This is a genomic window from Bacillus salipaludis, from assembly GCF_004358205.1.
The window spans coordinates 1-57,671 of record NZ_SMYO01000002.1 but is presented as its reverse complement, the minus strand read 5'-3'; the positions used below and the strand labels follow the sequence as shown (position 1 = coordinate 57,671).

The 57,671-nt window shown below is 39.1% G+C and carries 54 protein-coding genes, 4 tRNA genes and 1 rRNA gene (1 of these 59 running past the window's edge); 16 read left to right on the top strand and 43 right to left on the bottom strand.

Annotated features, from left to right (window positions below; genetic code table 11):
• On the bottom strand, window positions 1-688 hold the 5' portion of the coding sequence (locus E2K98_RS03045; RefSeq protein WP_133333213.1) for an LLM class flavin-dependent oxidoreductase. 362 nt of this gene lie to the left of the window's left edge; 688 of the gene's 1,050 nt are visible here — the first part of the coding sequence; it begins with the start codon at window positions 686-688; its stop codon lies beyond the left edge, outside the window.
• Between the two features lie 260 nt (window positions 689-948).
• Here E2K98_RS03045 and E2K98_RS03040 point away from each other — a divergent pair, with 260 nt between their 5' ends.
• The 3 genes from E2K98_RS03040 to E2K98_RS03030 all read left to right on the top strand — a co-directional run bounded on the left by E2K98_RS03040 (window position 949) and on the right by E2K98_RS03030 (window position 2,844).
• Entirely contained in the window at window positions 949-1,422 is a 474-nt protein-coding gene (locus tag E2K98_RS03040; RefSeq protein ID WP_133332824.1) for a COG4315 family predicted lipoprotein, read from the top strand.
• A 113-nt stretch (window positions 1,423-1,535) separates the two neighbouring features.
• A complete protein-coding gene (locus E2K98_RS03035) occupies window positions 1,536-2,120 on the top strand; it encodes an RNA polymerase sigma factor (RefSeq protein ID WP_133332823.1) in 585 nt (194 codons plus the stop codon).
• Complete coding sequence (locus tag E2K98_RS03030; protein ID WP_133332822.1) at window positions 2,110-2,844, top strand: anti-sigma factor; 735 nt, start codon at window positions 2,110-2,112, stop codon at window positions 2,842-2,844. Before E2K98_RS03035 ends, E2K98_RS03030 begins: the two co-directional genes overlap by 11 nt.
• 63 nt (window positions 2,845-2,907) lie before the next feature.
• On the opposite strand, the gene psiE is transcribed toward E2K98_RS03030, so the two are convergent.
• Window positions 2,908-3,351, bottom strand: coding sequence for a phosphate-starvation-inducible protein PsiE (psiE, locus tag E2K98_RS03025; RefSeq protein ID WP_133332821.1), 444 nt, complete (start codon window positions 3,349-3,351; stop codon window positions 2,908-2,910).
• A gap of 197 nt (window positions 3,352-3,548) precedes the next feature.
• On the opposite strand from psiE, the gene E2K98_RS03020 reads away from it, so the two are divergent.
• Together E2K98_RS03020 and E2K98_RS03015 are read left to right on the top strand one after the other, a co-directional pair.
• Window positions 3,549-4,493 carry an ABC transporter permease subunit gene (locus E2K98_RS03020; RefSeq protein ID WP_133332820.1) on the top strand — a complete coding sequence of 315 codons (945 nt, stop codon included), beginning with the start codon at window positions 3,549-3,551 and terminating at the stop codon, window positions 4,491-4,493.
• On the top strand, window positions 4,493-5,455 hold the full coding sequence (locus E2K98_RS03015) for a hypothetical protein (protein ID WP_133332819.1): 963 nt from the start codon (window positions 4,493-4,495) through the stop codon (window positions 5,453-5,455). The genes E2K98_RS03020 and E2K98_RS03015 overlap by 1 nt, the downstream gene beginning before the upstream one ends.
• Window positions 5,456-5,570: 115 nt before the next feature.
• Here the strand turns inward: E2K98_RS03015 and E2K98_RS03010 are convergent, their stop codons facing one another.
• The 3 genes from E2K98_RS03010 to E2K98_RS03000 all read right to left on the bottom strand — a co-directional run bounded on the left by E2K98_RS03010 (window position 5,571) and on the right by E2K98_RS03000 (window position 9,573).
• Window positions 5,571-7,127: a malate:quinone oxidoreductase gene (locus E2K98_RS03010; RefSeq protein WP_133332818.1), complete on the bottom strand. Its 1,557-nt coding sequence runs from the start codon at window positions 7,125-7,127 to the stop codon at window positions 5,571-5,573.
• A gap of 299 nt (window positions 7,128-7,426) precedes the next feature.
• The gene (gene fabF / locus E2K98_RS03005) at window positions 7,427-8,668 is read right to left on the bottom strand and encodes a beta-ketoacyl-ACP synthase II (RefSeq protein WP_133332817.1); all 1,242 of its coding nucleotides are present in this window, start codon (window positions 8,666-8,668) and stop codon (window positions 7,427-7,429) included.
• On the bottom strand, window positions 8,665-9,573 hold the full coding sequence (locus E2K98_RS03000; RefSeq protein WP_133332816.1) for a LysR family transcriptional regulator: 909 nt from the start codon (window positions 9,571-9,573) through the stop codon (window positions 8,665-8,667). Before E2K98_RS03000 ends, fabF begins: the two co-directional genes overlap by 4 nt.
• 248 nt (window positions 9,574-9,821) lie before the next feature.
• Between E2K98_RS03000 and E2K98_RS30720 the strand changes: the two genes are divergently transcribed.
• Window positions 9,822-9,980, top strand: coding sequence for a hypothetical protein (locus E2K98_RS30720; protein ID WP_165976155.1), 159 nt, complete (start codon window positions 9,822-9,824; stop codon window positions 9,978-9,980).
• A gap of 214 nt (window positions 9,981-10,194) precedes the next feature.
• Here the strand turns inward: E2K98_RS30720 and E2K98_RS02995 are convergent, their stop codons facing one another.
• Complete coding sequence (locus tag E2K98_RS02995) at window positions 10,195-11,109, bottom strand: DMT family transporter (protein ID WP_133332815.1); 915 nt, start codon at window positions 11,107-11,109, stop codon at window positions 10,195-10,197.
• Between the two features lie 159 nt (window positions 11,110-11,268).
• On the opposite strand from E2K98_RS02995, the gene E2K98_RS02990 reads away from it, so the two are divergent.
• A complete protein-coding gene (locus tag E2K98_RS02990) occupies window positions 11,269-12,642 on the top strand; it encodes an aminotransferase-like domain-containing protein (protein WP_133332814.1) in 1,374 nt (457 codons plus the stop codon).
• A 69-nt stretch (window positions 12,643-12,711) separates the two neighbouring features.
• Here the strand turns inward: E2K98_RS02990 and rlmH are convergent, their stop codons facing one another.
• From rlmH to E2K98_RS02860, 26 genes are all read right to left on the bottom strand, one after another.
• Window positions 12,712-13,191, bottom strand: coding sequence for a 23S rRNA (pseudouridine(1915)-N(3))-methyltransferase RlmH (gene rlmH / locus E2K98_RS02985; RefSeq protein ID WP_133332813.1), 480 nt, complete (start codon window positions 13,189-13,191; stop codon window positions 12,712-12,714).
• 101 nt (window positions 13,192-13,292) lie between these two features.
• The gene (locus tag E2K98_RS02980) at window positions 13,293-13,517 is read right to left on the bottom strand and encodes a CxxH/CxxC protein (protein WP_308912874.1); all 225 of its coding nucleotides are present in this window, start codon (window positions 13,515-13,517) and stop codon (window positions 13,293-13,295) included.
• A gap of 67 nt (window positions 13,518-13,584) precedes the next feature.
• A complete protein-coding gene (locus E2K98_RS02975) occupies window positions 13,585-14,817 on the bottom strand; it encodes a S1C family serine protease (protein WP_133332812.1) in 1,233 nt (410 codons plus the stop codon).
• Between the two features lie 192 nt (window positions 14,818-15,009).
• A complete protein-coding gene (locus E2K98_RS02970) occupies window positions 15,010-15,804 on the bottom strand; it encodes an MBL fold metallo-hydrolase (RefSeq protein ID WP_026573803.1) in 795 nt (264 codons plus the stop codon).
• 6 nt (window positions 15,805-15,810) lie between these two features.
• The gene (locus E2K98_RS02965) at window positions 15,811-16,605 is read right to left on the bottom strand and encodes a two-component system regulatory protein YycI (protein WP_133332811.1); all 795 of its coding nucleotides are present in this window, start codon (window positions 16,603-16,605) and stop codon (window positions 15,811-15,813) included.
• The gene (locus tag E2K98_RS02960) at window positions 16,592-17,914 is read right to left on the bottom strand and encodes a YycH family regulatory protein (protein WP_133332810.1); all 1,323 of its coding nucleotides are present in this window, start codon (window positions 17,912-17,914) and stop codon (window positions 16,592-16,594) included. Before E2K98_RS02960 ends, E2K98_RS02965 begins: the two co-directional genes overlap by 14 nt.
• Entirely contained in the window at window positions 17,911-19,737 is a 1,827-nt protein-coding gene (gene walK / locus E2K98_RS02955; protein ID WP_133332809.1) for a cell wall metabolism sensor histidine kinase WalK, read from the bottom strand. Before walK ends, E2K98_RS02960 begins: the two co-directional genes overlap by 4 nt.
• Window positions 19,738-19,745: 8 nt before the next feature.
• On the bottom strand, window positions 19,746-20,456 hold the full coding sequence (yycF, locus tag E2K98_RS02950; RefSeq protein ID WP_026573807.1) for a response regulator YycF: 711 nt from the start codon (window positions 20,454-20,456) through the stop codon (window positions 19,746-19,748).
• A 157-nt stretch (window positions 20,457-20,613) separates the two neighbouring features.
• Entirely contained in the window at window positions 20,614-22,050 is a 1,437-nt protein-coding gene (locus E2K98_RS02945) for a peptidoglycan DD-metalloendopeptidase family protein (protein ID WP_133332808.1), read from the bottom strand.
• Window positions 22,051-22,290: 240 nt separating this feature from the next.
• A tRNA-Phe gene (locus tag E2K98_RS02940) sits at window positions 22,291-22,363 on the bottom strand.
• A 152-nt stretch (window positions 22,364-22,515) separates the two neighbouring features.
• Window positions 22,516-22,592, bottom strand: a tRNA-Asp gene (locus E2K98_RS02935).
• Window positions 22,593-22,661: 69 nt separating this feature from the next.
• Window positions 22,662-22,733 (bottom strand) — tRNA-Glu (locus E2K98_RS02930).
• 18 nt (window positions 22,734-22,751) lie between these two features.
• Window positions 22,752-22,827, bottom strand: a tRNA-Lys gene (locus tag E2K98_RS02925).
• A 283-nt stretch (window positions 22,828-23,110) separates the two neighbouring features.
• Window positions 23,111-24,403, bottom strand: a complete 1,293-nt coding sequence (locus E2K98_RS02920; protein ID WP_133332807.1) for an adenylosuccinate synthase — start codon at window positions 24,401-24,403, stop codon at window positions 23,111-23,113.
• Window positions 24,404-24,592: 189 nt separating this feature from the next.
• Window positions 24,593-25,948 carry a replicative DNA helicase gene (dnaB, locus tag E2K98_RS02915; protein ID WP_133332806.1) on the bottom strand — a complete coding sequence of 452 codons (1,356 nt, stop codon included), beginning with the start codon at window positions 25,946-25,948 and terminating at the stop codon, window positions 24,593-24,595.
• A 143-nt stretch (window positions 25,949-26,091) separates the two neighbouring features.
• The gene (gene rplI, locus E2K98_RS02910) at window positions 26,092-26,541 is read right to left on the bottom strand and encodes a 50S ribosomal protein L9 (protein ID WP_133332805.1); all 450 of its coding nucleotides are present in this window, start codon (window positions 26,539-26,541) and stop codon (window positions 26,092-26,094) included.
• On the bottom strand, window positions 26,538-28,511 hold the full coding sequence (locus E2K98_RS02905) for a DHH family phosphoesterase (RefSeq protein ID WP_133332804.1): 1,974 nt from the start codon (window positions 28,509-28,511) through the stop codon (window positions 26,538-26,540). Before E2K98_RS02905 ends, rplI begins: the two co-directional genes overlap by 4 nt.
• 24 nt (window positions 28,512-28,535) lie before the next feature.
• Complete coding sequence (locus E2K98_RS02900; protein ID WP_133332803.1) at window positions 28,536-29,477, bottom strand: YybS family protein; 942 nt, start codon at window positions 29,475-29,477, stop codon at window positions 28,536-28,538.
• 118 nt (window positions 29,478-29,595) lie between these two features.
• The gene (galU, locus tag E2K98_RS02895; protein ID WP_133332802.1) at window positions 29,596-30,483 is read right to left on the bottom strand and encodes a UTP--glucose-1-phosphate uridylyltransferase GalU; all 888 of its coding nucleotides are present in this window, start codon (window positions 30,481-30,483) and stop codon (window positions 29,596-29,598) included.
• Between the two features lie 129 nt (window positions 30,484-30,612).
• Window positions 30,613-30,852: a 30S ribosomal protein S18 gene (rpsR, locus tag E2K98_RS02890; protein WP_007088219.1), complete on the bottom strand. Its 240-nt coding sequence runs from the start codon at window positions 30,850-30,852 to the stop codon at window positions 30,613-30,615.
• Window positions 30,853-30,899: 47 nt separating this feature from the next.
• Complete coding sequence (gene ssb / locus E2K98_RS02885; protein WP_133332801.1) at window positions 30,900-31,415, bottom strand: single-stranded DNA-binding protein; 516 nt, start codon at window positions 31,413-31,415, stop codon at window positions 30,900-30,902.
• 72 nt (window positions 31,416-31,487) lie between these two features.
• The gene (gene rpsF / locus E2K98_RS02880) at window positions 31,488-31,775 is read right to left on the bottom strand and encodes a 30S ribosomal protein S6 (protein ID WP_133332800.1); all 288 of its coding nucleotides are present in this window, start codon (window positions 31,773-31,775) and stop codon (window positions 31,488-31,490) included.
• 177 nt (window positions 31,776-31,952) lie between these two features.
• Window positions 31,953-33,053: a redox-regulated ATPase YchF gene (ychF, locus tag E2K98_RS02875; protein ID WP_026573816.1), complete on the bottom strand. Its 1,101-nt coding sequence runs from the start codon at window positions 33,051-33,053 to the stop codon at window positions 31,953-31,955.
• A 133-nt stretch (window positions 33,054-33,186) separates the two neighbouring features.
• Window positions 33,187-35,193 (bottom strand): molybdopterin-dependent oxidoreductase, encoded by a 2,007-nt coding sequence (locus tag E2K98_RS02870; protein ID WP_133332799.1) that lies wholly within the window; start codon window positions 35,191-35,193, stop codon window positions 33,187-33,189.
• Window positions 35,194-35,257: 64 nt separating this feature from the next.
• Complete coding sequence (locus tag E2K98_RS02865; protein ID WP_133332798.1) at window positions 35,258-35,455, bottom strand: DUF951 domain-containing protein; 198 nt, start codon at window positions 35,453-35,455, stop codon at window positions 35,258-35,260.
• An 18-nt stretch (window positions 35,456-35,473) separates the two neighbouring features.
• On the bottom strand, window positions 35,474-36,346 hold the full coding sequence (locus E2K98_RS02860; RefSeq protein ID WP_133332797.1) for a mechanosensitive ion channel family protein: 873 nt from the start codon (window positions 36,344-36,346) through the stop codon (window positions 35,474-35,476).
• A gap of 162 nt (window positions 36,347-36,508) precedes the next feature.
• Here E2K98_RS02860 and yyaC point away from each other — a divergent pair, with 162 nt between their 5' ends.
• The gene (gene yyaC / locus E2K98_RS02855; RefSeq protein WP_133332796.1) at window positions 36,509-37,138 is read left to right on the top strand and encodes a spore protease YyaC; all 630 of its coding nucleotides are present in this window, start codon (window positions 36,509-36,511) and stop codon (window positions 37,136-37,138) included.
• A 24-nt stretch (window positions 37,139-37,162) separates the two neighbouring features.
• Here the strand turns inward: yyaC and E2K98_RS02850 are convergent, their stop codons facing one another.
• The 11 genes from E2K98_RS02850 to rpmH form a co-directional block, all read right to left on the bottom strand.
• The gene (locus tag E2K98_RS02850; RefSeq protein ID WP_133332795.1) at window positions 37,163-37,876 is read right to left on the bottom strand and encodes a DUF554 domain-containing protein; all 714 of its coding nucleotides are present in this window, start codon (window positions 37,874-37,876) and stop codon (window positions 37,163-37,165) included.
• A 173-nt stretch (window positions 37,877-38,049) separates the two neighbouring features.
• Window positions 38,050-38,904, bottom strand: coding sequence for a ParB/RepB/Spo0J family partition protein (locus E2K98_RS02845; protein ID WP_026573822.1), 855 nt, complete (start codon window positions 38,902-38,904; stop codon window positions 38,050-38,052).
• Window positions 38,897-39,658 carry a ParA family protein gene (locus E2K98_RS02840; protein WP_133332794.1) on the bottom strand — a complete coding sequence of 254 codons (762 nt, stop codon included), beginning with the start codon at window positions 39,656-39,658 and terminating at the stop codon, window positions 38,897-38,899. The genes E2K98_RS02845 and E2K98_RS02840 overlap by 8 nt, the downstream gene beginning before the upstream one ends.
• Before the next feature lie 373 nt (window positions 39,659-40,031).
• Window positions 40,032-40,895, bottom strand: a complete 864-nt coding sequence (gene noc / locus E2K98_RS02835) for a nucleoid occlusion protein (RefSeq protein WP_133332793.1) — start codon at window positions 40,893-40,895, stop codon at window positions 40,032-40,034.
• 106 nt (window positions 40,896-41,001) lie between these two features.
• Window positions 41,002-41,718, bottom strand: a complete 717-nt coding sequence (rsmG, locus tag E2K98_RS02830) for a 16S rRNA (guanine(527)-N(7))-methyltransferase RsmG (RefSeq protein WP_133332792.1) — start codon at window positions 41,716-41,718, stop codon at window positions 41,002-41,004.
• A gap of 56 nt (window positions 41,719-41,774) precedes the next feature.
• Window positions 41,775-43,661, bottom strand: a complete 1,887-nt coding sequence (gene mnmG / locus E2K98_RS02825) for a tRNA uridine-5-carboxymethylaminomethyl(34) synthesis enzyme MnmG (protein WP_133332791.1) — start codon at window positions 43,659-43,661, stop codon at window positions 41,775-41,777.
• A 57-nt stretch (window positions 43,662-43,718) separates the two neighbouring features.
• Window positions 43,719-45,104: a tRNA uridine-5-carboxymethylaminomethyl(34) synthesis GTPase MnmE gene (gene mnmE, locus E2K98_RS02820; RefSeq protein WP_133332790.1), complete on the bottom strand. Its 1,386-nt coding sequence runs from the start codon at window positions 45,102-45,104 to the stop codon at window positions 43,719-43,721.
• Window positions 45,105-45,378: 274 nt separating this feature from the next.
• Entirely contained in the window at window positions 45,379-45,999 is a 621-nt protein-coding gene (jag, locus tag E2K98_RS02815; RefSeq protein WP_133332789.1) for an RNA-binding cell elongation regulator Jag/EloR, read from the bottom strand.
• The gene (spoIIIJ, locus tag E2K98_RS02810; RefSeq protein WP_231510793.1) at window positions 45,996-46,742 is read right to left on the bottom strand and encodes a YidC family membrane integrase SpoIIIJ; all 747 of its coding nucleotides are present in this window, start codon (window positions 46,740-46,742) and stop codon (window positions 45,996-45,998) included. Before spoIIIJ ends, jag begins: the two co-directional genes overlap by 4 nt.
• A 176-nt stretch (window positions 46,743-46,918) precedes the next feature.
• Window positions 46,919-47,263, bottom strand: coding sequence for a ribonuclease P protein component (gene rnpA, locus E2K98_RS02805; protein ID WP_133332788.1), 345 nt, complete (start codon window positions 47,261-47,263; stop codon window positions 46,919-46,921).
• 81 nt (window positions 47,264-47,344) lie between these two features.
• Complete coding sequence (gene rpmH / locus E2K98_RS02800; protein ID WP_007084526.1) at window positions 47,345-47,479, bottom strand: 50S ribosomal protein L34; 135 nt, start codon at window positions 47,477-47,479, stop codon at window positions 47,345-47,347.
• A gap of 653 nt (window positions 47,480-48,132) precedes the next feature.
• Here rpmH and dnaA point away from each other — a divergent pair.
• From dnaA to E2K98_RS02760, 8 genes are all read left to right on the top strand, one after another.
• Window positions 48,133-49,479: a chromosomal replication initiator protein DnaA gene (dnaA, locus tag E2K98_RS02795; protein ID WP_133332787.1), complete on the top strand. Its 1,347-nt coding sequence runs from the start codon at window positions 48,133-48,135 to the stop codon at window positions 49,477-49,479.
• A gap of 197 nt (window positions 49,480-49,676) precedes the next feature.
• On the top strand, window positions 49,677-50,813 hold the full coding sequence (gene dnaN / locus E2K98_RS02790; protein WP_133332786.1) for a DNA polymerase III subunit beta: 1,137 nt from the start codon (window positions 49,677-49,679) through the stop codon (window positions 50,811-50,813).
• Between the two features lie 169 nt (window positions 50,814-50,982).
• A complete protein-coding gene (gene yaaA / locus E2K98_RS02785; RefSeq protein ID WP_026573834.1) occupies window positions 50,983-51,201 on the top strand; it encodes a S4 domain-containing protein YaaA in 219 nt (72 codons plus the stop codon).
• A 14-nt stretch (window positions 51,202-51,215) separates the two neighbouring features.
• Window positions 51,216-52,334 (top strand): DNA replication/repair protein RecF, encoded by a 1,119-nt coding sequence (gene recF, locus E2K98_RS02780; protein ID WP_026573835.1) that lies wholly within the window; start codon window positions 51,216-51,218, stop codon window positions 52,332-52,334.
• A gap of 9 nt (window positions 52,335-52,343) precedes the next feature.
• Window positions 52,344-52,589, top strand: a complete 246-nt coding sequence (gene remB, locus E2K98_RS02775; RefSeq protein WP_133332785.1) for an extracellular matrix regulator RemB — start codon at window positions 52,344-52,346, stop codon at window positions 52,587-52,589.
• 76 nt (window positions 52,590-52,665) lie between these two features.
• Window positions 52,666-54,588: a DNA topoisomerase (ATP-hydrolyzing) subunit B gene (gene gyrB, locus E2K98_RS02770; protein ID WP_133333212.1), complete on the top strand. Its 1,923-nt coding sequence runs from the start codon at window positions 52,666-52,668 to the stop codon at window positions 54,586-54,588.
• 170 nt (window positions 54,589-54,758) lie between these two features.
• Window positions 54,759-57,302, top strand: a complete 2,544-nt coding sequence (gene gyrA / locus E2K98_RS02765) for a DNA gyrase subunit A (RefSeq protein WP_133332784.1) — start codon at window positions 54,759-54,761, stop codon at window positions 57,300-57,302.
• 289 nt (window positions 57,303-57,591) lie between these two features.
• Window positions 57,592-57,671: ribosomal RNA gene (locus E2K98_RS02760) — 16S ribosomal RNA — on the top strand; the annotation flags it as partial.

Here is a 57,671-nt window from a genome sequence, read left to right as displayed (position 1 = left end):
GAAGCTTCGATACATCATGACCGGCCTTCTCAGCAGCTCTTTTATAAAGCTTTACAAGCGGTGCAAATTGCAGCGGGCTTCCACCAATAATGGCGAGAACGAGCGGCAGTCCGAGCATACCAGCGCGAACAACAGATTGCGAATTCCCCCCGCTGCCTATCCATACTGGTAAGGGATCTTGAACAGGACATGGATACACCCCTAAATTATGTATGGCTGGTCGATGTCCGCCATTCCAAGTTACTTTTTCAGATTCGCGTATTCTCAATAATAACTCCAACTTTTCTTCAAACAGTTCATCATAGTCTTTTAAATCATAACCAAACAGGGGAAATGATTCGATGAAAGAACCCCGGCCCGCCATAATTTCTGCCCGCCCGTTTGAAATCGCATCTAGCGTAGCAAAGTCCTGGAAAACACGTACCGGGTCCGCTGAAGATAACACCGTAACGGCACTTGTCAGCCGTATCCGTTTTGTCTGTGAAGCTGCAGCAGCCAGCACGACGGCAGGGGAAGAAGCCGCATAATCTTTCCGGTGATGTTCACCGACTCCAAAAACATCCAGTCCAACCTGATCGGCTAGGACAATCTCCTCAACTACTTCACGTATACGTTGGGCATGGCTGATTACCTCACCTGTTTGAACGTCCGGAGTTGTTTCCACAAACGTGCTCAAACCTATCTCCAATGATAATTCCTCCTCATTCATCTGATCCTTTCCTCCACTATATCGTAAAATTAATCCTTGTCGCCATCCGAATGCTTATCCATTTCAAGCTGCACTATGCCTTAAAACCTTCCTAATTTTTTGTTATCTCTTTGGTATTTATACCCTTTTTGAAATTATCCAAATTAATTTTAAAAAAGTTTATTTTGAATCGAACCGCTTTCGCCATTCCTTCGTTTCTTTTAATGTAAAGAATGATTTTGGAGGAGGAAGAATAAAGCATGAAAAAGTGGAGTTGGTTATTCTCATTTCTTTTATTAGCAGGGGGCCTTTTAGTTGGATGTAGCACTGAAAAAAAAGACAAAGAGGCGAGTACCCAGGTCAAGGTGGCCGCAAGTCAACCTGCCACGGCTTTGAAGGTTATGGATAATAAAAAGGCGGGGGAATATCTTGCAGATTCTAAAGGCATGGCACTTTACTACTTCGCCAAGGATGAGCCCAATATAACAAACTGTAAAGGCGAATGTCTTCAAAACTGGCCTGCCTTTTATTCAGATCACTTCGAGGTTCCTAAAGGGTTTAATAAAAGAGATTTTGGCACGATTCATCGCGATGACACTGGTAAAAACCAAGTAACCTATAAGGGCTACCCGCTTTACTACTTTGTAAAAGATAAAGCTTCAGGCGATGTTAACGGGCAAGGAGTAAAAGGTGTTTGGTTCCTTGTTAATAGTACTACTGCATTGGCACCCTAATTCATATTACTAAAGAACTGTTCTTTTGCAGCGGTTCTTTTTTTCGCTCAACTTTATTTATTTTTATTTTATACTGAATAGATAGAATTTTAAAAAAGGAGGAGCGTTTGGAATTGAAATCGAAAACAGATGAGGAACTAATTGAATTAATTATCCAGAATCATCGCTCTGCACTTGAAGAATTGTATGACCGTTATGTAAAACTTGTTTATAGTTTTTCTTTAAAAATGACAAAAGGTGATGCGGAGGAAACAAAGGAAATTGTCCAGCAAGTATTTCTTCGGCTATGGACAACAAAAAGTACATACAACTCGAAACAAGGGAAATTTGCCAATTGGCTTCTCACGATTACCCGAAATATCGCAATTGACCTCATTCGAAAAAAACAAAAACAATCAGGAATGGTTCGACTAGAGCCTCATGAATGGATGCAGATGTATGACCGAGAAATAGAGGATGTATCCCAGCAAGTCTCGAGAAATCTTTTAAAGCAAGAAATTCAAGAAGCAAAACGGCTTCTTTCTGAACCACAGAAGCGTCTTATTAACTTATTATATTGGGAAGGGTACTCCTTAAGTGAGATTGCCAAGCTGGAGAAAAAACCTCTCGGCACTATTAAAAGTCGCCTGCATCAAACCTTAAAAAAACTGCGGAATTTATTTGAAGAAGAAACAGGAGGGGTTCGTCATGGAAAATAAATGTGACAATCTGTCTTTATACATCATTGATGAACTGACTGAATATGAAAAACATCAATTTGAGCGTCATCTTAAAACATGTCTCAACTGTCAGAATGAAGTAGACTCCCTGCAAAACACATGGCAGAGGCTTTCGTACGATTTCAAAGAAGTGGACGTTCCAAAATCACTTAAATCAGAAGTCATGGACTTTATTTTTCATGAAAGTGAACCACAAACGCAAGATATGAAAGATAAAAAACAACCCTTCTTTAACCTCTTAGCAAAGCAATTTTCACCATTATCCTTTGGTATTACCGCCTTTTTAGTTATAGGTTTAATCGGTATTTTATGGAGTAATTTTCATTTAAGGAACACGATTACTGCATTAGAAAACAAAGTAATTTCTCCTTCACAAATTGTTAGAACCTATCACTTAAAAGGGCAGGATTTAGCTTCTTCCGCAAACGGTATCGCCTATCTCCTTCAAGAAGGCCGGAATACAAGCCTCGTCATTGAGTTAACCAATATGCCAATGGCGAGAAATGAGGAAGTGTATCAGGTTTGGCTGTTAAAGAATGGTACTCGTCAAAATGCTGGTACTTTAAAGCCTGATCAGAACGGCAATGGCATAATTTCCTACCGCCTGCCGGAAAATTATTTATTTGATGATATTGGCATTACATTAGAACCGAGTCCGCATAATACACAACCTAAAGGTGAAAAAGTAATGGGAACTTCCTAGGAACCGGCCATCTAAATAATCAGGACATGGGGTACAAATTCCATGTCCTGGTTCACATGAATCCTATTTTTTATTATTCATGGCGCTATCCGGCCTTTCACGAGGAGTAAAATTAATGATGAAATACCCAATGATTAGGATTAAAATGATGAAAGCATAAAATAAAGAGTTTACTGGATGTTCATGATCAACAATAATGATTCTTACCATTGCCGTTATGCCAATATAGATAAAATATCGAATCGGGAAATGGTATTCTTCTTTAAAGTATTTTACAATCATCGAAATAAACTCAAAATATAAAAAGAAAATTAGGATATTGGCAAGGAAAATTTTAAAGTCATTATTGCCTCCCTCAACTAAAATCTGAATAAAAATAATTAACTCCTTAACTAGCAAAATAGATAAAATAATTCCTAGTAAGACGAGGGACATATTTAAAAATAGTTGAAGAATCTTTGGAATCAAGCACAAAATCGTAGTTTCACCGTTTTTTATCTTAAACATCCATACCTTCCTCTCAATTCAATCAGACAACTTGCCTTTTTGACCTTCTATATCTTAGAAATTTCCACCCTAGTAAAATTATAAATTATCAAAATATTAAATTATGTTATTTTATAGTAAAATTTACGTAATAATTATTAAAGTCAGTATAAATTTAACAAAATCATAGTTGATTAATTTTGGAGGTAAACGGATAAATGCATCTTTGTTTACGCTTATTCGGCAGTCTTTTACTATGGGGATGTATGGCCATTATCTTAATTTTAGTGATTTTATTGCCTCGGGAAACAGAATCCCATCGGGTAGGTGTTAAGGATGTCATGTCTTACCATTTTACTTGGGATGGTTATAAACAAAATATTTATGATTATGTTGAAGGAGTAAAAACAAAGAAAAGCCTCGGAACAACGGTGTTTAATCAGCCAGTCGAAACAGAACTTCTCCTTTATTTTAAAAGAAGCATTGCCATTCTCCTTCCAGCATTTTTGCTTAGTATCATGATTGGAATCTATAAAGGTGTCTTCGATTATCGGTTTCAAAATAATAAAATAGGGCGATTATTTGGAAGAGGATCTACTTGGCTAGGGCAGGCTGTTCCTGACTTTTTCCTCATTTTCCTTTTTCAGGCCCTCTTATCTCTCGCCATAAGCCACAGCCTTCTTCCAAGAGTAGACCTATACGGAAATGACAAATGGTACAGTATCTTTCTTCCCATCCTATTTTTAAGCATGTATCCAGCATTTATTATCGCCAAATACACCTTTCAAGCATTAGAAGAGGAAGATGAAAAGGATTATATAAAGACAGCAAAAGCAAAAGGGGTCCCGGACCGAGTGATCCTTTGGAGGCATATCCTAAAAAACTGCTATCCTAAACTGCTTCAGCATTTTATGCCGATTGTCTTAATCTTATTTTCCGGAATGTTTGTCGTAGAATTTTTAACCCTGTATCACGGGATTGGTTATCGGTTAATCGCAGCCATCCATATTAAAAATAAGTTTATGGCAGGGGAGGCTTTCCCGATTGATGTACCTGCCGTCATCGGCTTTAGCTTATTAATCATGGTTCTTTTATTATTTGCACAATGGATTCACCAGCTCCTTGAGTTCTTTCTTAATCCCAAAAGGGGGGAAAGATTATAATGCGGAAAATACCTTCATTGTGGATTGGTCTGATCGGCTGTAGTATTTTTGCCATCATTTTTATGTTTGGCCCCTATCTGCCCAATGTTGATAAAAAGGTTACTCCTCATACATATGTGGTCGGTCCTGAAAGCAATCTGGATTTTATCCTCCCTCCCTTTGCCCCAAATAAGGAATTCATGTTGGGCTCTGATAAATCCGGCAGGGATATCTATAGTGCTCTCATTATGGGAACGCGCGGGACCTTAACGATTGTCTTTACGATTTCATTAATTACATTTTTATTTGCCATTCCTTTTGGTGTGGCTTCTGCCCATTTGACCTTTTTCAGGGTGCTTTTACAGGCGTGGAATTATTTGTTTTCAAGGATACCTGTCTTTTTTTACTTTATTATCGTGTCAACGATTCCATTTTTTATCCTTTCTCCTCACCGCACTATTTGGATGATTAGCTTTCTTATTCTATTTGAATTAGGAAAGGTAGGGGAGGTTGTCTACAAAGGGGTCTTACTGATTCAAAAAGAAACCTATTACGAGGCTGGAATTGTGGTGGGTTCGAAACCATTCGGACTATGGAAACAATATTATTGGCCCGGCTGCTATCCTCAGTGCGTTGCCTACTTTGTACAGCATTTAGGGAGCATGCTATTTTTGCTAGGCCAGCTTGGAATCTTTGGAATTTTTATCTCCCAGAACCTTGTCCAACAAATCAACGGCGCTTACCTAATCGATAACACAGCAATGATCTGGCCGATGTTTTTATTTGATGTCCTAATCGATTTTGATGCTTTTCCATGGGTCCCTCTATTTAGCTCATTATTTATTACCCTATCCATGTTATCCTTTGTTTCATTAGGTGAGGGGATACTAGAATATCATTCGAGAAAACACAAGGGATTAATTGTCCAAAGGAAGCCGTTCTTACCGCGGTTCAGGAGGGAAACGGTGGATATAAAAGGATAGAATGGATCGCCGCCGTTCTACAGTATTACGCTGTTTAGCTGCTATCAATGCAAACTTACGATTACTTTTATAAACATAAGAAAAAGCATCTATATAGATGCTTTTTCTAACCGTTTTAAACTGATACCGTTTCTTTTTCTAAATCACGTAACTCTTTCTGTAAATCTCTTTCATTGTCAATAGATGAACGGCCATCGCTTAGACCAAGCATCCACGCTGTAAAACTATTAATTTCGTGGAAGAGCTCTGGGTTTTCCACTAGTGACTTTCCATAAGATGGAATCATTTCTTTTATTTTTGGTTCCCACGCTTTTAGATGTTGCGGGAAGCATTTTTTTATTACCTCAAGCATAACGTGAACGGCAGTAGAGGCACCCGGAGAAGCACCAAGGAGTGCAGCGACCGAACCATCAGCGGCACTAACCACTTCCGTACCAAATTGAAGTGTCCCTTTACCGCCAGCTTCAGTATCTTTTATAACTTGTACACGTTGACCCGCTACTACAATATCCCAATCTTCACTTTTCGCATTCGGAATAAATTCCCGTAACTCTTCGATCCGTTGTTCTTTCGATAACATCAGTTGCTGGATCAAGTATTTTGTCAATGGAATGTTTTTTGCACCTGCCGCTAACATCGTGAAGACATTATTCGGTTTTACCGTACTTAATAAATCCATGTTTGAACCAGTTTTTAAGAACTTTGGTGAGAAGCCGGCAAACGGTCCAAATAGTAATGATTTTTTATTTTCGATAAATCGAGTATCAAGATGCGGCACAGACATTGGAGGAGCGCCAACCTTAGCCTTGCCGTATACTTTTGCATGATGCTGATTTACTACCTCCGGATTGTTACATACCAGGAATAATCCGCTTACCGGGAATCCTCCAATATGTTTACTTTCAGGAATACCCGTTTTTTGCAGTAGAGGTAAAGAACCGCCACCGCCGCCAACAAAGATAAATTTTGCCGTATGGCGTTCAACTTCGCCATTAGCATTACGTACTTTCAATTCCCATGAGCCGTCGCTAGTACGTTTAATATCATTTACCTGATGGTTGTATTTAATATCAACGTTTTGATTCTTTAAGTGATCAAACAATATGCGGGTTAAAGCACCAAAGTTGACATCCGTTCCAGAGTCGATTTTAGTGGCCGCGATTGCTTCCTGCGATGTACGGCCTTCCATAATAAGTGGAATCCATTCCATTAATTTCTCCGGATCCTCAGAAAATTCCATCCCTTCGAACAGTGGAATGTGTGAAAGCGCTTGAAAACGTTTTTTCAAGAACTCTACATTTTCTTCCCCTTGTACTAAACTCATATGAGGCAATGGCATGATAAAGTCATGCGGATTATCTATGAGATTTTTATTTACAAGATAGGACCAAAACTGTCTTGAAAGCTGGAACTGTTCATTTATTCTGATTGCTTTGCTAATATCTATTGATCCGTCTGGTTTTTCAACAGTGTAGTTAAGCTCACACAGAGCGGCGTGCCCTGTTCCTGCATTATTCCACTCGTTAGAGCTTTCCTCTCCCGCTTTGTCGAGCTTTTCAAACACTGTAATCTTCCAGTCCGGTACTAATTCTTTCAAAAGTGTCCCCAAAGTAGCGCTCATAATTCCGGCACCAATTAAGATAACGTCTGTATTAGTTTGTTTGTTACTCATTATTACCGTCCCTTATCCCCTAAGAATTGCAGAAAGGATGTAGGTGGTTCCGCTTAGGCATTACAGCAAGCCTGCGCACCTAGTCGCACATCTTTTCTGGATGATTTCATTTATAACCTATTTATAGTGTATCACTAATATTTAAAGATTAAAATATTTTGATAGGTTTTAAGGTGTTTAAAAGCTTGTAAAAAGAGGAAAGTCCATCCACATGACTTATGAAGGCAGAAAAACCAAGGTTTAAACCCAGCTTCTTGCCAGGTTTGTGTCCTTGGTCTTTTCATCTGTATTAATTTGTCCTATTTACTAAACTTTTTAAAAATTAATGTGGCATTATGTCCGCCGAATCCTAATGAGTTTGAAAGCACGACCTGAATATCCTTCTTCTTAGCAAAATTGGGGACATAATCCAAATCAAGTTGTTCATCAGGGGTTTCATAATTAATCGTTGGAGGGAGGATCCCTTCCTTGATGGCTAATAATGAAAAGATCGCCTCAATAGCACCCGTTGCTCCAAGCAAATGTCCTGTCATCGATTTTGTCGAACTTACCGAAAGAGAATACGCATGTTCTTTGAAAACTTCCTTGATCGCTAATGTTTCATACAAATCATTATAATACGTGGATGTGCCATGAGCATTGATATAGTCCACCTGCTCCGGAGGGATATCGGCATCCGCTAATGCTAGTTTCATGGCCCGTTGTGCCCCCTCTCCCTCAGGTGCAGGTGTTGTAATATGATGAGCATCTCCTGTAGCACCATATCCAATCAGTTCTCCATATATGTGAGCACCACGAGCTAGGGCATGCTCTAATTCTTCTAATACCAAAATTCCAGCGCCTTCCCCGATAACAAATCCATCACGATTCTTATCAAATGGCCGGCTTGCTGATGTTGGATCTGGATTTTTCGAAAGTGCAGTCATATTCGAAAATCCGGCAACGGTCATATCTGTAATCGTTGCTTCTGTCCCGCCGGCAATCATCATGTCAACATCGCCTTTTTGGATCACTCGGAAGGCATCACCAATTGAATTAGCGCCTGATGCACAAGCTGTGACGGAACAATTGTTGATTCCTTTTGCTCCAAGTTCGATAGAGACTTGGCCTGCTGCCATGTCTGGGATAAACATTGGAATCGTAAACGGATTCACCCTTCTTTGACCTTTTTCGATAAATTTTCGATGTTGTTCCTCAAATTCACCTAAACCACCAATTCCTGACCCAATCCAAACTCCGACCCGTTCGGGCTGAATATCCACACCGATCTGAATCCCTGCATCCGTAACAGCCATTTTGCTTGCAGCAACAGCAAACTGACTATAACGGCCCATTCTTCTTGCTTCTTTTTTATCCATAAATTCTTCCGGTGCAAAGTTTTTTACTTCTGCAGCAATTTTAATATCAACTTTTTCTGCATCCAATATCGTTGCCGGACCAATTCCGGATACACCATTTTTGATATTATTCCATGTTGCATTCACATCATTCCCCAAGGGAGTGACAGCCCCAATACCAGTAACCACTATTCTTCGATTCATCTATTGCTCTCCCTTAATTCATTATTCAAATGATCATTCAATCCCTCAATAAAGTTCACAAAAGCCTTCACAACATTCCATTCCAAGGATTCCTTATGGTAATACATCCATGTTCTCCGTAATATAGGATTTCCTTTTTGGCTGGTTAAAACTATTTTATATAAATCATCTATTTCATTAAGTATACGGCTGGACAAGAAGCCATAGCCTAATCCATTTATAACCATTTCCTTACAAGTATCAACCTGGTCCACTTCAATACTGATAAACGGCGGCTGTGAATAATTTTCGGCCCACCAATTATCAATTAATGATTTTAATAAGAAATCTCCGTTATAGTCAATTCTGGGTAGATTTGGCAAATCGGCAATATCAATTGCTTCCTTCGATGTAACAGAAACGGTTTCTTCAAATAATAAATGCTTCTTCAGTCCTCTGCAGTTATAGTCACCGCGAACAAATCCGATATGAACATCCTTATTGTGTATAAGTTTCGTTACATCTTTACTCCAGCCTGTAATCACTTTAAATTCCACATGAGGATACTGGTTTTTAAATAATTTCAAAATATAGGGCAGTTCATAATTGGCAAAGAAGTTGGATACTCCCAATTTCATTGTTCCTACAACCTCATTGCCAGACGTTTGACTCATATTCCGGACATGCTCTACTATTTTGTTATATTGAGCAAGGATATTATCGGCACACTGAACAAGATATTCTCCCTCTGGGGTGAAATGGATCCCTCTGCTTTCACGGGTTACAATTTTGACACCTAATTCCTCCTGCATTTGCTTTAATCGATTAGTTAATGCAGGCTGGGTAATAAACAAAAGCCTTGCTGCTTTCGTTAGGTTCTTCTCACTATAGAGGACTTTCAGTATCTCCCAATCACGGTAATCCACGATTTCCTCCTAATTTTTGCCATATAGATTTTTTTTATATCTTATTATAAATTTTTAGCATTTTATTTATTTCCATTATTGCATTATCATTGACCCGTAGCAATTAATAATCGTCTTTATACCCTAGATTGAGATTCATAATAACCCAATCACCTTTATGGTTTAACATAGCATATTTTCTCTTTAACCATATTTATAGATGTCCTGTCTGGGGGACAGAAATAATTTAAAAAATAGGAGGAATTTTTATGTGGATTATAACTCGTTATTTAGATTCAAATATTTCCATGTTTGAATTTGAAACGGAAGAAGAAGCAAGAGAGGCTCTTAAGAACATGAAGGGCTGTAAAATTATCTCTGAGGTTGTATATTTCAACGACCCTTGTTTTCAGCAGGAAATCGCTTAAAGATAATACAGTAAAATATTAGTATATATTTATTTAATTTTTTCGCCTCCCTGCATTTGCAGAGAGGCTTTTTGCTTAAATAATTTTAAAGTTACCGCTGGTCTAATCATTTTGTTTTTTTATTATGTTGGAAAAATTAATAGCCTCTATTTATGATACGGCTCACCGTAATTAGCCTAAGTGCGGTTTTCTATTAACAGATTCCTTCTTTACTTCATTTAATCAAATCAATATTTTTTATTTTTTCTGCTGGTGACTCCTTTTTAGATATCGGAGCATTTTTACCAACAATTACTGAAATAACTACAATTATCGCTGTTATCATTGTTACTATAGTTATTGACTCATCTAAAAAGATAGTGGCAAATACAATCATTAAAAATGGTTGGATATATTGAAGTTGACTAACCCTCGCAACCCCCCCTAAAGCCATACCGCCATACCAAGCAACATATGCTAAAAACTGACTTACAATGGCTAAATAGAGTAAACTAATCCAAGCTTGAATTGGTGCATTTAACATTTCAACGGAAAAATTCATAGCTACTGGAATGACGAAAAATGGTGCGCCTATAACAATTGCCCACGCTATTACTTGCCAACTTCCTATTTCTTTTGACAGTTTGCCCCCTTCGGCATAACTAAATCCTAAAATAATTACTGCAGCCAAGAGTGCAAAATCTGCAAATTGAAGCTTTCCAAAACCTAAATCCATTGCATACAAAATTACTGCCCCTGCCCCAATTAAACTTGAAATCCAAAATTTCAATGAAGGTTTTTCCCCGGCCCTTAACATCGCAATCCCTGCCGTTGCTAATGGCAATAATGCTACTTCAACTGCTCCATGCGAAACTGGTAGTGTTTCCATTGCCCATGAAGTAAGTAGTGGAAATGCAAGGACAGCTCCTACAGTGACAGTTAGAATACTTTTAAATTGAGGCCGAGTTGGAATTTTCTCGTTTCGAACAATAAGGAGAATACCAACTAAAATCGCTGCAATAACTGTCCTTCCTAACCCAACTATCGTAGTACCGAAATATTCAACAGAAATACTTGTAAATGGTAAGGTTAGGCTAAAGCAAATTACTCCTACTAAGCCTAACAATAATCCTGATTTTTCCCTTTTCATTCATTTTCCTCCTCAACTATTTTCTTATTTAATCTGTTTTAAGAAAATCAAATCCAATGACAGTTTTGTTATAATTCAGATAATACTGGACACAGAAATGAAATTAAATCTCTATTTTCTAAATCTGTCATGGTACAGTTTAAGGAGGTTGGAGTTTATTTGAGTTCTAAATACTTAAAAATCGTAGAAGAAATTAAGAATCAACTTACTGATGGGACCCTAGTTGCCGGCAGTAAACTTCCTTCTGTTCGACAACTATCTGAAAAGTTTTGCTGTAGTAAAAATACTGTTATTAAGGCTTACAGTGAGTTAGAAAAAGAACACTTAGTTTATGCTATACCTCAAAGTGGCTATTATATCGTAAATGAATTTAATATCTCTGCTAATGATCATACTATTATTGATTTTTTATCTGCTGGACCAGATATAAATTTAATACCATATATTGAATTTCAACATTGCTTAAATCAAGCAATCGAAAAGTATAAGAAGGATATTTTCACTTATTCAGATCACCAAGGTTTTCACTCATTACGTACAGAAATAGTTAAAAACCTTCAAAATTCACAAGTATTCACCGAGCCCGACCGTGTAGTAATCGTTTCAGGCTCACAACAAGCTATACATTTACTGGCAGCACTCCCATTTCCAAATGGCAAAAAAAATATTCTTATTGAACAACCAACCTATTTTGGCATGATTGAATCTCTCCAGATACATCAAATTACAACCTTTGGAGTTGAATTATCGATGAATGGAATCGATTTAGATCGCCTCGAATATATTTTTAAAAATAATGATATTAAGTTTTTCTATATCATTCCAAGATTTCATAATCCTCTTGGACATTCTTATACAAATAATGAGAAGAAGAAAATAGTAGAGTTAGCAAATAAATATGATGTCTATATTGTTGAGGATGACTTTTTAGGTGAATTAGACCGAGATAAAAAATCCGATCCATTATTCTCTTTTGACACATCCGGTAGAGTCATTTATATTAAAAGTTTTTCAAAAGTATTTCTTCCTGGGCTACGAATTGCTGGAGTGGTATTGCCAACAATTATGATAAAAAACTTCTTACGTTATAAATTTAGTGCAGATTTTAACAGTTCCGTCCTTTCACAAGGTGCATTAGATATCTATTTAAAAAGTGGTATGTATAATAGTCATTTAAAAAAAATAAAAGAAGTTTATTTTAATAAGTTGCAACTACTCAAGAGTTCTTGCGAAGAATTACTTCCCCAAGACACATATTTCACTAAACCTGATAGCGGATTTTATCTTTCAATTTATTTACCTGAAAATGTATCAGCAAAAAAACTTGCTCTTTTATTATCTGAAGAACTAATTTTAATTGATGATACAGATAGAATGTTCTTAGCTGAATATAAGAAAGATAATCTCATTCGTTTATGTATTTCTCAAGTACAAAACCATCAAATAAAATTTGGAGTAGAAAAAATAGCCCAAACCATTGCCTTATTAAAAAATAAAAAGAATTATTTTCATAATCATACCTCTCTCATTTGATAAAATTTAAAAAGCAGCACCAATCCGAAACAGGACTGGTGCTGCTTTAACTCCTTTAAAAAACCTCATTTACTTATGATACGGTTCTCCTCGATTTATTCGGTACGCCCGATAAATCTGCTCCACCAAAATCAACCTCATCAGTTGATGGGGGAAAGTCATCTTTGAAAAAGACAACTGTTCATTCGATCTCCGCAATACTTCATCACTCAACCCTAACGAACCACCGATCACAAAAGCAATTTTACTTTTTCCATATGTAGCTAACTTATCTAATGTATCCGCAAGTTGCTCCGAAGATTGCATTTTACCGTTAATTGCTAAGGCGATCACATAGGCATCTTGGCTGATTTTCGCCAAAATTCGTTCGCCTTCTTTTTCCTTGACCTGAAGCATTTCCGATTCACTTAATTCCTCCGGTGCCTTTTCATCCGCAACCTCAATTACTTCCACCTTTGCATAGGCGGACAATCGCTTTAAATACTCATCAATTCCTTGCTTCAAATATTTCTCTTTTAATTTGCCAACCGTCACAATCGAGATATTCACAATCCACAGCCCTTTTCAAATTGATTACAAACAGCTTACAAACAAGATATCCACAGAAGTTATCCACATATACACAATTTTTATCCACATCTTGTATGGAATCACTTGTTCGCCACTATATATACAGCGCTATTTCGACAATATTCACAGCTTGTTGATAAATTATCCACATCCAGTTTTGTTAATAACGGAAATGTTTCATGTTCGTTCACAACCGTATCCAATGCAATATCCACATGTTCCTCGCAGCAATAAATCATCTCTAACTTCACCCTTTGAAAAATATTTTCTCTTACCTTATTTTTTACTTTAAACCAATCAGTCATACTGAACCTCATCCATGTTACCACAAAATAAAGCAGGAGGGTGGTCCTTCACCTCCTGCCTTACAACTTACTGTGTTTTATCACTGACCAGTTTTAACGTTGTTTCGTCTAATTTCCCACTTCGGTAAAACTTAATTTTCATTTGCTCACCAATCTTCTTACTTTGATACAAATGTTTCCTCAAGTCTAAGACATCATTTATCTTCTTTCCATCCATTTCTACAATGACATCTAGTTCCTTTAGGCCTGCCTGATCGGCAGGAGAATTTGGTACAACCTCACGAAGGGCTACACCATAGTTTACATTCCTCGGCAATTTGAGGGCTTCCTCTTGATAGTAAGCTGGAATTTCAGAAACGGATTTTAAATCAACACCCATATATGGCCGTTTTACACTTCCATACTGCTCTAAATCATTGATAATTGGTTTTGCGGAATTAATCGGAATCGATAAACCAATTCCTTCAACTGCCTCTTGAGATATTTTCATCGAATTGATTCCAACCACTTGACCGCCAATATTGACTAAGGCACCGCCGCTATTACCAGGGTTGATGGCGGCATCTGTTTGTAAAACCTCTGCCTGCCAATCAATAATCCCATCCTGATTGATATCTACCGGGATTGTCCGTTTTAATCCTGAAACAATTCCCTGTGTCACAGAACCGGAGAAGGTAGGACCAAGCGGGTTCCCAATCGCAATAACCGGTTCGCCCATTTTTAATTCATCGGAATTTCCGAATTGAGCAATTTTTTTAACATGGGTGGCGTCAATTTCAAGAACGGCTAAATCTGTCCAAATATCACTGCCCAGAAGGTCTGCAGGGATTTTGGTCCCGTCTGTAAGACTCACTTCAAGTTTTGTAGCCCCTTCCACCACGTGGTGATTCGTGACGACAAAAGCTTTATTTCCAGCCTTTTTATAAATGACACCTGAGCCGGTCCCAGCTGCTTCTTCTGACTTTTTCCCATTGTCAGACCAAAATTGAGTCGATTGAATATTGGTAATTCCTACAACTGCCGGACCTGCTTGATCAACGGCCTTGGTTGTATTGGTGGTCACATTATAGGACACATTTTGCTGTACAAAACCTTGTTGGTTATTAGTGCCTGTTTCTGTTGAAACCTGATTTTTAGGTTGAATATCGTAGGGAAGAACGCCCGAATTTGCTAAGTTCGGAATGAACATAACTACCAAAACAGCTCCTATAACCGCCCCAATCAAACTGGAGAAGAAAAAGCCGCCTCTGCCTCTTTTTTCTCGATAACGTCCATTTGAATGATCATCATAATAACCCATTTACCGATTCCCTCTCTTTCGAAAAGCTGCTATCGTTTATTTTGGCTTATATGTACAATTATACTCTTCTAAACAGCGATTTATAAAAAAATGCAATTTCTTACAGTATTTTTCCATTATTATACACATTTTAGACTTAATCTCTACACAAAAAGAGCGAGGGTTGCCTCGCTCTCTTGTTAATTAACTATTCTATACGGCAGTTAAAGTGGTAGGGGTTTTCGGGTCGGTATCATAAAGTTCAAACTGCTCCCCAACAATCAAACCGCGGCCTTGTAATGTTTGCGACACGGACATCCGCGCTAAATCCTTCATGTTATTATCAAGGCTTAAATGAGCAAGATAGACCCTGCGCGTCTTATCACCAATCACTTCACTCATTGCCACCGCTGCATCTTCATTGGAGACATGGCCGACATCGCTTAAAATCCTCCGCTTAATATTCCAAGGATATCTGCCCATCCGCAGCATTTGTACATCATGATTGGATTCAAATATATACGCATCAGCATTCGTGATAATTCCCTTCATCCGGTCACTGACATAACCTGTATCTGTAATCAACACAAGCTTTTTATCGGAATGGTGAAAAACGTAAAACATTGGTTCTGCTGCATCATGTGAAACACCAAAGGATTCAATCTCTACGGCCCCAAAGCTTTTTACCGTTTCCATGTTAAACACAAATTTTTGCTCAGTTGGAATCTCTCCTACTAAACCATCCATTGCCCGCCAGGTTTTTTCATTTGCGTAAACAGGGAGCTTATATTTACGTGCAAGGACACCGACTCCCTTAATATGGTCACTGTGCTCATGGGTAACAAATATCCCTGAAAGTTTACTTATATCCCGGTCAATTTGCCCAAATAGGCTTTCCATCTGTTTTCCGCTAAACCCGGCATCTACCAAAAAGGAATGTTCATCGGACTCAACATATAGTGCATTCCCCGTACTTCCACTCGCTAATATGCTATAACGCAATGACATTCTATTTCACTCCACTACATTTTTTTCGTCGCTGTTAAATTGAATAATCTGTCCTTCAAATGCATTTACAAACAGGCTCTCTTTATCATCGACAACAAAGCGCCATGTCGGTGCCAGCACTTGAGAGGCCGCAAGCTGTATTAAGGTGGAATATCCCAGTTCAACCTTTGTAATCGTACTCTTTGGTTTAAGAATCCCTTTTTGATGCAGGGTTTCGATTGCCTTTAAAGGAGGGAGGATTTCCTCTTTAGCCGTAAGTTTTTCGATTCCCTCCAAATAAGTCTGCTCGTAGGAGACAATTTGATTGTCTTTATTCAAATGAAACGTAATCATACCATTAATATTATGATATAAAGGGTAACTATCATATTGTTGGAAATAGGTAATCGTTTTTTGTTTATCATTTTCTTCCCAAAATTGATACTGGTCCCCGTAAAGAACATCGCTTTTTAAAAAAGCAGAAAGATCAGCTGGTTCAAATTTTGAGCTCAGCTTTAATGGTTTTTCGAGTTTCGCCTGGATCGTCGTCTCATCCTTTAGAACAGCGGCTTCTCCGTCTAAACGATTTAAATCACTCTTCTTGAATTTCTTTGGCTTTGCACTGTAATATTGAGCCTTTATGGGTGCTTTCGGCAAATCCCCATATTTAATTTCATCAGCCTTTAGTTTTTCCTCAAAGGTTGCTTCCGTAATTAATTCATATTTGTTCGCATCACGGATTTTCAAGAATTGAAAGAGCAGATAAACATCCAAAATTAGGAAGGTTATAATAAAAATGGTTTTTATTTTACTCCAATCCATGCTTGAATCCTCCCTGGTCTTCCATCGTGATCTGCACCCAAGTATCATCATATTGATAAAACCAGGCAGGTTCTAAGAGGATTATTTTGTTTTCCTTTGAATCCCGTTCCATCCGGTATCCCAGCTCAATCTTTTTCAATAATTCAGGATTAAAATTCTTCCTGTCTTCTAAAAACTTTAATGCTTCTCGTCCGGAAGGAAGAATCATTTTCTTCGTTTCAGAACGAAGCGGCAAATCCAGGGAAATATTCGGTCTTATATATTTCATAATTTCATTTTTTCCCCAAACTTCCTTAATTTCTGATGCACCCTGATCATTATGGACAGGATATCCGTCCATACTGTATAACCGAAAGACGACGGATTGTTCATAATCATCCTTTGAAACATAACGATAAGGATCCGTCCAGCCGCCATGTTCATTCACAAAATCAATGCTCTTTTTTACTAAATCATAGGAATTGGACGTATATTCGCTTTCTACTGTCGGATTTACATATACCAGCATATTGCTGTCATAATAGACATTCATTTTACTTGAATCATTCGTGTATTCTTCACCGTGCGGAAGCATGCTTTTTTGCACAAAGCTTGGGTCGCTGAACAATGCCTCTTTAAATTCATTGGAATCAAGAGTGATTGGTAAATAACGATACTCCATCATTTCCGTTTCACTTTCAGGTAAAAAAATCGTCCGTTTTGCTGTAGGCTTATAGGCAAAATACCTCGGTAAATTCACTGCCTTTTTATAAAAATCCTTCTGAAATCCCTTCAATAATGCAGATGAAATATGACTGATAAACACCTGTTGATGTTCTGAAGAAACAAAGTAAACAGTTCCGAAGTCCTTGCTGGAATTTTCCACATTAATTACAATTCGATCAAAGTTAAAGGATGGAATTTTACGCCCTTCAAAATTAAGAACGCTCCGGTATAAGGCGATCGGAATCTCTCCAGGAAAAATAATTTCTGCCTTGCCATTTCCATGAACGAGATTATTTATATTTCCTGCCTTTTCCGTATAATTTCCAACATCTAAAAAGGTCCACTGACCTAACTGTTTCATGATTTCCTCTAGTTCATCTGTGTTAGAGGTCCCATAATGATGACCGCTGATATGATATAAAATTTGATCTGGTCTTAGGATTTTTTGAACTTCCTGCTTCTCACTTAACGATACTTCCTCAACCGTATTCGCATTTTTCATCGTTTCATAATTGGGCTGATATGTCCATAAATTCCAAGTTAACACAATGCTAATTAAGATCAAAAGCGTTAAAATAACAGACTTTATATTTTCGTATCTCATGACCACTCATCCTCTTCGGACCCATCGTACGGTAGTGAAAAAGAGATAACCGTTCCTTTTCCTTCTTGGCTGGTCGCCCAAATTCCCCCGCCATGTGCATTAATAATTTCCTTTGCAATGGCAAGGCCCAAACCGGTACCGCCCAATTTTCGGGTTCTTGCTTTATCAACACGATAAAAACGATCAAATATCCTCCCGATATTTTCTTTCGGAATCCCCATCCCTTGGTCGGATATGCTCACAATAATTCTACCTTCTTCCTCCTGAATGGAAAACGTGACTTGTCCGCCTTCAGGGGAATACTTTAGAGCATTGGAAATAATGTTATAGAGTACTTGTGTTAATTTATCCTCGTCGATTTCCACGAAAATTGGATTAGATGGAAGCATCCTTTTAAAGGTGACATTTTGTTCCTTCGACATTTCAAAGCGATCGATGATGCTGTGGAAGAAGCTAACAAAATTTACCCACTCAGGAGAAAGCATATAATCCGTGCTATCCATTTTCGATAAAGTGAGAAGATCGTTCACAAGCCGAATCATTCTTTCAGTTTCCGTTCGTGTAACCTCTAAGAAGTTCGGGGCAATCTCCTCATCCTTCCATGCCCCATCCGCCAATGCCTCAAGGTAACTACGCATCGTTGTAAGCGGAGTTCTTAACTCATGCGACACATTCGCCACAAATTCCCTTCGCTCTGTATTAATTTTTTCTTGTTCTGTGATATCATGCAGTACAGCAATTAATCCATTAACAAAGCCTGTCTCTTTTTGAATCACTGAGAAATTTGCCCGAAGGATATAGGGCTTTGTTTTTGTACTATAATCCAAAATTAACGAATCCTTTTCCTCAAGCAGATCTTCAAAGGTATTCGTGTCACTTAACCCTAAAAGTGATACAATCGGCTGCGAAAGAACTGTTTCACGTGAAACATCCAACATCTCGGCTGCTGGTTCATTGATTAAAATTACCCGTCCTTTCCGGTCTGTCGCGATTACTCCATCTGTCATATACGATAAAACGGTGGAGAGCTTCCTGCGTTCACCTTCAGTCATCGCCTGAGCTTCTTGGAGTTTCTTCGTTAAATTATTAAAGGTCATCGCTAATGTACCAATTTCATCATTTCCGTACACTTTAACCTTTCGTGAGAAATTCCCTTTAGTCATGGCTATGGCTTGCTTCTTCAAATCTGAAATTGGCCGTGTAATGGTCTGAGCCAGTAAAACCCCTAAAACAGCGGTAATCGCTAAGGCAATACCAGTCCCCGTTGCAAAAATGCCATTGATTGTCTTCATTTGTTCAAAGACATTTTCAATTTTCGCAACAAGATAAATGGCTCCAATCACTTTTTTTCCCGATTTAATCGGCTTCGAGAGGACCCAAATTCTGTGCCCTGATTGCGGATCAATTAAAATACTGCTTTGTTCCTCTTCTAATGTGAGGGTTTGTTTCACCCGAAGCTCTGTCGAACGCTGACCGACGACCCCCTGATTATTGGGGTCAGAGGTCCCAAGAATTTTCATCGACCGCCCATCAATGACACGCACCTCTGATATATCCACTGCTGAGAAGTCCCTGAGGATTTTTTTTATATCTTCTTCAAGTGTTGGGTCCTCAGGTGTCCGTTCCTTTTCCATTTCTTCAACAATATTATAAGCAAGCAAATTGACACGCTCTGTTAAAGAGGTTTGGAAGTTGGTCCTTAGTGTTTCTTCTAATTGCTTCACAAAATAAACACCAATAATTTGCATCGCAACTAAAATCAACAGCACATAGATGATGACAAATTTAACATTTATAGATCGAAAGAAACCAACCTTTCTCATGAAGGCCATTACTCCTGTTCAGGATTGCGCAAATAATATCCAACTCCTCTTCGCGTCACGATCCAAGTTGGATGGCTTGGGCTATCCTCAATTTTTTCCCGCAAGCGCCGGACAGTTACGTCAACGGTTCGAACATCGCCATAATAATCGTAACCCCAAACGGTTTGTAATAAATGTTCTCTTGTCATTACCTGGCCAATATGCTGAGCCAAATAATAGAGCAGTTCAAATTCACGATGTGTCAGCTCAATGGTTTCGCCGCGTTTCGAAACAACATAGGCATCAGGATGAATCACCAACGAGCCAATTTCAATTTCATTTGTTTCGGATTCTTCCTCCGACGGCGTGTTAAACTGCTGATGCCGGCGTAAATTTGCTTTTACACGGGCAATTAGTTCCCTTGTGCTAAAAGGTTTTGTTACATAATCATCCGCACCAAGCTCAAGCCCAAGTACCTTATCAATTTCCGAGTCCTTAGCTGTCAGCATGATGATCGGCATTTCATATTTTTTGCGGACTTCCCGGCAGACTTCCATACCATCTTTTTGAGGAATCATAATATCAAGAAGAATTAAATCCGGCTGGATTTCCTCGACCATTTTAATTGCTTCATTACCATCATAGGCACAATAGACATTGTAGCCTTCCTTTTTTAAGTTGAATTGTAGAATATCCGCAATCGGCTTTTCATCATCCACGACTAGAATTTTTTTCTCCATACCCATTGCTCCTTTATCTAAATAAAGTCATATATACTCTATTTTACTTTATCATGTAATCCGTTTTAAATCATCTATTAGTAGTATTTGCTACAAATGCCATCATTAATGGCAAAAATAGAAAAAGCCTCTAGACCACTAGAGACCATTTCTCAATTTATCTTCTTAAATAAGATAGAGGATTTTCTAATGCACCATTTTTATATACTTCAAAATGCAGGTGGACCCCTGTTGCATCGCCTGTTGCCCCCATTATGCCGATTGCTTGGCCCTTTTCAATCGTTTGACCTGCGCTTACCTTAAGGGAGGACATATGCGCGTAAATGGTATGAAAGCCATTACGATGATCAATTTCAATTTTATTTCCGAAACTTCCATCGATGCCTGCGAAAATAACTACACCATTATCTGCCGCTTTAATGGTTCGATTGCTAGGACGGGCAATGTCAATCCCTTTATGCATGCGTCCCCATCTATATCCCACCTTGCTGGAAATATAGCCCCCAACGGTTGGCCAGGCGAAACTGCCCTCGCCGCGGGAAGGGATTACCTTTGTCCCTTTTACAACAATATGCTTTACTGGTTTTTGGAGAACCTTTTGTTCAATAACCGCTTTTTTAAGGGGCTTTCCATTTTTTAATAAGATTTGATACGTTACAGCTCGTGAACCTTTTTTACCTTTTTGTCTTTCCTTCGTTTCCCCTTTAGGCAGAGAGGAGGAGGTAACAACTTCACTCTTATATGGAATGGTTTCCTTCTTATTTATTTCTTTTTCAACCACCACATTTATATAAGGCTTGGGTACAGTGATGTCCACCCTTTGACCTATTTTTAATACAGAATCGTCTTGCAGCTTTGGATTTAGGGCTAAAAGATCTTCAAGCTTTAGCTTATGGTCATTGGCAATCGAACCAAGGACATCGCCTTTTTTAACTTCATACTTTTTTTCTTCAACGTTCCCCTTTTGCAAAAAGGTAACTGCCTTTTTCGCAGTTAACACTTTTTCCGGTGCTGCCTTTTCTGCATGAATGGAGACATTCTCGGCAAAGTGTACATCGAGTAACCGAGTTTCATTTTGCTTTAATGGAGAAAGAGAGGCCTTCCTTGAAGCTTTTTTTTTCTCTAACTTTTTCAATTGATCCTTTGATACATATTGTAGTTTAAGCTTTTCGATGACATTTTCAGCCGCTTTGGTGCTGTCTAAATAGGCCACTGGTGTTCCTTCTACTAAAATTGCAGCGGAATCGGCCTGTAATAGATTGCTATTTTCAAGATTGCTAATGGTCTCTTGATCGTTTGCCGTTGAATGGAAAACTTCTTCAGATATGTACTCAATTTGCGGATTGATTTTTAAATCAAGGTCCTTGTAGGTTTTCTTCAAGTCCTTTATTTTTTCCGAAATGGATTTTTCAATGATTGATTGGTCTGAAACTGTACCAATATATGTATTGTTTAGGTATACGTAGTGTATGGTTGTTAAATTTGAGGAATCGGCAAAAGTATTGGACCCATTTGCAAGGAGCAAAGAGGATGTAACAATAGCTGATATCGCAGCCATTTTAAGTATTCGGAATTTTTTATTGAGATGAAACATGTAATACCCCCTAAATCACAAAAACAATCACTATTTAAATTTATTTATCAATAAAAATTTTCTTACAAATTTCGACTTCTTTACCTTACCATAATATAGGTAAAAAAGGAGATTCTTCTTGGTAATGTAACAAAATTGTATAATTGCTGACATTTTTCTACATAGGGTGTGTAGTAGTTAGGAACATTTTTACTTTTTGGGGAATAAAAAAGAAGCTTGCTTTCGCAAACTTCTTTGGGATGGCTCAGGACGGAATCGAACCGCCGACACAAGGATTTTCAGTCCTTTGCTCTACCGACTGAGCTACTGAGCCATATTAATATTATCCCTACAACAAAATAGCTGTAGTCCTTCGTCCCCATCTCAGAACGCTTATTCAAGCAGCAGTACGATGGGTGCGCTGATGCTGATTCAAAATAGCTTATTCGATCGTGCTCTACCGACTGAGCTACTGAGGAAATAATATGGCGGTCCGGACGGGACTCGAACCCGCGACCTCCTGCGTGACAGGCAGGCATTCTAACCAACTGAACTACCGGACCAATTTTATATTAATAGCAGTCAGCAAGGAAACCGTCCTTGCCAGTCACTCACTGACCACTAAATGCCAATGACCCCTACGGGATTCGAACCCGTGTTACCGCCGTGAAAGGGCGGTGTCTTAACCGCTTGACCAAGGGGCCATATAAAAAATTATAGAATGGTGAGCCATGAAGGACTCGAACCTTCGACCCTCTGATTAAAAGTCAGATGCTCTACCAACTGAGCTAATGGCTCGTATTTGGGCTTGTCCCCTAAACAAATACTAGTTTAAGTCAGATGCTCAAAAGAACTTTCGTTCTTTCTCGCAGATTGCCGCAGAAGCTAATTCGAGTGATGTAAGCAATCTGCTCTACCAACTGAGCTAATGGCTCAAACTAATTTATAATATCGGGTTGTTACCTTTCGTGACGACGCTTTTTATAATATCATGTACTCTATAAAATAAGCAATACTTTTTTTAAAAAAATTTTATAAAATTGAAAAGTCCCCCTAAAGAGGAGGACTTTTCATAACCATTTTAGATTTGTCTCCAAGGGCTGCGGACAATATTTGTTTGATTACGATCTGGGCCCACAGAGAAAGTTGATAAAGGAATTCCTGTTAGCTGCGTTACACGCTCAACATAGTGGCGGGCATTGGCAGGAAGTTCATCTAATGATTTGCAGCCTGTAATGTCCTCTGTCCAGCCTGGTAATTCTTCATATACCGGCTCACATTGTGCCAATACTTTTAAGCTTGCAGGATATTCGGTAATTAACTCATCCTTATATCGATAAGCCGTACAAATTTTTAATGTTTCAATGCCTGTTAACACATCGATGGAGTTTAGCGACAAATCAGTTAAACCGCTGACACGGCGAGCGTGACGAACAACAACACTGTCAAACCAACCTACACGGCGTGGACGTCCTGTTGTCGTACCGTATTCACGGCCGACTTCACGGATTTGGTTACCGATTTCATCAAATAATTCTGTTGGGAAAGGACCATCACCAACACGAGAAGTATATGCTTTACATACCCCCACTACGTGAGTAATTTTAGACGGGCCAACGCCGGAACCAATCGTTACTCCACCTGCAACAGGGTTTGAAGAGGTAACAAACGGGTATGTTCCTTGGTCAATATCAAGCATAACACCTTGAGCACCTTCAAAAAGAACACGGCGGCCTTCATCCAATGCATCATTTAGCACAACAGAAGTATCGCAGACGTATTGTTTAAACTGTTGTCCATATTCATAGTATTCATCAAGGATTTCTTCTTTTGTGAATCCTTCTGTTTCATAGATCTTTTCAAATAAGCGGTTCTTTTCTGCAAGGTTTCTCTCAAGCTTTTCTTCAAAAACCTCACGGTCGAGAAGATCAGCAATCCGAATACCCACACGTGCAGCCTTATCCATATAAGCAGGGCCAATTCCCTTTTTCGTTGTTCCAATTTTATTATCGCCTTTGCTGGCTTCTTCCACTTCATCCAATTTAATATGATAAGGAAGAATGACATGCGCACGGTTACTGATGCGAAGATTATCGGTTGCAATCCCTCTTTCATGTAAGTAAGCAAGTTCAGTCACAAGGGCTTTTGGGTCAACAACCATCCCATTACCAATCACGCTAATTTTTTCTTTTGAAAATATCCCGGATGGAATTAAGTGCAATTTGTAGGTTTCGCCATTAAATTGGATCGTATGACCAGCATTATTTCCACCTTGATAACGAGCAATTACTTCTGCATTTTCAGAAAGGAAATCGGTAATTTTCCCTTTTCCTTCGTCTCCCCATTGTGTACCAACAACTACTACTGATGACATGTAAGGCACCTCCGAATATTTACTACCATTAATTATTTTATTTATCCCATCACACAGTTTAACAATTTACCGAGGAAAAATCAAACGAAACACGAACATTTTATATATACTTAATAAAATATGTTCGTAATAAAATAGTAATCTAGTAAAAAATAAAAAGGCTAGCCCCATAAAAAGGCTAACCATATATTACGCACCTGGCGGATCATTATAGCGTGTTTCCAGGTTTACGAACTTATTGTATTCTTTTACAAAGGCTAATTGTACGGTTCCAGTCGGGCCGTTACGCTGCTTGGCAATAATGATTTCAATGATATTCTTATTCTCTGATTCTTTATCATAGTAATCATCACGATACAAGAAGGCAACGATATCGGCATCCTGCTCGATACTTCCTGATTCACGGATATCAGACATCATCGGACGTTTATCCTGGCGCTGTTCGACACCACGGGATAACTGAGAAAGGGCAATGACCGGAACTTGAAGCTCACGAGCAAGCTGCTTTAAGGAACGCGAGATTTCCGATACTTCTTGCTGACGGTTCTCGCCAGAGCGGCCACTTCCTAAAATAAGCTGCAAGTAATCAATCAGGATCATTCCCAAGCCATGTTCCTGCTTTAAACGGCGGCACTTCGAACGGATATCACCAACCCGGACACCTGGGGTATCGTCAATAAAAATCCCGGCGCTTGACAAGCTGCCCATTGCCATTGTCAGCTTACCCCAGTCATCCTCTGTCAGGGAGCCGGTACGAAGCCGTTGCGCATCAATATTCCCTTCCGCACAAAGCAGACGCATTACCAGCTGTTCTGCACCCATCTCAAGACTAAAAATCGCAATATTTTCACCCGTTTTATGGGCAACGTTTTGCGCTATATTTAGCGCAAACGCCGTTTTACCTACAGACGGACGGGCACCGACAATGATTAAATCATTTCGCTGGAAGCCTGCCGTCATTTGATCAAGATCAACGAAACCTGTCTCCAGCCCTGTAATTTCACCGGCGCGCTGATGCATGATTTCAATATTGTCATACGTCCGTACAAGGACATCCTTAATATTATGAAAAGCACCCGCGTTTTTTCTTTGGGCCACTTCAAGAATACTTTTCTCGGCTTCACTTAATAGTGTTTCCACTTCATCCTCACGTGAATACCCATCAGAGGCAATCGTCGTAGCTGTGCGAATCAACCGGCGCAGCAATGATTTTTCTTCTACGATCCTCGCATAATATTCGATATTAGCTGCCGTTGGAACCGAACCAGCTAATTCACTTAAATAACTTACCCCGCCAATATCCTCTAAAAGCTTAGAAGCAGCAAGGTCCTCTGAAACCGTGACTAAGTCAACAGCTTTTCCAAGGTCATTAAGTTTTAACATGACATTAAAGATTTTTTGGTGGGAGGCACGGTAGAAGTCTTCTGGAATTAAAATTTCTGATGCTAAGGTTAAAGCAGCAGGCTCTAGAAATATTGCCCCAAGAACAGCCTGTTCAGCTTCAATATTTTGTGGCGGAAGACGATCTGCAAATAAATCACTCATCTATTAAACCTCCTATTTAGAGAAGGATATTTTTACAATATTTTATCTTACAAAGAAAAAAGTGACCAGTAAAAAACCGATCACAACATTTCATCACGTTTTCTATTCTAACATGTTTATGGATGAGTTCGCACTGTCAAAAATTAGTTTACTTCTTTTACATGAACATCCAATGTAGCCAAAACTTCATGATGCAGCTTCACAGGTACCTTTGTATGGCCTAGTGTACGAATTGCATCACCCAATTCCATTTTGCGTTTATCAATTTTAATTCCATGCCTTTTCTGTAATTCCTCAGCAATTTGCTTGGAGGTAATCGAACCAAACAGTCTGCCGCCCTCGCCGGCCTTTGCGGTTAATTCAACCGTTACCTTTTCCAATTGTTCTTTTAATCTTTTTGCTTCTGCCAGCTCTTCAGCAGCAACCTTAGCTTCTTTTTTCTTTTGACCTTCTAATGTACTAACATTCGCTTGTGTTGCTTCAATCGCTAACCCCTGTTTAATTAAAAAGTTTTGTGCATAGCCATCGGCTACATTCTTGACGTCCCCTTTATTACCTTTTCCTTTTACATCTTTCAAAAAGATTACTCTCATTCCTTCTTACTCCCTTCAAGATATTCATCAATTGCTAGCTTCAATTGTTTTTCTGCTTCCTCTATTGTAACACCGTTCAACTGTGTTGCCGCATTTGTTAAATGTCCGCCGCCCTGCATGATTTCCATAATAATTTGGACATTTATATTTCCTAATGATCTGGCACTAATCCCAATCGTTCCTTCACCCCGTTTGGAAATCACAAAGGAGGCTATGACGCCTTCCATGGCTAATAATGTGTCGGCAGCTTGGGCGATAAGAACCTGATCATTGATCTCATTTTCTTCCCCGGCAGCAATGGCGATTCCATCCCTGTAAAAGGATACCGATTCAATTAGCTTGGACCTTTTAACATACGTTTCGATGCTTTCTCGTAAAAACTTCTGTACAAGCACAGTATCTGCTCCGTGTGCCCGAAGGTAAGAGGCTGCATCAAAGGTTCGCGATCCTGTTCTCAAGGTGAAACTCTTCGTATCCACAATGATTCCCGCCAGTAATGCTGTAGCCTCAAGCATTTCGATTTTGACCTGCTTGGGCTGGTATTCAAGAAACTCCGTCACAAGCTCGGAGGTAGAGGAGGCATATGGCTCCATATAGACCAGAATTGGATTATGGACAAAATCTTCCCCGCGGCGATGGTGGTCAATAACCACCACATTATCGATTTTATTTAACAGCCGTTCTTCCATCACAAGAGAAGGCTTATGGGTGTCAACCACCACAAGAAGCGTTTTATCCGTTGCAATCTCCAATGACTCTTCCGGTCCGATAAAACGGGACGAAAGCCGTTCATGGTTACGAATTTCCTCCATCAGTCGGCTGACACCTGTTTCTAACGCCTGAGTGTTCACGACAATATAGGCATCTTTCTGATTCATCTGTGCGACTTTATAAATACCGATTGAGGCACCAATTGAGTCCATATCAGGATTTTTATGCCCCATAATGATGACTTTATCACTAGCCAGAATCAAATCCTTCAATGCATGAGAAATCACCCGAGCTCTAACCCTCGTTCGTTTTTCAATCGGATTCGTCTTGCCGCCAAAGAATTTCACCTTCCCATTTGGCTGCTTGATGGCCGCTTGGTCACCGCCTCTTCCAAGTGCCAGGTCAAGGCTGGATTGTGCTAGAGACCCCAGTTCAGGAAGGGAGGAGACCCCAGCACCTACGCCAATACTTAAGGTAAAGGATACATTATGCTTGGAGGTCATTTCTCTTACTTCATCAAGAATTGAAAACTTTCCTTTTTCAAGGATATGTAAAATACTTTCATTAAAGACAGCCATAAACCGTTCGGAAGAAATCCTTTTTAGGAATATCCCATTATCATGAGCCCATTTATTTAGAATCGAGGTAACTAAATTATTGATGCTGCCGCGCATCTGATCATCCATTCCCTGAGTAAGATCATCGTAATTGTCCAAAAAGATAACAGAAATCACAGTTCGCTCATCATGATATTTCTTCTCAATTTCTGTTTGCTCTGTTACATCAAAGAAATAAAGAAGACGTTCTTCATGCCGGTGGATAACCCTGAACTTCCGGTCATGAAGAGTAATAATTTCAGTTTCAACTTCCTGCTTTACCAACGGAACGAGTGCATCGGCAATATCATAAAGGGAGCGCCCATTTAGTGTATCTTCATCAAAACAAGATGATAGGAAGGGATTAGCCCACTCAATGTAATAGTCTTCATTAATGAGCATAATTCCAATCGGCATTTCCATCAACGCCTCTTCGCCGACTTTTTTCACTCGATACGATAGGGTGGAGATATACTCTTCTATTTCTTTTCTTTGTCGAATGTCAATGACAAACATAAAGTATAACGGAAAAAGCATCAATAACAGCCCGGCCAAACTTAGAATCCAATTATATAAAAACAGGATTATGAGCAGCACCACTGTAACGGCTATTAACCCGTAAAAGGGATAACGGATGGAACGTTTTTCCAAAAATGCAGGCATTTTTTCAGCTCCTAACAGTAGTCATCACTCTTTTTTCTCAAATCGCTTTCTTAAATCCAAACCTAAATCAATTATACCTAAAATTCTTATAATAGAAAGAAAAATTGGAATGAACGCCAGTATAGTTACGACGACACGGACACCTTTTGAAATATTCCTTTGATAAAAAAGAAAATATAAAAAGGCAAATCCCTGTAACACCATGAACAATTCTAATATGTACGTTAAATTGATTAAGGCAGCATAATAGTAAGTACCCTTTTGAGGATGAGATAATAAATTTGCCGCCAGTACGATTAAATAGTACCAAAGCAGGCTTCTCGGTAAAGAAAGCTCCCTGAATTTCCCCCATGTTGGCGTCGGAATGCCGAACCTTTTAGCAATCGGAAAGCAAAGGAGTTGGATAACAAATACGGAAAAAATCGAACTCATGATTAACACACTTGGGGCTAAGACCTGAAGCATGTCCAGCATGTTCTCATTTTGGGTTACGATTTTTTTATATTGCTCTTCAGTCATCCCTGATTTCAGTAATTCCTGTGATTGGATGGTTGACTGTTTAAAGGCCTTCAGCAGCTCATGAAACAGATCGAACTGGAAAAAGGCAACGCTAATTACATAAAGGATGACTGCACCAATCATAAAGGTAAGTGTGCCTGAAATTAAGATACTTGTCCGCCCTTTATTTTTTTGAATAAAATATCCCATAACAGCGCCAGTTGTTCCATATATCAGCGTTATTGACAGGCCCATTAAAGAACCGGCAATAAAGGAAATAAAAAGGGCTGCAACAAAGAATGCTGCCGTAAACTTAATCTGATTCTTCGCTGTAAACATGATAAAAGGCAGCGGTAAAACAAAGTTAATGATAACGGCAAGCAATGGTACATAAATCGTTAATAACAATAGAACGGTAAAGGCTGCTAAAAGGATTGCACCCTCTGTTAAAATACGAGCATTTTTCACTTCTTCACCCCTAATATTTCTCAAACCTTTACCTTTTATTTTAGCTAGTAAAACAAATCAATTCAATAAATCAAGATAAATAAAAAAGGGCTGGATTTCTCCGGCCTTTTCAAAGATTTTATTTAATCGTTAGTAAATCCTGATACTTTAGTTCTTTCTTTAAGTAATTTAGAAATTCTTCCCGAAGGTCATCTCTGCGTAAGGCAAATTCAACGGTAGCCTGGAGGAATCCTTGCTTGTCACCCACATCATACCTTTTTCCCTCAAAGACATAGGCATACATCGCTTCTTTTTGGGCGAGCTCTTTTAGGGCATCGGTTAACTGAATTTCGCCGCCTTTCCCTGGTTCCGTCTTCTCTAAAAGTTCAAAGATTGCCGGGTTAATAATATATCTTCCTAAAATGGCAATGTTTGAAGGAGCAGAATCTGAAGCAGGTTTTTCTACTAAACCCTTAACCTTGTAAATTCGCTCTTCAATTTCTTTGCCTTCAATAATGCCGTATTTGTCGGTATCTTCAGCAGCCACTTCTTGGACGCCCAGAATGGTCGTTTTATACTCTTCATATTTTTCAATCATTTGCTTTAAACACGGTTTTTCAGAGTAGACAATATCATCTCCAAGGAGGACAGCAAAAGGTTCATTGCCAATAAAGCTTTTAGCACAATAAATCGCATGCCCAAGTCCTTTTGGTTCTTTTTGACGGATATAATGAATATTGACCATTTCAGAAATTCGTCGAACCTCAGCTAACAAATCAAATTTACCTCTTGCTTCTAATTCAAGCTCCAGTTCTACCGATTTATCAAAATGGTCCTCAATCGATTTTTTATTTCTTCCGGTAATAATTAAAATCTCTTCAATTCCTGACGCTACTGCTTCTTCAATTATATATTGAAGTGTTGGCTTATCTACAATTGGCAGCATTTCCTTTGGCTGCGCTTTTGTTGCCGGCAGAAACCTCGTCCCTAAACCAGCAGCCGGAATAATGGCTTTTCGTACTTTCAACTTTTTCTCCTCCTTCGCAGCGCTTTATCTGATTATATTCTATCATAGCATTGTTTCATTAATATTTTCTTAAAGAAATTAGACATTAAAAAAGGCAGCAGGGAGGAAACCCCTGCTGCCTTCATATTATTATTCTCCAGCCACGAATGGTAGTAATGCCATTTGACGTGCACGTTTGATGGCAACTGTTAATTTACGTTGATATTTAGCGCTAGTACCAGTTACACGACGTGGTAAAATTTTTCCACGCTCAGAGATGAATTTTTTAAGTAAATCTACATCTTTATAATCGATGCGAGTGATGCCGTTTGCTGTGAAATAACAAACCTTACGGCGTTTCGCACGACCGCCTTTGCGTCCTCCTGCCATGAAAATTCCCTCCTTCATGTTTTATTAGTCATACCTTAAGGTTTACTTTAGAATGGAAGATCGTCATCAGAAATGTCAATTTGACCATTACCTGCAAACGGATCATCATCCACACGTGTAAAACCTTGATTATTGTTTTGACGTTGATTCTGATTGCCACCGCCATAAGGATTTCCTTGCGGTTCCCTTGGAGGAGCTCCATAGAGATCGTTATCGTTTCTGTTGCTGCCGCCACCTGATGCATTTCTAGGCTCAAGGAATTGAACACTCTCTGCTACAATTTCAGTAACGTAAACACGTTTTCCGTCTTGACCTTCATAGTTGCGAGTTTGAATACGACCATCCACACCTGCGAGGCTGCCCTTTTTCAAGAAGTTCGCCACATTTTCAGCAGGTTTACGCCAAACAACACAATTAATAAAGTCCGCTTCACGTTCACCTGACTGATTTGAAAATTGACGATTCACAGCTAAGGTAAAAGTAGCAACAGCAACTCCACTTGGCGTATAACGCAAATCAGGATCCTTTGTTAAACGGCCCACAAGAACGACACGATTCATCATCAGAATCAACTCCTTTTCTCCCGGTTATGTTTCATGTGAAACATTTGTACCAGAAATATATATAAATCAATCTTACGCTTCTTCTTTAATTACGATATGACGAATGATATCTTCGCTGATCTTTGCAAGACGAGAAAATTCTTGAACTGCATCAGCTGAAGATGTTGTTTTAACGATTTGGTAGTATCCGTCACGGAAATCATTGATTTCGTATGCAAGACGGCGCTTACCCCAATCTTTTGATTCAGCAGTTTCCGCGCCATTTTCAAGAAGAATTGTGTTAAAACGCTCAACAAGAGCTTTTTTAGCCTCATCTTCAATATTTGGGCGGATGATGTACATAACTTCGTACTTGTTCATCACAGTCACCTCCTTTTGGTCTAAACGGCCCTAATAGGGCAAGGAGCAATTATTCATTACTCACAAGTTAAGATTATAGCATAGCTGTCCATTAAAAGCAACGGCCTTCACAGTTTGTCCAAATTTGGAATGACAAAACCCCGCCAAAAGGTGCGGGGTCAAATTTTCAAGCTTCAATTATACATTAAAACGGAAGTGGATAACGTCTCCGTCTTTTACTACGTAATCTTTACCTTCTAAGCGGACTTTTCCTGCTTCTTTTGCTGCGTTATGGCTGCCAGCTGCTAACAGGTCTTCATATGCAACTATTTCCGCACGGATAAAGCCGCGTTCAAAATCCGAGTGGATAATTCCGGCACATTGTGGTGCCTTCATGCCGTTTCTAAATGTCCAGGCCCGAACCTCCTGAACACCTGCTGTAAAATAAGTAGCTAGGCCAAGCAGGCTGTAAGCTGCACGAATTAACTGGTCTAATCCGGACTCTTCAATTCCAAGCTCTTCAAGGAACATTTGCTTTTCTTCCCCTTCAAGCTCCGCAATTTCTTCTTCAATTTTAGCACAAATCACAATCACTTCTGCATTGTCAGCAGCGGCAAATTCACGAACCTTTTGAACATATTCATTTTCAGATGGATCAGCAACATCGTCTTCCCCAACGTTCGCCACATAAAGAACAGGCTTAATGGTAAGAAGATGCAATTGCTTAACAAATTTCATTTGTTCTTCCGTAAATTCAACGGTACGAGCTGGCTTTTCCGCTTCAAAAGCTTCACGAAGCATGGAAAGAGCCTCAAATTCAGCTGCCGCATCCTTATCTTTTTGCTTGGCCAATTTCTCAACCCGGCTGATCCGCTTTTCAACGCTTTCCATATCGGCAAGGATTAACTCTAAATTGATTGTTTCAATATCCGAAATCGGATCCACTTTTCCAGATACGTGGGTAATATTTTCATCAGCAAAGCAGCGCACTACCTGACAGATTGCATCAACTTCACGGATGTGGGAAAGGAATTTGTTACCTAAGCCTTCACCTTTGCTCGCACCCTTTACAATTCCGGCAATATCGGTAAATTCAAATGCCGTTGGAACCGTCTTTTTGGGTTGTACTAACTCTGTTAATTTTGTTAAGCGGTGGTCTGGAACCTCAACAATTCCGACATTTGGATCAATTGTGCAGAAAGGATAGTTTGCCGATTCCGCTCCTGCCTGTGTGATCGCATTAAATAAAGTGGATTTACCAACGTTCGGCAATCCAACGATACCAGCTGTTAAAGCCATTCATGTCACTCCTCAAAAAATGTTATCTATAATAAAAAATTAGTTCAAAATTAATTAAAAAGCCTCTAACAATTATAGGCAACTACCGGCAAAAAAACAAGGACAAGAAAAACTGCCGCAGGCATAGCAGCAGTTAGTTTATTTTTCCAATATTAACGAGACAATCATACAGCGTACTTCCTAGTTCATTATCGGATGGTCTGCTGGAGGTCAGATTATTAACAGACCCGCCAAATTCTTTCCAAATTCCTTCATCGATATTGATTACATTTGGATGGGATTTTTGTAAAATCGAAACATACCCTTTCACTTCACCACGGTCGTTCCAAATCCGGACATAATCTCCTTCCTCAAGCTGCAAGTGTGTTGCAATATTTTGAGCCACTTCTACTTTCAACTTTGGTGTTTGCTTCCACACCTGATAGTTTTGTGAATGATTGGAACGCAATGGGTGGATCGTCAATAATTGATATGGATATCGATTAGCTAAATCTGGATTGCTCCATTTCGACTCATCCGGTACGGACAACTTTAATAAGCCACTATTACCTTTTAACCTCTCTAAGGTCGAGGTGAATTCAAACTTACCTGAAGGCGTTTTAAATTTACGATCCTGCCATGGTATCATTTTGACCGGCAGTTCTACTGTTTGTTCTTCCTTTAGTTTTTCAATGGTAATCCCTTTTTCTTCTAAAGGTTTAAGGGCCATTGCAAAAAATTGATCCCTTGTTAAATGGAACTCCTCACCGAAGCCGAGTCTTTCAGCTAATTGGGTCCAAATCCACAGATCTGACTTCGCTTCCCCGGGAGCGTCAACAAGCTTCGGACCGTAATTCACGTAATGATGGTACATAGAGGAATAATAAAAATCTTCTTCCTCAAAAACAGTTGTTGTCGGTAACACATAATCCGCTAGTTTAGCTGTGTCCGTCATAAATTGTTCAATCACGACAAGTGTTGGAACAGAGGCAAAAGCTTTAGAAACCGTATTAGAATCCGGAACCTGTGTCAACGGATTCCCACAGGTAACGACAATCATTTGAATGGCGGGGTTTTTTGCCGTTAGAATTTCCTCCGCCTGCTTCATAATCGGAAACTGTCGGTGCTGTTGTTTTCGGTCAGCAAGGGTCAGTTCATCAAAGGCAAAGCTTTGACCCACTTGACGATTCGCATAGTTGGCACCGCCTCCAGCTATTCCAATATTACCGCTAATGGCGACAAGTGCATCAATTAACCGAACCGAATTACCTCCATTTTCATACCTTTGCATTCCAAGCCCCATAAACACAGCTGTTGGTTTATCCGCAAATACCTTTGCTAACCTGGTCATCACCTCGATTGGTACCTCGGTCATTTTGCTTAGTTTTTCTAAAGTAATACCATTAAGAAGCACGAGTACATCATCAAACCCATATGTGAAACTGTCGATGAATTTGCGGTCTTCTAAGCTTAATCTAAGGATTTCTTTCATAATACCGGCAGCGAGGAGGCCATCCATTCCGGGCTTTATCGAAATATATTCATCGGCCATTTTTGCCGTCGCGTTATAAATTGGGTCAATCACAAATACCTTCGCACCCTGCTTTTTTGCTTCCTGCAATTTTTCAAAAAAATGCATATTGGTGCGTGTGACATTTCTGCCCCAAATGACAATGTTTTTACTGTTTAATACATCATTGGGTTCATGGCTCCATGCTTCACCAAAATCCCAGCCCTGGGCTTCAATTCCTGCCCCCCAACAGAGAGAACCTACAATTTCCGTAACTCCTCCATAGCAGTTAAAAAATCGTTGATCAAGGTTCTTTAGAATCCCGTTATTGGCGTAATCATGGCTGTGAAATACAGCTTTAGACCCATAGGTCTCTTTAATATCCTTTAATTTATTTGAAATTTCATCAAGTGCCTGTTTCCAAGAAATCTGTTGGAATTCACCATTTATTTTTTTCAAGGGATATAATAAGCGCTGCGGTGAGTTTGTCCTTGTTTCCAGCATCCTTCCGCGCCCGCAAATTTTCCCTTTTGTAATGGGATGGGCTGGGTCTCCGTCCACCTTGATGACTTTATTTTCTTCAATTGTCACATGGAAGCCGCAGCTATCCCAGCAATTCAACGGACAAGCCGATTGATAAACTTTTGCCAAACTATCCACCCCCAATTTATCTCTTTATCTTATAGATTAATATAACAAAAAAAAGAAGCATGAACTATTCCTCATGCTTCACCAAAATTTTCTTCATTTTACGGGAAAACTCTTTTCTTGGGATTAATACGCTGTGCCCGCAGCCTTCACATTTAATCCTTACATCCATTCCCATTCGGATAATTTTCCAACGATTGGTTCCGCATGGATGCTGCTTTTTCATTTCGACCACATCATTGAGGGCAAATTCCTTTTGCTCCATGTTTTAATACTCCTTTCCTTATTTCTTAGGCTCTGTACTATTTGAATAGGCAACAAGTTTAGGAAGGGGAATTTCAATTCCATGCTGATCCAATAAGAGCTTGATTTCCTTGCGAATCATTCTTGATATATAGACTTGCTTCATTGGCAGAGTTTCTGCCACTATTCTTAAAATTACCTCTGTTGAGCTCATATTTTGAATTCCCAAAAGCTCTGGCGTTTTAATTATATCTTCATAATGGTCCGGTAATGTCTCTAGCAGCTCTCCAATGACTTGCTCCGCCTTTTCAACATCTTCCCCATATGCAATGGCCACGTCTACAACAGCCACACTATTATTAATTGAAAAATTGGTCACCTGAGTAATACTTCCATTTGGGAGGATATGAACTTCACCTGTCCAGCTTTTAATTTTCGTCGTTCTTAATCCTATCGTTTCGACATTCCCTTCAAATTCTCCTACTCGGATATGATCTCCAACGGCAAATTGGTCTTCGAAGATAATAAAAAAGCCTGAAAGAATATCTTTAACAAGACTTTGTGCCCCAAAACCAACGGCTAGTCCGACAATCCCAGCTCCGGCAAGCAGCGCTTTCACATCAATCGTTAACACGGAAAGAATCATCAAAAATGAAATAAAGTAAACCACATAAGAAAGAACGCTATCCAGAAGCCTTGAAAGTGTTTCTTCCCTGCGCTCAACCGTCCTGAATGGTGAACGATTGCGAATTTTAAAGATATTATGAATCATGACTTTGCCAATTCGAATTAAAATATTAGAAATGATTAAAATGGCAATGATTTTAATTAGGCCTTCACCCATTGTAAGCCATGTATCTTCATTTTGAAATTTATCAATAATCTTTTGCATACCTTTTTCAGTAAAACTCATCTATACACCTACCTAACTTCCATCATCCATCTATTTTAACAAGTTTTCATTTTTTATTATAGTCTTGAGTTTCAAAAGGATTTTGCATTCTTCCATGTATAGAATTCCCAAAAAATCCGTATACTAATAAAAATATATTGTCAAGATTTTGGAGGGGACTTAATGAATCTCAAAGCAGGTTTTTTTGATCGGAAAGCCAAAACTCGTATATGCTATGATGATTTCCATGCAGCGGAAAACCTTGCTGAGGAATTACGTTTAAAAATTCCTGTTTCGTCAGAACGTCCCATTGTGTTTGTATGTATCGGCACGGACCGTTCGACAGGAGATTCCTTAGGTCCTCTTGTAGGAAGCCTGTTAGAGGAGAAGAACCTTCAATCCTTTTACGTTTACGGAACATTAGATGAACCGATTCATGCCGTAAATCTTAAAGAAAAATTAACTGAAATTCAAAATAAGCATGACAACCCATTTATTATTGGAATTGATGCCTGCCTTGGCCGTATTAAAAATGTTGGTGTGATCCAGCTTGGAGACGGACCTGTTAAACCAGGCGCAGGCGTGAACAAAGAGCTTCCTGCAGTTGGAGAGTTACATATTACCGGAATTGTCAATGTAAGCGGGTTTATGGAGTTTTTCGTTTTGCAAAATACACGATTAAATCTTGTTATGAAAATGGCAAAGACGATTGCAGGTGGGATCTATCAAGCGAGTCTTCCTAATCCAAAGGACAGCTGGAATGAGGTCAATTGGGAGTGGGAAGAAGAACAAACAAAAGCAATCGGTGATTAATAGCCGATTGCTTTTTAAAATGGATTAAAAGAAATGATGATAATTATATAGTACTGTAACGATCACTCCTGTTACGAGAATACCAGGGAGGAGGTTAGCAACTTTAATTTTTATCATACCAGTAAGATTTAAGCCAATAGCAAAAATCATCACCCCACCCGTCGCTGTCATTTCAACAATAAATTGATCCATTAAGGCCTGCGGCACAAAACGGTCAATTTGGGTGGCAAACAAGGCAATAAGCCCTTCATAAAGCAGGACCGGAACTGCCGAAAATAAAACACCAATTCCAAGTGTTGTCGTTAAAATCAGAGCAGTAAATCCATCAATAATCGATTTGGTGTACAGGACATCGTGATCCCCGCGGATTCCGCTGTCAAGTGCCCCAATAATTGCCATTGCCCCAATCACAAAGATTAAGGTTGCCGTTACAAACCCTTCAGAGATACTTCCTTTTCCATTAGAGCCCACCTTGCTCTCCAGCCAATGCCCTAAATCATTCAGCTTTTCTTCTAATTTAAAAAGCTCCCCAATTACAGCACCTATAACGAGACTTAAAATCACGATTAAGAAATTTTCACTTTTTAAGCCCATCTGCAGCCCCAGTACCATGACAGACAATCCAATCGCATACATAACGGTTGTCTTCATACTCTCTGGAATCCGGTTTAATAGTTTTCCAAGAAGACTTCCAATAATAATTAATGCACCATTTACAAGCGTTCCTAATAAAAACATTTACTGATTCCCCTATTATTCGTCTCTCGAAGTATTTAATAATAATAAATTATCATATTTTATTTTGAAATGAAAGATATTTAAAATCATTCTCAAATACAATATGTTGAATATATTAATAACTAACTTTCAATATATTGTATTGGTAAAAAAATAAACCATCTATTGATGGTTTAGACAGAGGATTCTTGGTCAAGAATTTCAAGGATGCGTTCCAAATCCTCTTGTGAGAAGAATTCAATTTCAATTTTCCCTTTATTTTTTGAATGCTTAATATTAACTGTGGTGCCAAACCGCTCACGAAGAAAATGCTCACGTTCCTGTAAAAAAACATCCTTTTTCTTTTCAGGCTTTTTTGTTTCACGTGAAACATTATCATTTAATTGTTGAATGAGTTTTTCAAGCTGGCGTACGTTTAAGCCTTCATTTATTACCTTTTCAACTAAAATCGGGAGCTTCTCCTTTTGACGTAGACCAAGTAAGGCACGGCCATGCCCCATGGAGATTTTTCCATTTGAAATTAACTCTTGAATTTTAGCCGGGAGGGAGAGGAGGCGGACATGGTTCGCCACATGTGGACGGCTTTTTCCTAATCGCTTAGCTACCTCTTCTTGTGTCAGTTTTAACTTTTCCATTAAGGTTTGATAAGCGATTGCTTCTTCAATTGGGCTTAAATCTTCCCGTTGAAGATTTTCAATTACAGCCAATTCCATCATTTGCTGCTCTGACAATTCGCGGACAACGGCAGGTACCGCTTGAAGCTTTGCTTCTTTTGCCGCCCTGAAACGTCTTTCGCCCACGACAATTTCATAGCCTTTAATGCTTTTCCTGACGACAAGAGGCTGGAGGATGCCATGTTCTAAAATGGATGCCTTTAATTCATCTATGGCCTCTTGTTGGAAGGTTTTCCGAGGTTGATACGGATTGGGACGCAATTCTTTCAATTTTATCTCTTGGACCGCTTCACCTTTATTAACCTCCATATTAGGAAAAAATGCATCAAGTCCTTTTCCTAATCCTTTAGCCATGTGAGACCACTTCCTTTGCCAAATCTAAATATACTTCGGCACCACGGGATCTAGCATCATAAGTGATAATGGGTTCTCCGTGGCTTGGCGCTTCACTTAGTCGTACATTTCTTGGAATAATCGTTTTATAGACCTTGTCCTGAAAATACTTCTTCACTTCTTCAATTACTTGTATCCCCAGATTTGTGCGGGCATCCAGCATCGTTAATAAAACACCTTCAATTTTCAAATCCTGATTTAAGTGCTTTTGAACAAGCCTAACGGTATTTAAAAGTTGGCTTAGCCCTTCCAATGCATAATACTCACACTGCACGGGAATTAACACTGCGTCAGAGGCTGTTAAGGCATTAATAGTTAGTAATCCGAGGGATGGCGGACAATCAATAATAATATAGTCAAATTGATCCTTTACGTCACCAAGAGCACGTTTTAGTCTGACTTCGCGTGAAATGGTTGGTACTAACTCAATTTCCGCACCCGCGAGTTGAATGGTTGCTGGTACAGCATATAAATTTTCAACAGACGATGGCTTTATGACATTCTTCACTTCAACGTCATCGACTAAAACATCATATATACACTGCTCTACCTCTGCCTTTTCAATTCCGATACCGCTTGTTGCATTTCCTTGCGGGTCAATGTCTACTAAAAGTACTCTTTTCCCTATGTATGCTAAGCAGGCGCCTAGGTTGACAGAGGTAGTCGTTTTGCCGACTCCGCCTTTTTGATTCGCGATTGCAATAACTTTGCCCACAATGTCACCTACCCTTTTTCCTAAATTCTTACTTATATTCTATCAAATATTCATCTATTAAACTGCTAATTTGCCATTACAAAGAAAATGACTATTTGCCATTTTCAAAAACAAAATGGCCATGGTAACTATTTTATCACGAAATAGATTTGTTTTTGTTTTTTTTCGAAAAATATTCATGCAATGGATTATTTCAATAAATACCATTATCATCCATTTAGAAGGATAATGACCCACTTAAATAAAAGGCTGTAATAAACTTGTCTGTTGATTTCCGCTCCAATCAACAGGGTTAAATAATCAACAATATCCTTTAACACTGCCAAATAAAAAAAGACCAAACAATTATTGTTTGGTTCATCTGTTATCTATTTTATTTTTTCTTCGGAATTCGAATGGTGAATTGGTAGAATTCATCAAACTCTTCTTCCTCCGCATTAAGATCTATTCCACTATCTGAAACCATCGATAAGGATTGCCTAATTGTATTTACGGCAATTCGCATATCCTTACTGAATGCTTTCCTTTTTGGCTTAGGCTTTTGATTTTTTTGTTCAAGCAGTTTGACAACGCGGTCCTCGGTTTGCTTTACATTTAAGTTTTTCTCCATTATTTCCTGTAAAAGCAGGACCTGTTTCTCAGGATTCTTCAAAGGAATCAACGCACGGGCATGACGCTCCGTTATAATTTTATTTAATAATGCTTCCTGAATCTCCTGTGGCAACTTGAGCAGCCGAAGCTTGTTCGCTACGGTCGATTGTCCTTTCCCAAGACGCTGTGCGAGAGCCTCTTGGGTTAAATTATGAAGCTCCAGCAGTTTGCCATATGCAATCGCCTCTTCAATCGGTGACAACTCTTCCCGCTGCAGATTCTCAATTAAGGCAACAGAAGCTGTTTCAGTATCGGACATATTCTTAACAATCGCCGGAACCTCATCCCATCCCAGCTTTTTCATGGCACGCCAGCGCCGCTCACCGGCAATAATTTCGTACCGATCTTTGTCAAATTGTCTTACAACAATTGGCTGGATGATTCCATGAATATGAATGGTTCGTGACAATTCCTCAATTTTTTCATCATCAAAAACCGTCCGGGGCTGGAAACGATTTGGAAAGATATTGTCAATTGGAATCTTCTTGATTTCTTCATTTCTATCAATTTCGATTTCTTTCTCAAGTTCTAGGTCTTGTTCTCCCTTTTCGCCAAGACCAAAAAAGCGTGTAAACGAATGCCTCATCCCCAACACCACCTTTACGAAACTCCCTATTATTTATTCTCTATTCGAATAATATCTTCCTGCCACTCAAGGGTATTTTTCAAAAATTGATTCTTTCCATTTCTTATTACTCAATCGGCATTTTACCAGGGGTACCTGGCTTACGCGGGTATTTCCTTGGCGTTTGTTTCTCTTTCTTAATGATCAAAATATTCCGTTCACTTTCTTCAATTGGTAATGTAAATGTAAACACCTTTTCCAATTTTCCGCCGAGGGTTGAAATGGCCTTTTGGCCAGCTTCTAATTCATCATTGGCATGTGCAGCCTTCATTGCGATAAAATGGCCATCCACTTTCACAAGCGGCAAACATAGCTCGCTTAAAACAGACATTCTGGCAACTGCTCTTGCCGTAACAACATCAAACGATTCCCGATAATTTGGATTCACTCCAAATGTTTCGGCGCGGTCATGGATAAATTGAACATTTTCTAATTTAAGTACACTTGCCAAATGGTTTAAAAATGAGATTCGCTTGTTGAGTGAATCAACAATAGTGATCTCTATTTGCGGAAAAGCAATTTTTAAAGGAATGCTCGGAAATCCGGCACCCGCCCCGACATCACAAAGATGAAAGGGTTTTGTAAAATCAAAATAAAAGCCCGCAGTTATGGAGTCGTAAAAATGTTTTAAATACACATCGGCTTTATCCGTGATGGCTGTCAAATTCATTTTTTCGTTCCACTCAACAAGGGTTTCGTAATATATTTCAAATTGCTCCAACTGCCTTGAGGAGAGGGTAATTCCCTTTTCCCCCAGCATGGATTCAAATTGTTCAACATTCATGTAAATATTCCTCGCTGTCTAGCTCCAGCGCCCTTGACCAAGGCGCTTCGGCATTTCTAATTTGAAACCCTAGCGATCCTGCCCTGTTCTAAATAAACAAGCAGAATGGAAATATCAGCAGGGTTTACCCCGGAAATTCTTGATGCTTGGGCAATCGATAACGGTTTAATTTTTTTCAATTTTTGTCTCGCTTCTGTTGCCAATCCGTTAATCGCATCATAATCAATATTTTCAGGAATTTTCTTATTCTCCATTTTCTTTAAGCGGTCAACCTGCTGAAGTGATTTTTCAATATAGCCCTCATATTTAATTTGGATTTCGACTTGTTCTTTAATTTCAGTATCCAAAGTAACATCACTAGGAGTAAGACCCTCAATATGTTCATAGGACATTTCGGGACGTTTTAACAGGTCAGATGCACGAATACCATCTTTTAGTTCACTGCCGCCCTGGCTTTTAATTAGATCCTGAACTTCCTTTGAAGGTTTGATGATTGATGACCATAATCGTTTCTTTTCAAGTTCAATCGCTTCTTTTTTAGCTAAGAAATGCTGATATCGTTCCTCACGGATTAGTCCAATTTCATGGCCAACTTCCGATAACCTCAAGTCAGCATTATCGTGGCGTAAAAGAAGACGATATTCTGCCCGTGATGTAAGCAGACGATATGGTTCATTCGTCCCCTTGGTAATGAGATCATCAATTAAAACACCAATATACGCATCCGAGCGGCTTAACACTAATTGCTCCCGGCCTAAAGCATTGAGTCCGGCATTAATTCCTGCCATGAGTCCTTGACCAGCTGCTTCTTCATACCCAGAAGTCCCATTAATTTGGCCAGCCGTGTAAAGATTTTTGACAATCTTTGTTTCGAGTGTCGGCCAAAGCTGTGTTGGCACAATGGCGTCATATTCGATGGCATAACCTGAGCGCATCATTTGAACATTTTCAAGACCAGGTATGGTTTTTAAGATTTGCTGTTGGACATCTTCCGGCAGACTTGTTGATAATCCCTGGACATATACTTCTTGTGTATTTCTTCCTTCCGGCTCAAGGAAAATTTGATGGCGCGGTTTGTCATTAAAGCGTACGACCTTATCCTCAATGGATGGGCAATAACGCGGTCCTGTCCCCTTAATCATTCCAGAATACATCGGTGAGCGATGGAGATTCTGATCGATTAATTGGTGGGTTTGTTCATTCGTATATGTTAACCAGCATGGAAGCTGGTCGGTAATGTATTGGGTTGTTTCATATGAAAAAGCTCGAGGTTGTTCGTCCCCAGGTTGAATCTCTGTTTTGTTGTAATCAATCGTATGGCTGTTAACCCTTGGCGGTGTCCCCGTTTTAAAACGAACAAGTTCAAAACCAAGCTCTTCTAGATGCTCTGATAGCTTAACAGCAGGCTGCTGGTTGTTTGGACCACTTGAATACTTTAATTCACCAAGGATGATTTCGCCGCGAAGGTAGGTACCAGTCGTAATTACCACTGTTTTCGCACGGTAAGTTGCACCTGTTTTCGTAACGGCGCCAACAACAGCACCGTCTTCGACAACCAGACGTTCAACCATTCCCTGTAAAAGAGTTAAATTCGATTCATTTTCAAGCGTGTTTTTCATTTCATGTTGATAGGCAAATTTATCAGCCTGTGCCCTGAGTGCCCTTACTGCAGGACCTTTCCCTGTATTCAACATCCTCATTTGAATATAGGTTTTATCAATATTTTTACCCATTTCCCCGCCAAGTGCATCGATTTCACGCACCACAATCCCTTTTGCTGGTCCGCCAACAGAAGGATTGCATGGCATGAAGGCCACCATATCGAGATTAATGGTAATCATTAATGTTTTTGCGCCAAGCCGTGCAGCCGCAAGGCCGGCCTCACAGCCCGCATGACCTGCACCGACGACAATGACGTCGTAACTTCCTGCTTCGTATTGCATTAAAAGTTCCTCCAATTTCCGAATGTCTCGGAATGTAAAAAAGTTTATTTCTAATTTTTACTTCCCTAAACAGAACTGTGAAAATAGCTGATCAATTAGGCTTTCATGGACACTATCGCCAATGACTTCCCCAAGCAGTTCCCAGACCCTTGTTAAATCAATCTGAACGATATCAATCGGAGTCCCCATCTCGACTCCGTCAATAGCTTCCTCTATCGAATGTAATGCCTGATTCAATAAAGCGATATGACGGCTGTTTGAAACATAGGTCATATCCCCGGCTTCAATTGAGCCGGCAAAAAATAATGAAGAGATAGCCTCTTCCAATTCGTCAACCCCACGGTCTTCAAGAAGAGAAGTTGTCACGAGCCTATGGCTTGCAGCCAGATCCTTAACCCGATCCAAATCAATTTTCTGCGGAAGGTCAGTTTTGTTAACAATGACAATCACATCCATATCTTCAACAGCCTTAAATAGATTTTCATCCTCCATTGTTAACTCATCAGAATAATTTAAAACGAGCAAGATTAAATCTGCCTCTCGTAAAACTTGTCGGGAACGTTCAACCCCAATCCGTTCAACAATATCTTCAGTCTCCCTGATTCCCGCAGTATCTAAAAGTCTTAACGGTACACCTCTTACGTTAACATATTCTTCAATGACATCACGTGTTGTCCCTGGAATATCCGTGACAATTGCTTTATTTTCATGAACCAAACTATTTAATAACGAAGATTTACCTACGTTTGGACGGCCAACAATAACCGTTGATAGGCCTTCACGTAAAATTTTCCCCTGCTGAGAGGTTTGCAAAAGCTTCATAATTTCTTCCCGTACATAAGCCGCTTTTTCCTTCAGCATTTTATGAGTCATTTCCTCGACATCATCATATTCAGGATAATCAATATTCACTTCCACATGGGCAAGTATTTCTAAAATCTCCTGGCGCAAACCGCGAATCAATCGCGATAATCTTCCTTCCATTTGCCCTAATGCAACGTTCATCGCCCGATCCGTTTTTGCCCGAATTAAATCCATAACTGCTTCTGCCTGCGATAAATCAATGCGCCCATTTAAGAAGGCCCGCTTCGTAAATTCACCCGGTTCAGCAAGCCGTGCTCCATTATTTAATATAAGCTGCAACACACGGTTTACAGAAACGATTCCACCGTGGCAATTAATTTCAACTACATCCTCTTTTGTAAAGGTTTTTGGCCCCTTCATAAGCGAAACCATTACTTCTTCCACCACTTGTCCATTTTTCGGATCAATTAGATGGCCATAATGAATCGTATGGGAAGCCATATCAATCAGCCTTTTCCCGCTGATACTTTTAAAAACCTTATCAGCAATTTTAAAGGCATCATCACCACTTAATCGTACAATTGCGATTGCACCCTCACCCATCGGTGTTGAAATCGCCGCAATCGTATCAAACTCCATTGTATTCACCTCTCTTACTTGCAAAAAATAATCTATAGAAGAAATGATATTTTGCTCCAAATTAATAGAATATCACATCAGTTTCAGTTAAAAAAGCAATCATAATTATCCACAACGACAGTTATTATCTTATATTTTAACTTATCCACATGTGAATAACAATAAAACAAACATTTTCATAAAAAAAGTTACGCACAGGATTTTAAAAACAGGTAATAGGAATTAGAGAATAAAAAAATGCACTTTATCGATTTGATAAAGTGCCTTTTTCTTTTTATTTAGATGGAGTAATAACAATGTACCGATGTGGTTCAGATCCATCTGAAAATGTCTTAACCCGTTTATTTTCAGATAACGCAGAATGAATAACTTTGCGTTCATAGGATGGCATCGGCTCCAAGGCCACGTCTTTCCCCGTTTTTACGGCCTTTTGAGCAAGACGATGAGCTAATTGAATCAACGTCTCATTCCTGCGGTTTCGGTAGTCTTCAGCATCCAAAATAACGGTCAAATATCGATTGGACGAACGATTGATGACAAGCTGAGTCAAATACTGCAAAGAATTTAAGGTTTGTCCTCTTTTTCCGATTAATAGAGCAATCTTTTCCCCTGTTAAAACAAAATTAACTTGTTTTCCTTCACGTTTTACTTCAATTTCAACCGGTGCTCCCATTTGTTCACTGATGCTTTTCAGGAAATTTTGGGCTTCCTCAATTGGATCAATGATTACGGTAACTTTTACCACTGCTGGGCGTGAACCAAAAATACCAAAGATCCCTTTTTTTCCCTCATCGATAATGTCGATTTCTGCGCGGTCCTTCGTTGTTTGTAATTGAGCTAAAGCTGATTCTACTGCTTCTTCGACATTTTGTCCTGTAGCAGTTACCTGTTTCACTTCTTTGCTCCCCCCGCATTGCCCGTGGATTGCGCCTTAAGTTCCGGGCCTTTTATAAAATAGGTTTGAACAATCATAAAAATATTTCCGACTACCCAGTACAACGAAAGTGCAGCTGGAAAGTTAAATGCAAAAATGACAATCATAATCGGCATCATCCAAACCATCATCGCCATTTGTGGATTTTGATTTTCTGTACCGGCCATCATCATTTTTTGCTGGATAAACGTCGTAATCCCTGCAACGATCGGTAAAATATAATAAGGATCCTTTTCTCCCAAGTCAAACCATAAAAAACTGTCCTGAGCGATTTCCCTTGTTCTCGAGATTGCATGATAGAAACCAATTAAAATCGGCATTTGAATGATTAATGGAAAACATCCGGCCATCGGGTTTACACCGTTTTTTTGGAAAAGTGCCATTGTTTCCTGCTGTAATTTTTGTTGTGTCTTTTGATCTTTAGAGCTGTATTTTTTTCTAAGTTCCGTTAACTGCGGCTGAAGTGCCTGCATCGCCTTCGAGCTTCTTGTCTGCTTAATCATAAGCGGCAAAATAACCAGGCGGATGAGGATGGTTACAACAATAATCGATAATCCAAAGCTTCCGCCAAGCAAATGAGCCACTTCTTTAATAAACCAAGATAATGGATATACAATGTATTGATTCCAAAACCCTGTACTTTCTGATGTGATCGGCTGCTTAATCTGACTGCATCCCGTTAAGAACAGGAATAAAGAAAGCATCCCCGACAAAAGTAATATTCTTTTTTTCAACCAAATTTCCCTCCTTGTCCAAGATATAAATATTTAATAAAAAAATGTTATTTATGTATATTTTTACTTATAAGTATTTTACCATTTTCCTGTATAAAATGTCTTATTACAAAGTAAAAAAGGGAAATACTCACCTTTATGTCCTTTTAACGTTTCTTTAAAACCTTTCCCACCTTTAAAACATGCGTTAAGCTCTTTTTTACTTCAAAGAAGTCCATTTCCGCTGCAGGTTTTCTCGCGATAATGATGTAATCATTTTCTGCATGGAGCTGATCCTTTAATTCAAAAATTGCCTGTCGAATATATCGTTTTATTTGGTTTCTGGTAACGGCATTTCCAATTTTTTTGCTGACCGACAAGCCAATTCGAAAATTTTCCTGGCCCTCTTTTCTTAATGAGTAGACAACAAATTGTCGATTTGCAAAGGAAACCCCCTTTTGAAAGGCTTCTTGAAACTCTTTATTTTTTTTGACCCTTAATTCCTTCTTCATCAAAACACCCTCAGTCTGAATAGTCTCAGTAATATTTTTCCCCTTAAATTAGAAAAAAGACCACTGAGACGTTTCAGTGGTCTAAGCTGATAATACTTTTCTTCCTTTTAGACGACGGCGAGCAAGAACTTTACGTCCGTTTGCTGAGCTCATACGACTGCGGAAACCGTGAACTTTACTATGCTTACGTTTATTTGGTTGATATGTTCTTTTCATTATATGACACCTCCCTGAGGAATAGCTATCAAGCTTAATGCCTTTGACAGTCTTATTTATTATAAAGAGGTCTACATAAGATTGTCAACCACCCTCCAGCTATTGTTCCTTATTTCCAATTTTTTTATCATACATGATTTTGCCGTTTTTTTTTAAAACTAAACTCAAGGGATCAGTTTATCCTCATATTTTTCTCTTGTGGATAAGTAATCGACAGTTTTTTTGCACCTTTCACAAGTTATCGACAGTTTTTTCACAAAGCCAATACTTGTGGACAATTTTTACCCACAGGACACACCTCTTGTGGATAAACTACGAAAAAGCATTGCACCTCTTGCTATTATTTGATATTATATTTGTGTTTTCACTCTGAATAACTTTGTCCTAATTTATCTTTATCCACAATTTGTGGATATCTTGTGGATAGGTTGTTCAAGCGTACTGCAGAAACTTGTCCACAGGAAGTGGATATTGTCGAAACTCCACTTTATTTCCTTATTATATATTTTTCCACAACCACTGTTTCGTATATTTATAAATTAATAGATTGTACAGCTTGTATAACTTGGTTTTTCACGGAACTTTCGGGGCTAGACTTTATTATTTAAAGTGAAGTTACACGATTTATCATTTTGAAAAGGAGGGGAAACTCGTTGGAAAATATTGCGGATCTTTGGAATGCAGCGCTGGCTAATATAGAGAAAAAAATCAGCAAGCCTAGCTTTGATACCTGGCTAAAGTCGACAAAGGCTCATTCCCTACAAGGAAATCTCCTTGTAATCACAGCACCGAATGAATTTGCGCGTGATTGGCTCGAGGAGCGCTATTCCCAGTTAATCGCAGGTATTCTCTATGAAATTACTGGAGAAGAGCTATCTGTGAAATTTATTATTCCGCATAATCAAAATGAGGAAGAAATGGATGTACCAGCGCCTCCAAAAAAGGCAAAAAAAGAAGAAGATCAAAATGACTTTCCGCAAAACATCTTAAATCCTAAGTACCTTTTTGATACGTTCGTAATCGGTTCAGGAAACCGTTTTGCTCATGCAGCATCGCTCGCTGTAGCTGAAGCACCGGCAAAGGCCTATAATCCTTTATTTATATACGGTGGAGTAGGATTGGGTAAAACCCACTTAATGCATGCGATTGGCCATTATGTATTGGATCATAATCCATCGGCAAAAGTCGTTTATTTATCATCAGAAAAATTTACAAATGAATTTATAAACTCGATTCGTGACAATAAAGCTGAAAGCTTTCGAAATAAATATCGAAATGTTGATGTCCTGCTAATAGATGATATTCAATTTTTGGCTGGAAAAGAATCAACCCAAGAGGAATTCTTCCATACTTTTAATGCTCTTCACGAGGAAAGCAAACAAATTATTATTTCAAGTGACCGTCCGCCAAGAGAAATTCCAACCTTGGAAGACCGTCTGCGTTCACGTTTTGAATGGGGGCTCATTACCGATATTACACCGCCTGATCTCGAAACAAGGATTGCCATCCTCCGCAAGAAAGCAAAAGCAGAAGGATTGGATATTCCGAATGAGGTCATGCTTTACATCGCCAATCAAATTGATTCAAACATCCGTGAACTCGAAGGTGCGCTTATTCGAGTTGTCGCTTATTCATCATTAATTAATAAGGATATCAATGCAGACTTAGCAGCAGAAGCATTGAAGGACATCATTCCAAGCTCAAAACCGAAGGTGGTTACCATTCTTGATATTCAAAGAATTGTCGGTGAACAGTTTGGCGTTAAACTGGAGGATTTTAAAGCAAAAAAACGGACTAAGTCAGTTGCTTTCCCGAGGCAAATTGCGATGTATTTATCACGGGAATTAACGGACCACTCCCTCCCAAAAATAGGAGAAGAGTTTGGCGGCAGAGATCATACTACCGTCATCCATGCCCATGAGAAAATTTCAAAAATGCTGCAGAGTGATTCACAGCTGCAAAAGCAAATGAAAGAATTAAATGAACTGTTAAAGGTTTAAATTACTCGGTTAATTATGTGAATAACTTTTACCCATTCATGCACAGTCTGTCCACATGTGGATAGGCTGTGTTTCCTTTGATAAAATAGGGTTATCCACATATCAACAGGCCCTACTAGTACTTCTACTATTTTTTTAAAAAATATTATTATATGTTATCGTCATTAAAAATATGCTTAATCGGAGGAATTTCTAAAATGAGATTTATCATTCAACGGGACCGCCTCGTTCAAAGTGTTCAAGATGTGATGAAGGCAGTCACTTCCAGGACAACCATTCCAATCTTAACGGGAATTAAAATTACTGCTGCAGAGGAAGGGGTTACCCTAACAGGAAGCGACTCTGATATATCGATTGAATCTTTTATTCCAAAAGAGGAAGCTGAGGATGAAATCGTTGAGATCCTACAAACCGGGGCCATTGTTTTGCAAGCAAAGTTTTTTAGTGAGATTGTAAAGAAGCTCCCGACAGATACTGTTGAAATTGAAGTACTTGGTTCGCTGCAAACGGTTATTCGTTCAGGAAAATCTGAATTTAACTTAAATGGTCTTGATGCAGAGGAATATCCACATCTTCCGCAAATTGAGGAAAATAATAAATTCCATATTGCAACAGATCTATTAAAAGCAATGATCAGGCAAACAGTTTTCGCTGTGTCCACCTCAGAAACACGCCCCATCTTGACAGGTGTAAACTGGAAGATCGAAAATGGGGAGTTAACCTGTATTGGTACAGATAGCCACCGCTTGGCATTAAGGAAAGTAAGAATTGAAGCAGAAAATAGTGAAACCTATAATGTGGTAATCCCAGGGAAGAGTTTGAATGAATTAAGTAAGATTATTGATGATTCCAATGAATTAATTGACATAGTGATAACAGAAAATCAAATTTTGTTTAAAGCGAAACATTTATTGTTCTTCTCAAGACTGTTAGAAGGTAACTATCCAGATACTTCCCGACTAATTCCAAATGAAAGCAAAACGGATGTAACTGTAAATACAAAGGCATTCTTACAGGCTATTGATCGTGCGTCTTTGCTTGCTCGTGAAGGTAGAAATAATGTTGTTAAATTCACAACAAATGAGGGAGGAATCATCGAAGTTTCTTCTAATACACCTGAGGTTGGTAAGGTCGTCGAAGAGATTCAAAGCCAATCGATTGAAGGCGAAGAATTAAAAATTTCCTTTAGTGCAAAATATATGATGGATGCGTTAAAAGCATTGGAGGGTACTGATATTTGTATCAGTTTTACCGGAGCGATGCGCCCATTCCTGATTCGCCCGCTTCATGACGAAACAACTCTGCAACTAATTTTACCGGTAAGAACGTACTAAAAATACCTAAGTACTGGATCTGGATCCTTTTCAAAGTCCAGGATGAACTTTCATAAAAAAGTATAGAGCTGCCACAATAAATGGCAGCTTTTTTAGATTTTTTTGTATCTAACTGATTTTTTTAGTAAAATAAAGTATTGAGACCATTTTTTGAAAAGAGTGATTAATTATGTCTGCCAAAATAGAAATAGATACAGAATTTATTACATTAGGGCAATTTCTTAAATTAGCGGATGTGATCCAAACCGGTGGAATGGCAAAATGGTTTTTAAGTGAGCATCAAATTATTATCAATGGTGAACAAGATCAAAGAAGAGGAAGAAAACTTCGTCAAGGGGACAAAGTGGAAATACCCGGATTCGGAGAATTCCTTATTACGGAAAAATAGAGGATGTTACGTTCATGTATATTGAACAATTAGCCTTAAAAGATTATCGGAACTATGAAACATTATCCGTTGAATTTGAAAATAAAGTAAATGTTATCTTGGGTGAAAATGCCCAAGGGAAGACCAATGTAATGGAGTCCATCTATGTTTTAGCCATGGCTAAATCCCATCGGACCTCAAATGACAAAGATCTTATTCGTTGGGATCAAGAGTATGCTAAAATAGAGGGTAGAATCCAAAAACAGTATAGTTCTTTGCCTCTGCAACTGGTGATCTCCAAAAAGGGGAAAAAGGCAAAGTGCAATCACATTGAACAACAGAAATTGAGTCAATATGTCGGGAACCTTAATGTCGTTATGTTTGCGCCAGAGGATTTAAACTTGGTAAAGGGCAGTCCACAGGTAAGAAGGCGCTTTATAGATATGGAAATTGGTCAGGTATCACCAGTCTATTTACATGATATGAGTCAATATCAAAAAATACTTCAACAGCGGAATCATTTTTTAAAAATGATGCAAATAAAAAAGCAGTCTGACCAAACAATGCTCGAAATATTAACGGAACAGTTTATTGAAACAGCGGTAAAAATTATTAATAAGCGATTTGAGTTCCTGCAGCTGCTTCAAAAGTGGGCAGAGCCTATCCATAGCGGCATCTCTAGAGGGCTAGAAACGCTTAAAATTGAGTACAAACCATCAGTGGATGTATTAGAAGGCCAAGATTTGTCGAAAATGGTAGCATCCTTTGAGGAAAAATTCAACAAGGTTAAAACAAGAGAGATAGAACGCGGGACAACTTTGTTTGGTCCCCATCGTGACGATCTATTGTTTTTCGTCAATAATCGGGATGTGCAAACCTTCGGATCACAGGGGCAGCAGCGGACAACCGCTCTTTCTGTTAAACTTGCCGAAATTGAATTAATTCATTCACAGATTGGCGAGTTTCCAATCTTACTCCTTGATGATGTGTTATCAGAATTAGATGACTATCGTCAGTCACATCTGCTAAATACCATTCAAGGAAGGGTTCAGACCTTTGTAACAACGACAAGTGTTGATGGAATTCACCATCAAACATTAAAAGATGCTTCAACATTTGAAGTAGAATCCGGTGTGATCAAGAAAGTGGATTGAGGTGGGAGTGTGTATATTCATATTGGGGAGGATTTAAATATCAGGGCAAGGGACATTATATCTATTCTAGATAAAGAGAGTGCAAAATCTTCTGTGATGGTAGAGGAGTTTTTACACCAGCATGAAGATAAAGTCATTAACCTTTCAAAAAACCCCTTTAAGTCGGTTGTAATAACATCCGACAAAATTTATTTATCCCCTATTGCTTCCGGGACCTTAAAGAAACGTTCAAGTCAAAAGAATTTATCGGATTAATAAATTACGAATAAATAATCTTCTAGCTTTTAAATAGATTGACTTTGTAAGAAAGTGCAGGTGAAAAGCTTTGACAATGGAACAAAACACAGTTCAAGAACAAGCATATGAAGCTGACCAGATACAAGTATTAGAAGGACTCGAGGCTGTTCGAAAAAGACCGGGGATGTATATTGGTTCGACAAGCGGAAAAGGCCTCCATCATCTTGTTTGGGAGATCGTTGATAATAGTATTGATGAGGCTTTGGCGGGATATTGTACTGAAATTAATGTCATCATTGAAAAAGATAACAGTATTACCGTAAAGGATAATGGCCGGGGAATCCCTGTTGGAATCCAGGAAAAAATGGGAAGGCCTGCTGTTGAAGTTATCATGACGGTACTTCACGCCGGAGGGAAATTTGGCGGCGGCGGATACAAGGTATCAGGAGGACTACATGGTGTAGGTGCTTCCGTTGTAAATGCGCTGTCAACGGAACTTGAGGTTTTTGTTCATCGGGACGGTCATATTCACTATCAAAAGTATGAACGCGGAGTTCCAGTTGCCGATTTAAAGATCATTGGGGAAACCGATATAACCGGTACAATTACACGTTTTAAACCGGACGGAGAAATTTTTACCGAAACATTGGAATACGATTACGATACCCTCGCAACACGGATTCGTGAGCTTGCTTTCCTTAACAGGGGCTTAAGAATAACCATTGAGGATAAACGTGTTGAAAATAAAAAGAGTGAATACCATTATGAAGGCGGTATTAAATCGTATGTTGAACATTTAAACCGCACAAAGGAAGTCATTTTTGAAGACCCAATTTATATCGAGGGTGAACGTGACGGAATTAGTATCGAAGTGGCCCTTCAATATAATGAGGGATATACAGAGAGTATCTACTCCTTTGCAAACAATATTCATACTTACGAAGGCGGAACACATGAGTCAGGCTTTAAAACCGCTTTGACGAGGGTTATAAATGATTATGCTCGGAAAAATAGTTTAATTAAAGAGGCAGATGCCAATCTTTCAGGTGAAGATGTTCGGGAAGGTCTAACAGCTATAGTTTCGATTAAGCACCCTGATCCGCAATTTGAAGGGCAAACCAAAACCAAGCTTGGCAACTCTGAAGTAAGAGCTATTACAGATGCCTTATTTGCAAGCCATTTCGATAAGTTTCTTATGGAAAACCCTATAGTAGCGAAGAAAATTGTTGAAAAAGGTTTAATGGCGGCTAGAGCAAGACTAGCGGCAAAAAAGGCGAGGGAATTAACAAGACGTAAGAGTGCTTTAGAAGTATCCAGTTTACCTGGGAAATTAGCGGATTGTTCTTCAAAGGATCCTTCAGAGAGTGAATTATATATTGTTGAGGGTGACTCAGCGGGTGGTTCAGCGAAGCAAGGTCGTGACCGTCATTTCCAGGCAATTTTACCTTTAAAAGGGAAAATCCTTAATGTTGAGAAGGCACGCCTTGATAAGATTCTCTCTAATAATGAGGTACGGGCCATGATAACCGCCATAGGAACTGGAATTGGGGAAGACTTTGACATTTCAAAAGCACGTTACCATAAAGTTGTTATTATGACAGATGCAGACGTCGATGGTGCACATATTCGTACACTAATTCTAACGTTCTTTTACCGGTATATGAGGCAAATTCTGGAAGCGGGTTATGTCTTTATCGCCCAACCACCTTTATATAAGGTACAACAAGGTAAACGAGTCGAGTATGCTTATAATGATAAAGAATTGGAAAAGGTTTTTGCAGTGCTGCCAAGTGCACCGAAGCCGAATGTCCAACGTTACAAAGGTTTAGGAGAAATGAATCCGGAACAGCTATGGGAAACCACAATGGATCCTGCTAATCGCAGCATGCTTCAAGTAAATCTTGAGGATGCGATAGAAGCAGATGAAACCTTTGAAATGCTTATGGGTGAAAAGGTAGAACCGCGCCGTAATTTTATTGAAGAAAACGCAAAATACGTTAAGAATTTAGATATCTAAACAGCTCCAGCGCCTCGATGGATTGCAATAAGACAATAAGAAAAGAAAGCAACATGCTAGATTGATTAAAAGGGTAGAGGGGTGACCACTATCCTCCTTTTTTCGTTTACCTGCCTATCAGCGTGAACGTTTTAAGGCTATTTTCACCCCGAATAGGAGGTTTTCAAAAAATGTCTGAAACATCAAATCCTCAAATTAAAGAAATAAATATTAGTCAGGAGATGAGGTCATCTTTCCTTGACTATGCAATGAGTGTTATTGTTTCCCGTGCACTTCCAGATGTTCGTGATGGGCTGAAACCGGTACATCGCCGTATACTTTATGCAATGCATGATCTTGGGATCCACGCGGACAAACCCTATAAAAAATCAGCCCGTATCGTTGGTGATGTAATCGGTAAATATCATCCACACGGTGATTCAGCTGTTTATGAAACAATGGTTCGGATGGCCCAGGATTTTAACTATCGCTATATGCTTGTTGACGGCCACGGAAACTTTGGTTCGGTAGACGGCGACGCGGCTGCAGCGATGCGTTATACAGAATCAAGAATGTCTAAAATCTCTATGGAATTATTACGAGATATCAACAAAGATACGATTGATTATCAGCCAAACTATGATGGCGAAGAAAAAGAACCAGTAGTTTTGCCTGCTAGATTTCCTAATTTATTAGTGAACGGTACAACGGGAATTGCAGTTGGTATGGCTACCAATATCCCTCCTCACCAGCTTGGAGAAGTCATTGATGGGGTGTTAGCTGTCAGTCATGATCCAGAAATAACGACCCAAGAATTAATGGAAATCATCCCCGGACCTGATTTTCCAACAGGAGGTATTATTCTTGGACGAAGTGGAATCCGTAAAGCATACGAAACTGGCAGAGGTTCTATCACTCTCCGTGCAAAAGTAGAAATTGAACAAAAATCAAATGGTAAAGAAGTTATCATTGTTAATGAGTTACCATACCAAGTAAATAAAGCAAGGCTAATTGAAAAAATTGCTGAATTGGCCCGTGATAAAAAAATTGAAGGGATAACAGACCTAAGGGATGAATCCGACCGCAGAGGGATGCGTATTGTTATTGAGGTTCGTAAGGATGCAAACGCAAACGTTCTTCTAAATAACTTATATAAACAAACCGCACTGCAAACTAGCTTTGGTATCAATACCTTGGCCCTGGTAGACGGACATCCGAAGGTATTGAATCTTAAACAATGTTTAGTTTATTATCTAGATCACCAAAAGGTAGTTATTCGCCGCAGAACTGAATTTGAATTACGCAAGGCAGAAGCGCGTGCTCATATTTTAGAAGGATTGCGTATTGCCCTAGATAACTTAGATGCGGTAATTAACTTAATTCGCAGCTCGCAAACAACGGAAATTGCCCGGGAAGGCTTAATGACTCAATTTAACCTTTCTGAAAAGCAAGCTCAAGCTATTTTAGATATGCGTTTGCAACGTCTAACAGGGTTAGAAAGAGAAAAGATTGAGGAAGAATATCAGGGTTTAGTTAAGCTCATTGCGGAATTAAAGGCAATTTTAGCAGATGAAGAGAAGGTTCTAGAAATTATCCGTGAGGAACTACTAGAAATTAAAGAACGTTTCAATGATACACGCCGTACCGAGATTGCCACAGGCGGAATTGAAAATATTGAGGATGAGGATTTAATCCCAGTTGAAAATATTGTCATTACCTTAACACATAATGGCTATATTAAACGCCTTCCTGTCTCAACTTACCGTGCCCAAAAACGGGGCGGCCGTGGTATTCAGGGAATGGGAACGAATGAAGATGATTTTGTTGAACATCTCATTACTACATCCACACATGATACGATTCTCTTCTTTACAAACAAAGGAAAGGTATACCGATCAAAAGGATATGAAATTCCGGAATACAGCCGGACGGCTAAAGGAATTCCAATTATTAACCTGCTCGGTGTGGAAAAAGGAGAATGGGTGAATGCAATCATCCCTGTTGAGGAGTTTGTAGATGATTGGTTCTTGTTCTTTACAACAAAAGAAGGAATCTCAAAACGATCACCATTAACATCGTTTGCTCATATCCGTAATAATGGCCTGATTGCTTTAAATTTAAGGGAGGGCGACGAACTTATTTCAGCGCGCTTAACTGATGGTAATAAGCATATTATCATCGGAACTCAAAAAGGGATGCTCATCCGTTTCCCTGAAACTGATGTAAGGTCAATGGGCAGAACAGCCACAGGGGTAAAAGGAATTACCTTAGACAGTGACGATGAAGTTGTTGGTATGGAAGTGTTAGAAGAGAATAACGATATCCTGATTGTAACCAAAAATGGTTATGGAAAACGTACTCCAGCCGCTGAATACCGTATCCAGGGCAGAGGTGGGAAAGGTATTAAGACTTGCCATATTACCGAGAAAAATGGTGATCTTGTCTCGATGAGAGCCGTAACCGGTGAAGAAGATCTAATGCTCATTACCACCGGCGGTGTCCTAATCCGTACTGACGTTGGTGGTATTTCTACAATGGGACGAAATACGATTGGTGTAAAGTTAATCAGTATGAGAGAAGATGAACATGAATTTGTTGCGACCGTAGCGAAGGTTGAAAAAGAAGAAGAAGAAGAAACCCCTGAAGATGCCAATGAAAGTGCAGCTGAAGCGAACCATGAAATGAATGAGAATGCATCTGAAGAAGTTCAGCCGATTAAAGAAGAAGAGGAATAATAATAAAAAAAAGAGGAACAAATAATGTTCCTCTTTTTTTATTTTAACCTTGATTCATTAGGGAGAACCTGATATAATCATTTAGGTCGACATAAGAACTTTGTCTTCCGAAAAGAAAAAGATAAAAAAGTTGTTGATAATATACTGGATATGTGGTATATTAATAAAGTCGCTTTTGAGTGACGGAGAGAAATTGATCTTTGAAAACTAAACAAACAAAAACGTCAACAAACAATAATATTCATTTCTTTTGAAATGAAGCCAACGTAACATTCGAGCTAAATCAACTTTCTTGGAGAGTTTGATCCTGGCTCAGGACGAACGCTGGCGGCGTGCCTAATACATGCAAGTCGAGCGAATCAATAGGAG

What these genes read in the sequence shown, in the direction of transcription:
- E2K98_RS03040 (WP_133332824.1), top strand. Translation starts at nt 949, where the DNA reads ATGAAAAAGTGGAGTTGGTTATTCTCATTTCTTTTATTAGCAGGGGGC.
- E2K98_RS03030 (WP_133332822.1), top strand. Translation starts at nt 2,110, where the DNA reads ATGGAAAATAAATGTGACAATCTGTCTTTATACATCATTGATGAACTG.
- psiE (WP_133332821.1), bottom strand. Translation starts at nt 3,351, where the DNA reads ATGTTTAAGATAAAAAACGGTGAAACTACGATTTTGTGCTTGATTCCA.
- E2K98_RS03020 (WP_133332820.1), top strand. Translation starts at nt 3,549, where the DNA reads ATGCATCTTTGTTTACGCTTATTCGGCAGTCTTTTACTATGGGGATGT.
- E2K98_RS03015 (WP_133332819.1), top strand. Translation starts at nt 4,493, where the DNA reads ATGCGGAAAATACCTTCATTGTGGATTGGTCTGATCGGCTGTAGTATT.
- E2K98_RS03010 (WP_133332818.1), bottom strand. Translation starts at nt 7,127, where the DNA reads ATGAGTAACAAACAAACTAATACAGACGTTATCTTAATTGGTGCCGGA.
- fabF (WP_133332817.1), bottom strand. Translation starts at nt 8,668, where the DNA reads ATGAATCGAAGAATAGTGGTTACTGGTATTGGGGCTGTCACTCCCTTG.
- E2K98_RS30720 (WP_165976155.1), top strand. Translation starts at nt 9,822, where the DNA reads ATGTGGATTATAACTCGTTATTTAGATTCAAATATTTCCATGTTTGAA.
- E2K98_RS02995 (WP_133332815.1), bottom strand. Translation starts at nt 11,109, where the DNA reads ATGAAAAGGGAAAAATCAGGATTATTGTTAGGCTTAGTAGGAGTAATT.
- E2K98_RS02980 (WP_308912874.1), bottom strand. Translation starts at nt 13,517, where the DNA reads ATGACTGATTGGTTTAAAGTAAAAAATAAGGTAAGAGAAAATATTTTT.
- E2K98_RS02975 (WP_133332812.1), bottom strand. Translation starts at nt 14,817, where the DNA reads ATGGGTTATTATGATGATCATTCAAATGGACGTTATCGAGAAAAAAGA.
- E2K98_RS02970 (WP_026573803.1), bottom strand. Translation starts at nt 15,804, where the DNA reads ATGTCATTGCGTTATAGCATATTAGCGAGTGGAAGTACGGGGAATGCA.
- E2K98_RS02965 (WP_133332811.1), bottom strand. Translation starts at nt 16,605, where the DNA reads ATGGATTGGAGTAAAATAAAAACCATTTTTATTATAACCTTCCTAATT.
- E2K98_RS02960 (WP_133332810.1), bottom strand. Translation starts at nt 17,914, where the DNA reads ATGAGATACGAAAATATAAAGTCTGTTATTTTAACGCTTTTGATCTTA.
- walK (WP_133332809.1), bottom strand. Translation starts at nt 19,737, where the DNA reads ATGAGAAAGGTTGGTTTCTTTCGATCTATAAATGTTAAATTTGTCATC.
- yycF (WP_026573807.1), bottom strand. Translation starts at nt 20,456, where the DNA reads ATGGAGAAAAAAATTCTAGTCGTGGATGATGAAAAGCCGATTGCGGAT.
- E2K98_RS02945 (WP_133332808.1), bottom strand. Translation starts at nt 22,050, where the DNA reads ATGTTTCATCTCAATAAAAAATTCCGAATACTTAAAATGGCTGCGATA.
- E2K98_RS02920 (WP_133332807.1), bottom strand. Translation starts at nt 24,403, where the DNA reads ATGTCATCAGTAGTAGTTGTTGGTACACAATGGGGAGACGAAGGAAAA.
- dnaB (WP_133332806.1), bottom strand. Translation starts at nt 25,948, where the DNA reads ATGAGTGATTTATTTGCAGATCGTCTTCCGCCACAAAATATTGAAGCT.
- rplI (WP_133332805.1), bottom strand. Translation starts at nt 26,541, where the DNA reads ATGAGAGTAATCTTTTTGAAAGATGTAAAAGGAAAAGGTAATAAAGGG.
- E2K98_RS02905 (WP_133332804.1), bottom strand. Translation starts at nt 28,511, where the DNA reads ATGCCTGCATTTTTGGAAAAACGTTCCATCCGTTATCCCTTTTACGGG.
- rpsR (WP_007088219.1), bottom strand. Translation starts at nt 30,852, where the DNA reads ATGGCAGGAGGACGCAAAGGCGGTCGTGCGAAACGCCGTAAGGTTTGT.
- ssb (WP_133332801.1), bottom strand. Translation starts at nt 31,415, where the DNA reads ATGATGAATCGTGTCGTTCTTGTGGGCCGTTTAACAAAGGATCCTGAT.
- rpsF (WP_133332800.1), bottom strand. Translation starts at nt 31,775, where the DNA reads ATGAACAAGTACGAAGTTATGTACATCATCCGCCCAAATATTGAAGAT.
- ychF (WP_026573816.1), bottom strand. Translation starts at nt 33,053, where the DNA reads ATGGCTTTAACAGCTGGTATCGTTGGATTGCCGAACGTTGGTAAATCC.
- E2K98_RS02865 (WP_133332798.1), bottom strand. Translation starts at nt 35,455, where the DNA reads ATGGAGCAAAAGGAATTTGCCCTCAATGATGTGGTCGAAATGAAAAAG.
- E2K98_RS02860 (WP_133332797.1), bottom strand. Translation starts at nt 36,346, where the DNA reads ATGAGTTTTACTGAAAAAGGTATGCAAAAGATTATTGATAAATTTCAA.
- yyaC (WP_133332796.1), top strand. Translation starts at nt 36,509, where the DNA reads ATGAATCTCAAAGCAGGTTTTTTTGATCGGAAAGCCAAAACTCGTATA.
- E2K98_RS02850 (WP_133332795.1), bottom strand. Translation starts at nt 37,876, where the DNA reads ATGTTTTTATTAGGAACGCTTGTAAATGGTGCATTAATTATTATTGGA.
- E2K98_RS02845 (WP_026573822.1), bottom strand. Translation starts at nt 38,904, where the DNA reads ATGGCTAAAGGATTAGGAAAAGGACTTGATGCATTTTTTCCTAATATG.
- noc (WP_133332793.1), bottom strand. Translation starts at nt 40,895, where the DNA reads ATGAGGCATTCGTTTACACGCTTTTTTGGTCTTGGCGAAAAGGGAGAA.
- rsmG (WP_133332792.1), bottom strand. Translation starts at nt 41,718, where the DNA reads ATGAATGTTGAACAATTTGAATCCATGCTGGGGGAAAAGGGAATTACC.
- mnmG (WP_133332791.1), bottom strand. Translation starts at nt 43,661, where the DNA reads ATGCAATACGAAGCAGGAAGTTACGACGTCATTGTCGTCGGTGCAGGT.
- mnmE (WP_133332790.1), bottom strand. Translation starts at nt 45,104, where the DNA reads ATGGAGTTTGATACGATTGCGGCGATTTCAACACCGATGGGTGAGGGT.
- spoIIIJ (WP_231510793.1), bottom strand. Translation starts at nt 46,742, where the DNA reads ATGCTTTCTTTATTCCTGTTCTTAACGGGATGCAGTCAGATTAAGCAG.
- rnpA (WP_133332788.1), bottom strand. Translation starts at nt 47,263, where the DNA reads ATGAAGAAGGAATTAAGGGTCAAAAAAAATAAAGAGTTTCAAGAAGCC.
- rpmH (WP_007084526.1), bottom strand. Translation starts at nt 47,479, where the DNA reads ATGAAAAGAACATATCAACCAAATAAACGTAAGCATAGTAAAGTTCAC.
- dnaN (WP_133332786.1), top strand. Translation starts at nt 49,677, where the DNA reads ATGAGATTTATCATTCAACGGGACCGCCTCGTTCAAAGTGTTCAAGAT.
- yaaA (WP_026573834.1), top strand. Translation starts at nt 50,983, where the DNA reads ATGTCTGCCAAAATAGAAATAGATACAGAATTTATTACATTAGGGCAA.
- recF (WP_026573835.1), top strand. Translation starts at nt 51,216, where the DNA reads ATGTATATTGAACAATTAGCCTTAAAAGATTATCGGAACTATGAAACA.
- gyrB (WP_133333212.1), top strand. Translation starts at nt 52,666, where the DNA reads ATGGAACAAAACACAGTTCAAGAACAAGCATATGAAGCTGACCAGATA.
- gyrA (WP_133332784.1), top strand. Translation starts at nt 54,759, where the DNA reads ATGTCTGAAACATCAAATCCTCAAATTAAAGAAATAAATATTAGTCAG.